The organism is Streptomyces lacrimifluminis (assembly GCF_014646095.1).
GTDB lineage: Bacteria > Actinomycetota > Actinomycetes > Streptomycetales > Streptomycetaceae > Streptomyces > Streptomyces lacrimifluminis.
On sequence record NZ_BMMU01000005.1, the window covers coordinates 233,365 to 291,035 of the forward strand.

Genomic DNA, 57,671 nt, shown 5'->3' on the forward strand with positions numbered 1-57,671 from the left:
CTCGGCGAAGTGGCACGCCGACTCGTGGGCGGCCTCGGAGTCCGAGCCCCTGAACCGCTCGGGGACCGCCAGCAGCGGTGTCTCCTCGGCGCACTTGTCCTGCGCCTTCCAGCAGCGGGTCCGGAAGCTGCAGCCGGACGGCGGGTTGGCCGGGGACGGCACGTCGCCGGTCAGGATGATCCGCTCCCGGCCCTCACGGGCGTCCGGGTCCGGCACCGGGACCGCCGACAGCAGCGCCTGGGTGTAGGGGTGCGTCGGGTGGTCGTAGATCTGCTCGTCGGTGCCGATCTCGGCCATCCGCCCGAGGTACATCACCCCGACCCGGTCCGAGATGTGCCGGACGATCGACAGGTCGTGGGCGATGAAGATGTAGGAGAGGTTGAACTCGTCCTGCAGTCGCTCCATCAGGTTGATGACCTGTGCCTGGACGGACACGTCGAGGGCCGACACCGGCTCGTCGCAGATGATGATCTCCGGGTTGAGGGCCAGGCCGCGCGCGATACCGATGCGCTGGCGCTGACCGCCGGAGAACTGGTGCGGGTACCGGTTGATGTACTCCGGGTTGAGACCGACGACGTCCAACAGCTCCTGCACCTTGCGGCGCCGGTCGCCCTTGGGGGCCACCTCGGGGTGGATGTCGAAGGGCTCCCCGATGATGTCGCCGACCGTCATACGCGGGTTGAGCGAGGTGTACGGGTCCTGGAACACCATCTGGATGTTGCGTCGTACGGCCTTCAGCGCGCGCCCGGACAGCTTGGTGATGTCCTGGCCCTTGTAGAAGATCTCGCCGGCCGTCGCCCGCTCCAGGTTCATCAGGAGCTTGGCCACGGTGGACTTGCCGCAGCCGGACTCGCCCACGATGCCCAGGGTCTCGCCCTGGTACAGGTCGAAGGAGATGCCGTCGACCGCTTTGACTGCGCCGACCTGCTTCTTGAACAGGACGCCCATGGTGAGCGGGAAGTGCTTCACCAGGTTGCGCACCTGGAGGATCGGCTCGCCCCGCTCGACGGGTGCCTCGATCGCGGCGACCGCCTCCGTCGCGGAGGAGGCGTCCACGATCTCGACGTCGGAGACGTTCGGCGTGGCGTCCTGCGGCTCGTCGTCCTTGCTGAGCTGCTCAGCCATGGATCGTCTCCTTCCAGAAGTGGCAGGCCGAACCGCGGCCGGCCAGCTCGGCGCCGTCCCGCTCGGTGACCTGCAGCAGCTCGGGGACCTCCGTACGGCAGATGTCCTCGGCCTTGGGGCAGCGCGGGTTGAAAGCGCAACCGGTCGGCACGCGCAGCAGGTTGGGCGGCAGCCCCTTGATCGCGTACAGCTCCTGGCCCTTCTGGTCCAGGCGCGGGATCGAGTCCAGCAGGCCTCGGGTGTACGGGTGCGCCGGCCGCTTGTACAGCTCGTGGACCGGGGCACGCTCCACGATCCGGCCCGCGTACATCACCGCGATCTTGTCCGCGACGTCGGCGACCACGCCCAGGTCGTGGGTGATCAGGATGAGACCCATGTTGAACTCGCGCTGCAACTCGGCGAGCAGGTCCATGACCTGGGCCTGGACCGTCACGTCGAGGGCCGTCGTGGGCTCGTCGGCGATGATCAGGTCCGGCTCCAGGGCCAGCGCCATGGCGATCATGATGCGCTGGCGCATACCCCCGGAGAACTGGTGCGCGTAGTCGTTCACGCGAGCGGCGGCGGCCGGGATCTTCACCCGGTCCATCAGCTCGATCGCCTTGACCTTGGCGTCCTTCTTGGACATGCCCTGGTGGACGCGGAACATCTCGCCCAGCTGGTAGCCGACGCTGAGCACCGGGTTGAGCGAGCTGAGCGCGTCCTGGAAGATCATGGCGATGCGCTGACCGCGGATGCGGCGGCGCGCCTCGGTGGACATCTTGAGCATGTCCTGGCCCTGGAAGAGGATCTCCCCCTGGGGAATCCGCGCGGGCGGCATGTCGAGGATGCCCATGATCGCCTGTGCGGTCACCGACTTGCCGGAGCCGGACTCACCGAGCACGGCGAGCGTCTCGCCCGCGTGCACGTTGTAGTTGACGCCGTTGACGGCCCGTACGACTCCCTCGCGGGTGACGAACTCGACGTGCAGGTCACGCACTTCGAGCAGGGGGGCGTCCGCGCCGTCGCGGGGGGCCGGAACCGGAGCGACTTCTTCGATGATGGTCATTACGCCTCCCTCAGCGTGTCTTCGGGTCAAGGGCGTTGCGGACCGCTTCGCCGAGCATGATGAATGCCAGCACCGTGAGGGTGAGCATGATCGACGGGTAGAGCATGATCCACTGGGCCACCCGGATCTGGGCGCCGCCGTCGGAGATGTCGTTGCCCCAGGAGACACCGTTCAGGCCGAGGCCCAGGAACGACAGGGTGGCCTCCGCGCCGATGTAGACGCCGAGCGAGATGGTCGCGACGACGATCACCGGGGCCAGGGTGTTCGGCAGGATGTGCCGGAACAGGATGCGCGGGGTACCGGCACCCAGCGCCTTGGCCGCCTGGACGTAGTCGGCCTGCTTGGTGGTGATCACCGCACCGCGCATGACGCGGGCCAGCTGGGTCCAGCCGAAGAAGCCCAGGGCGCCGATGACGACCCACGCCGTGCGCTCCGGGAAGGAGTTGAGGACGACCATGGTGCCCAGCAGGAACGGGATGCCGAAGAACACGTCCACGAGGCGCGACAGTACCGAGTCGATGATGCCGCCGAAGTAACCGGCGATCATGCCGACCAGACCGCCCGTGACCGTCACGAGGACCGTGGTGCCGAAGCCGACGGCTATGGAGGTCCGGGCGCCGTAGACGAGCCGGGCGTAGACGCTGCGGCCCTGCTGGTCGTAGCCCAGCCACTCGGGCGAGAAGACCTTTCCGAGCTGCGGCTTCTGCAGGTAGTGCTTGGCCAGGTCGCCGTAGGCCGGGTTGGCGCTGGTGAACCAGCCGGGGAAGAACGTGATCGTCAGCAGGAACAGGATCAGCACCGACGAGACGATGAAGATCTTGTTGCGCCGCAGGTCCTGCCAGGCGTCGCCCCACAGGCTGCGGGCCTTCTCGGCCTTGGCGACCGGTTGCGGGGCGGGGTCGCCCGCGCTCACGTCGTCCGGTGCGCCGACGTCGGTTTTCGTCAGGTCAGGCATAGCGAATCCTCGGGTCAAGGACCGCGTAAAGCAGGTCGACAAGGAGGCTGGCAACGAGGTACACGAGCACGAGGATGGTGACCAGGCCCACGAGGGTGGTGCCTTCCCGGCGGACGAGCGACTGGTAGATCGTGCCGCCGATGCCCTGGATGTTGAAGATGCCCTCGGTGATGACGGCACCGCCGAGCAGGGCGCCGATGTCCGTGCCCAGGTAGGTGACCACCGGGATCATCGAGTTGCGCATCAGGTGGACGGTCACCACCCGGCGCCGGGGCAGGCCCTTCGCGATGGCCGTACGGACGTAGTCGGCGCGCATGTTCTCAGCGATCGACGTACGGGTCAGCCGGGACACATAGGCCAGCGACGCCGTGGCCAGCACAATGGCCGGCATCAGCAACTGACCGTAGTTCGAGGGGTCGTTGACGTTCGGCTCCAGCCACCGGAGTTCGTCGGCGAAGATCCACTTGAGGAGGAAGCCGAGGACGAACACCGGGACCGAGATCAGCAGCAGCGTGATCAGCAGCACCGCGGTGTCGGCGGCGCGTCCGGCGTGCAGGCCGGCGAAGACACCGAGGCTGATCCCGATGACGATCTCGATGGCGAAGGCGAAACCACCCAGGCGCAGGGTCACCGGGAAGGCGTCGCCGAGCACGTCGGTGACGGGGCGTCCGCTGGCCACCTGCGTGCCGAAGTCGGCATGCAGGATGATGCCCTTCATGTAATTGAAGTACTGCACAAAGATGTTCTGATCCAGGCCGTACTCGTGCCGCAGCGCGGCGATCACCTGCGGACTGCCGCCCTTGTCGCCGAACAGTCCTTGGACCGGGTCACCGGGCAGGGCGTAGACCATCAGGAAGATCAGCAGGGTCGTTCCGAAGAACACCGGGATCATCTGGAGCAGTCGTCGTGCGACGTAGCGCCCCATCGTGCCTCCAAAAAAAGTCACAGCGGCAGCAGACGGGCCCTTCCCCCGCGCACCGCTTCGCGATGCGTGTGGAAAGGGCCCCCCGACCGCTGCCGCTGTTGTCCGGGACTCGGTGTGGGCGCCCCGGACAACGGGCTGTCTTCGGTTACTTCTTCTTGACCTGGACGCCGGTCAGGATGGGGTCGCCGTCCTGGCCGAACTGGACGCCCGAGACCTTCTCCGAGTAGCCCGCGTTGACCTTGTAGTACCAGAGCGGAATGCTCGGCATGTAGTTCGGGAGCTGCTTCTCGATCTCCTGGTACGCCTTCACCGAGTCGTCCAGCGTGGCGGCACCGTCGGCGGCGGCGATCTCCGTGTCGAGCGTCTTGTTGGAGAAGCCGCTCTGGTTGCCGTCCGACTTGGTGCCGAACAGGTCCCGGATGAAGTTGGCGTTCATCGGGAAGTCCAGCACCCAGCCCGAGCGGTAGAAGGACTTGACCTCCTTGGCCTTACGGGCCTGGAGGTCGGCCTGGAAGTCGGCCTTCGAGTCGCCGGAGCACTTGACACCGGTGGCGTTGGTGATCGAGTTGCAGACCGCCTCCACCCACTCCTTGTGACCGCCGTCGGCGTTGAACTGGATGGTGATGGCGTTGCCCGGAACGCCGCCACCCTCCTTGATGAGCGCCTTGGCCGCGGCGGGGTCGTACTTGGTGACGTCACCCGCGGCGTCCGGCGCGTAGCCGAGAACACCCTTCGCGACCCAGCCGGTGGCGGGCTCACGGGTGCCCTGGAGCACGGTCTTGGTGATGGTGTCGCGGTCGATCGCCCTCGACAGGCCCTGGATGACCTTCGGGTCGATGTCCTTGAACTGCTTCGAGTAGAAGGCCGGGGCAATGCTCTGGATCGCCGAGTAGGCCTGGTCGACGGCACGGTCTCCGAGGTCCTGCTTGTAGACCGGCAGGTCCTTCGGCGCGACCTGGGTGATGACGTCCAGGTTGCCGGACTTCAGGTCCTCGTAGGCGGTCTCGGGGGTGGAGTAGTTCTTGAAGACCACACCGCCGTTCTTCGCCGCGTTGGAGCCCGTGTACCCGGCGTACTTCTTGACCGTGATGGCCTTCTTGTGGTCCCAGCTGACGAACTGGTACGGACCGTTGCCGACCGGCTTCTCGCCGGCCGCCTTCGGGTCCGCGTAGAAGGACTCGGGAAGCGGGGAGAAGACCTGGTAGCCGAGCTTGTAGACGAAGTACGGAATCGCCTTGGTCAGCTCGATGGTGAAGGTGGTGTCGTCGACGACCTTCAGGCCGGACAGCTCGGTGGCCTTGGGCTTGCCCGACTCGGGGGCGACCTCGTCGTAGCCCTTGATGTCCGAGAACCAGAAGCTGTTCGTCTGCGCGTTGGCCGGGGCCGCGGCCCAGTTCCAGGCCTTGACGTAGGACTCCGCGGTGACCGGGGTGCCGTCGTGGAACTTCCAGCCGGACTTGAGCTTGACCGTGAAGGTCTTGCTGTCCTTGGTGTCCACCGAATCGGCGTTCATGAAGACGATCTTGCCGCTCTCGTCGTAGTCCACCAGGCCGGTGAACAACGAGTTGATCACGATGCTGCCGTAGGACTCCATGGTGTTGGCCGGCTGCAGCGGGTTCTCCGGCTCACCGGACTCGACCGTGAACGTACCGTTCGGGTCGACCGCGGCCTTGTCGTCGCCGCCGCTGCCACCGTCGTCACCGCCACCGCCGCAGGCGGTCGCACTCAGTGCCACAACCGCAGCTATCGCGACCCACTTGGCGCTCCTGGCACCGCGCATGGGTTCCTCCTCATGAGTCCATTGGTTCACCGCAAAAAAAGAGAGCAGACGACACACCACCGCCACCGTTGCCGGTACCGAGAAAGCCAATGCCCCCCACGCCCGCGAGTCGGCACAGATTGCTGTGCGTGACCCGTAGATCCGAGCTCTACGCGCCTAACTATCTGCCATGCGACATGACCGAACCACACCCACAAGGTCTCGGTTCGATCACACCTGCCACATACTTCTTCCAAAATCCGGACAAACAGTTTGCCGAAAGATCCCTGCGAAACGGACTTGTTACACATCTATCGGAAACGAGTGTCCGCATTCCGGACATGGTGAAGCAGAAAATGAGTTGCGTACGCCGTGGCCGCCGTGCGTGCTTTCTCAGCGGCGCCCACAGACCCTGGACGCAGGGAGTGACATCGCCTGTCGCGGCATCAGCACACCGCCGCGACAGGTCTCTCGGTGGCCGAGGCTCCCCGAGCCCTTCGACCGGTAGGCCGACGACGGCACAGCGGGCGCACAGACACGGGTCCCACGACCGCCGGTCGATCCCCTCCAGCAGCAGGGTAGTGCGGGCACTGCGTGCAGGAGAGCCCACCTCCTCAACTGAAGGGTTTTCCCCCTATGCCCCTACGACGACACCGGGCACCCCCACCGTGAAGCGGGCGTACCCGGTGCGTTCGGCGAAGGCCCGGCGTCAGCCGTGCCCGGCCGTGCTAGCCGTGCTTGGCGCGGCTGGCGGAGCGGGCGCGCTCGCGGGCGTCCAGGTTCACCTTGCGGATGCGGACCGCCTCCGGGGTCACCTCGACGCACTCGTCGTCGCGGCAGAACTCCAGGGACTGCTCCAGGGAGAGCTTGCGCGGCGGGACGATCGCCTCGAACGAGTCGGCCGAGGCCGACCGCATGTTGGTGAGCTTCTTCTCCTTGGTGATGTTCACGTCCATGTCGTCGGAGCGCGAGTTCTCGCCGACGATCATGCCCTCGTACACCTCGGTGCCGGGGTCGGTGAACAGCACACCGCGCTCCTGGAGGTTCGTCATCGCGAACGCGGTGACGGCGCCGGCCCGGTCGGCCACCAGCGAACCGTTGTTACGGGTCGTCAGCACGCCGAACCACGGCTCGTGGCCCTCGTGGATGGAGTGGGCGATGCCCGTGCCACGCGTGCCGGTCAGGAACTCCGTACGGAAGCCGATGAGACCGCGGGAGGGAACGACGAACTCCAACCGCACCCAACCGGAGCCGTGGTTGGACATGTTGTCCATCCGGCCCTTGCGGACGCCCATGAGCTGCGTGACCGCGCCCATGTGCTCCTCGGGGACGTCGATCGTCATGCGTTCGACCGGCTCGTGGACCTTGCCGTCGATCACCTGGGTGACCACCTGCGGCTTGCCGATGGTCAGCTCGAAGCCCTCGCGGCGCATCTGCTCGACCAGGATGGCGAGCGCCAGCTCACCACGGCCCTGGACCTCCCAGGCGTCGGGACGCTCGGTGTCGAGGACGCGGAGGCTGACGTTACCGATCAGCTCGCGGTCGAGACGGTCCTTGACCTGCCGGGCGGTGACCTTGCGGTCCTTGACCACGGCCTTGTTCTCGGCACCCTTGCCGGTGCCGCCGCGGCCGACCATCGGCGAGGTGTTCGTACCGATGGTCATGGAGATCGCCGGCTCGTCGACCGTGATGAGCGGCAGCGCGATCGGGTTCTCGGGGTCGGCGAGGGTCTCACCGATCATGATGTCCGGGATACCGGCGACGGCACAGATGTCACCCGGGCCGGCCATCTCGGCGGGCTTGCGGGTGAGCGCCTCGGTCATCATCAGCTCGGTGATGCGGACGTTGGACATCGTGCCGTCACGCTTGATCCAGGTGACGGTCTGGCCCTTGCGCAGCTCGCCCTGCTCGACCCGGAGCAGCGCGATACGGCCGAGGAAGTTGTCGGCGTCCAGGTTGGTGACGTGCGCCTGGAGCGGGGCCTCCTCGTCGTACGAGGGGGCCGGGACGTGCGACAGGATCGTGGAGAAGAACGGCTCCAGGCTGTTGCTGTCGGCCGGGACGGTGCCGTTCTCCGGCTTGGTCAGCGAGGCGACACCGTCACGCGCACACGCGTAGACGATGGGGAACTCGATCTGCTCCTCGTCCGCGTCCAGGTCCAGGAACAGGTCGTAGGTCTCGTTGACGACCTCGTCGATCCGGGAGTCCGGGCGGTCGGTCTTGTTGATGCACAGGATGACCGGCAGACGCTGCTGGAGCGCCTTGCGCAGCACGAACCGGGTCTGCGGCAGCGGCCCCTCGGAGGCGTCGACCAGCAGAACGACGGCGTCCACCATCGACAGACCGCGCTCGACCTCACCACCGAAGTCGGCGTGGCCCGGGGTGTCGATGATGTTGATGGTGATGACGTCCCCCCCGTCCTTCGGGTGGTACTTCACCGCCGTGTTCTTGGCGAGGATCGTGATGCCCTTCTCACGTTCCAGGTCGTTCGAATCCATCATGCGGTCGTCGAGCGACTCGGCGGCGTGCGCGGCGAAGGCACCGGCCTGCTTCAGCATGGCGTCGACCAGGGTCGTCTTCCCGTGGTCGACGTGGGCGACGATGGCAACGTTGCGGATGTCGTGGCGCGTGGCCATATTGCGGCGTACTCCCGGCTTGAGTGGATGGCCTGCGCGTACATCTGTGTTACGCGGACCCTGCCGGGCTGAACATGCCACGGCCTTACCCCATGGTACGGGGCCCCGCAGGAGTCGGCCTCCGCAGGGCCTCGGCAGGCGCCCGGAGCGGTGGGGTCAGGCGGCCTTCGCGGCGGCGGATCCGGCCGGACACGTCTGGCGGGCCGCAGCGCGGCCAGCTGCGGTTTCGGCGTCCGAGGAACAGTGCAGAAAACCACTGCCGACCGTGTCCCAGGTCCGCACATGACCCTTGCGGGACGTGGTGCTCCCCACACAGGTGTAGGTGAAGTCCGCGTCGACGAAGTTGATCCACCCCCAGGCGTAGTACGAGCCCTTGAGATCCCCGGTGTCCGCTTCGAAGTAGTGGCTGTCCTCGGCCCGCTCCGTCTCCGAGGGGTCGGCCAGCGGCTCATGCACCTTCAGGTGCTCGCCCAGTGCCTTGATCACGCGGGCCGCTCCGACACCTGCTGGCGCGCCGGTCACCTTGGGCCGGTGGACGGTGTCGGCGACCGGCTTGAGCAGGGCCGAGTAGGAGTCGGTCTTCTTCTCGAACGTGATCGGATCGGCGAGCGCGGTGAGCTTCTCCCGGTGCCGGACCCCGGACCAGGAGTACCGCCCGTCCACGCACGCTTCGGCACGCGGACCACTGTCCGCCTCGCTGGTGCACCCCGCCGAACCTCCGGCCAGAACGGCCACGACCCCCAGCACCGCCCAGCCCCGACATACCGAACCGCGCATCGCTCGGTCCCCTTCCCCCGTACGACGGCTGCCGCCCCGCGTGGTGCGGGACGGCAGCCGTGTTGATCACTTGCGCGGGATCGTACCCCTGGCTCGTCGGGCTAGTCCTGAGAGGGACCGGCCGACGGTGTCGTCCCCTTCTTCAGGAACCCCATGTCCTCGTAGACGGGCGTCTGGAAACCGAAGGCGCCCAGGTTGGCGACGTTCTTCTTCACGGCCGTGAGCTGGGGCCGCTGGAAGAGGGGAATGGATCCGCCGGCCGCCCAGATCCGGGCGTCGGCCTTGCGCACCAGCGAGGCCGACCTGCCCTCGTCGAGGGTGGCGATGGCCTGGTCGAACAGCTGGTCCACCTGGTCGGTGCCGACCCGGGTGTAGTTCTGCTCGACGTTGAGGGATCCGTCGGCGGCGGGCACCGGCTTGGCGTAGATGGGCCGCGCGTCGGTGGCGGGGAAGGCGGACGCGGGCCACGAGTACAGCGCCAGGTCGTACTGCCCGGAGGCGATGTGGTCCTTGAAGTAGCTGTCGTCGGAGACCTTGGTCACGGCGGTACGGATCCCGACCCGGTCCAGCATCCGCGCGATCCGCTCGCCCACGGCCCGCAGCGTGGCGGAGCCCGGCCCCGAGGGGAGCACGAACCGCAGGGTCAGCGGCTTGCCGTCCTTGGCGAGCGCCCCGGCGGCCCCGGCGGGAGCGGGGGTGCCCTTGGGCGCGTAGGCACCGGGCGCACCGCCCTGCTCCGGGTGCTTGCGGACGGACTGCTTGCCGTCCTGGGCGAGGTTCTTCTTCCCCGAACCGTCCCGGTGGTCCCGGTGGTCCTGGTGGTCCCGCGGGTCCTGATGGTCCTCGCGGACGGGCTCGCCGTACGGCTTTTCGTCGTCGCCGACGACATAGGTCCCGTCGTCGTCACCCCTGCCCTTGCCGGCCTTGGGTGACGCCTTCGGGGAGGCCTTCGGGGAGGCGGACCTGCCGCTGGCCTTCTTCCCCTCGCCCCCGGCGGCCTTCTCCGCGTCGCCGTCCTTCTTCTTCGGCTTCCCGAGCGGGCCGCCCTGCACCCATCCGGCGTCGGCGAGCAGTTGCTCGGCCTCGTCGGTGTCCTGGCCGCCGAGCGCGCCGCTGTTGTCGGCGTAGGCGGCCTGCCCGGAGAGCGCGAGATGACTGCCGACGGGTACGGCGGGCAGCCCCAGCGGCTTGAGCACGAGGCCGGCGATCTCCTCGCGGTCCAGCGCACGGGCGACCGCGCGACGCACCCGCTCGTCGGCGAGAGGGCCGTCGGCGCCGTTGAGGGCGAGCTGGGTGTAGGCCGGTTCGAGGGACTTGCGCACCTCGAACGCGCTGAGCGACTGCTGCTGCCCGGCGTACTTGGTGGCCGCGTCGCGCTGCTTGCGGCGGACGCTGCTCTCCGCCCCGGCGGCCTCCTCGTCGGAACCGTGCGCGAGGGCCCAGGACCGCAGGGCGCGGGCCGGGGTGAGCGCGGCGCCCGGGCCCTGGAGGGGGGTGGACTTGCCGCGCGCGGCGAGAACGATGCGCTCGGCCTCGGCGGGGTCGATCTCGGCGACGTCCACCTTGCCGGCGGCGAGCGCCTCGGCGCGCTTGTCGCGCGGAACGGCGTGCAGCACGATCCCGTCGAGCCTGGCCGTACGGCCCCACCAGCGCGGATTGCGGACGAGGACGATGTCGCCGTCCGCCTTGGCGATCTTCTTGAGGTTGAAGGGCCCGGCGGTGACCTTGAGCTTGCGCCGCGCGCCTTCGTTGAAGGAGTCCGGGGTGCCCATGACCTCCTTGGGGTACAGCGGCGAGAACAGCGACTTCCAGTCGGCGTAGGGACGGCTGAAGGTGACCTTGACCTCAAGGTCGTTCGCGCCGCGCTGCACCTTCTCGATCCTGTCGTACCCGGCGTTGCGGGCGGTCCAGTACGCGGAGTCCCTGCCGGACAGGGCACGCCACTGGGCGGCGAAGTCGGCGGCACCGATCTCCCGGCCGTCGCTCCAGACGGCCTGCTGGTGCAGCTTGTAGAGGACGACCTGCTGGGGCTCGGTCTCGACGACCTTCGCGGACTCCAGGAAGTCGGCGTTGCGCTCGGGCCGGCCGTTCACGTCGAGCCGGTACATCGACGGCAGCACGGCCTGCGCCACGCGGGTGGTCGTCGCGTCGGCGTCCGCCTGGAAGGTGTTGAGCGTCTCCGGTACGGAGTCCACGGCCCAGCGCAGAGTGCCGCCGTCGGCGAGCAGGGAGCGGGCGGCGGGGGCGATGTCCTGCCCGGCGAGCGGCTTGCTCTCTTCGTCCTGGTCACCGCCGCACGCGGTGACCAGGGGCACGGCGAGCACGCCGGCGGTGAGGAAGGCGACCGAGCGCGTTACCGCGCGCAGTCCGACGCCGTGGTGGGACATCTCTGCTTACCTCCGGGAGCCGCGGGCGTTATGATCACTTTTGGCGGTATATGGAGCTGATCGCATGTATGCGGCCACTGAAGAGGAAAGGGTTCGGCAACGGACGGCGACACGGCGACGACAGCCGGGAAGCCCACCCGTGCGGCGCAGTGCACCGCGGGATGCACCCATACGCCTCGGCCAATCGGTGCACATCCCTTCCCACCGGAAGGTGTGACGCGCAACACTCGCAGGCGCATGAACGTTGCCGTCCAAGGCCCCGGCCTACGGAAGTGAGGTCACGTCATGTCCGTGAACGACGAACTGACGTCCATCCAGCGCTGCCTCGACGACCTGTTCCGGTCGATGGGCCGCCTCGAACAGCAGATCGGCAAGGGCGGCCTCGAACTGCGCCGCCTCCGCAGCGACGCCAACCACCTGCGCGAGAGTCTCGCGCTGCTCCGCGAGGCCGCCCCCGGGCTCGCCCAGCCCCGGCGCCCCGACCTCGTGACGATCCCCGACACCCCGTACGACAACAGCCTGTGGACAGACTCGGACGACGAAGGACTCGGCGCCCACGACCGTCACGCCCCCTGAGAATCCGACCGGAGTTCTCCTTGGCCACTGAAACCGGTACCGACAGCGATACCGATCCCGATTCCCCACCCGATACGGGCCCCCAGCCACCACGCGGCGGCGTGAGGACCCCTACCCGCGCCGCCATCGACGCCCCGCACCTGCGGACCGACCGCTGGTGGCTGGCGCCCGCCGCCACGGCCGCCGGTCTGCTGGCGTTCATCGTGTACTCGACCTGGCGGGCGTTCGCGAACGCCGACTACTACGCGGCCCCGTACGTCTCGCCGTTCTACTCGCCCTGCCTGGCGGACAACTGCGCGCCCATGCGGGACGGCCCCAACGCCGACCTGTTCGGCGGCTGGTGGGGCGTCTCCCCCGCGATCATCATCCTGATCTTCCCGCTGGGCTTCCGTCTGACCTGCTACTACTACCGCAAGGCCTACTACCGCGGCTTCTGGGCGTCCCCGCCCGCCTGCGCGGTGGCCGAGCCGCACAAGAAGTACACGGGCGAGACGCGCTTCCCTCTCGTCCTGCAGAACATCCACCGCTACTTCTTCTACGCGGCACTGCTGGTCGCCGGGATCCTCACCTACGACACGGTCCTGTCCTTCCGTGACGAGCACTACGAGTGGGGCCACATGGGCCTCGGCACCCTGGTCTTCCTGCTCAACATCACGCTGATCTGGGCGTACACGCTCTCCTGCCACTCCTGCCGGCACATCGTCGGCGGCAAGCTCAAGCACTTCTCCAAGCACCCCGTGCGGTACCGCGCCTGGCAGTGGGTCGGAAAACTGAACGCCCGTCACATGCTGCTCGCCTGGGCGTCGTTGGTGAGCGTGGCGCTCGCCGACTTCTACGTGTACCTGGTCGCCTCCGGTGCTTTCGATGATCCGCGCTTCTTTTAGATTGGGAGGTGCCTTCTGATGTCCGTGGTCGATCGACAGGAATGGGACGTCGTAGTGGTGGGCGCCGGTGGCGCCGGGCTGCGCGCCGCCATCGAGGCACGCGAGCGTGGCGCCCGTACGGCGGTGATCTGCAAGTCGCTGTTCGGCAAGGCGCACACGGTGATGGCCGAGGGCGGGATCGCCGCCGCCATGGGCAACGTCAACTCGGGTGACAACTGGCAGGTCCACTTCCGGGACACCATGCGCGGCGGCAAGTTCCTCAACCAGTGGCGGATGGCGGAGCTGCACGCGCAGGAAGCACCGGACCGGGTCTGGGAGTTGGAGACCTGGGGTGCCCTCTTCGACCGTACGCGCGACGGCCGGATCTCCCAGCGCAACTTCGGCGGCCACGAGTACCCGCGTCTCGCGCACGTCGGCGACCGCACGGGCCTGGAGCTCATCCGCACCCTGCAGCAGAAGATCGTCTCCCTCCAGCAGCAGGACAAGAAGGAGACCGGCGACTACGAGTCCCGGCTGAAGGTCTTCCAGGAGTGCACGGTCACCCGGGTGTTGAAGACTGTGCCTGACAGCGGCTCCGCCGCGGGCGACCGGGTCTCCGGTGTCTTCGCCTACGAGCGCGAAACGGGCCGGTTCTTCGTCCTCGAAGCCCCTTCCGTCGTCATCGCGACCGGCGGGATCGGCAAGTCGTTCAAGGTGACGTCGAACTCGTGGGAGTACACGGGTGACGGCCACGCGCTGGCGCTGCTCGCCGGAGCGCCCCTGCTGAACATGGAGTTCGTGCAGTTCCACCCGACGGGCATGGTCTGGCCCCCGTCGGTCAAAGGCATCCTCGTCACGGAATCGGTCCGCGGCGACGGCGGGGTGCTGCGCAACTCCGACGGAAAACGCTTCATGTTCGACTACATCCCGGACGTCTTCAAGGAGAAGTACGCCCAGTCGGAGGCCGAGGGCGACCGCTGGTACGACGACCCCGACCACAACCGCCGGCCCCCCGAACTGCTCCCCCGGGACGAGGTGGCCCGCGCCATCAACTCCGAGGTCAAGGCGGGCCGCGGCTCCCCGCACGGCGGTGTCTTCCTGGACGTCTCGACGCGGATGCCGGCGGAGGTGATCCGGCGCCGACTGCCCTCCATGTACCACCAGTTCAAGGAGCTGGCGGATGTCGACATCACCGCCGAGGCGATGGAGGTCGGGCCCACCTGCCACTACGTGATGGGTGGTATCGCGGTCGAGTCGGACACCGCCGCCGCCCGCGGGGTGCCCGGGCTGTTCGCGGCCGGTGAGGTCGCGGGCGGGATGCACGGGTCCAACCGGCTCGGCGGCAACTCCCTCTCCGACCTGCTGGTGTTCGGCCGCCGGGCGGGCCTGCACGCGGCCGAGTACGCGCTATCGGCCGCCGACCGCCCACCCGTGGACGAGGACCAGATCGACACGGCGGCGGCGGAGGCCCTGCGCCCCTTCTCGGCGGAGGGCCCGGCGCCGGGCGAGCACGACGGACGCACACCGGAGAACCCGTACACCCTCCACCAGGAGCTCCAGCAGACCATGAACGACCTGGTCGGCATCATCCGCCGCGAGGGCGAGATGGAGCAGGCGCTGGAGAAGCTGGCCGAGCTGCGGGTACGGGCCCACCGCGCCGGTGTCGAGGGGCACCGCCAGTTCAACCCGGGCTGGCATCTCGCCCTCGATCTGCGGAACATGCTGCTGGTCAGCGAATGCGTGGCCCTGGCGGCACTGGAGCGCACCGAGTCGCGCGGCGGCCACACCCGTGAGGACCATCCGACGATGGACCGTGAGTGGCGCAACGTGAATCTGCTGTGCCAACTCTCCGATCCCGCCGCCGGGCTGGCGGGCACGGACCAGGTGAACGGCCTGATCGCCCTCACCCGCGAGACCACCGACCCCGTCCGCCCCGACCTGCTCGCCCTCTTCGAGAAAGAGGAGCTGGTCAAGTACCTCACCGACGAGGAGCTGTACGAGTGAGCAGCAGCGTGAGCAGCAGCTACGAGGCCCGCTTCAAGGTGTGGCGCGGTGATGTGAAGGGCGGCGGGCTCAAGGACTTCGCGGTCGAGGTGAACGACGGCGAGGTCGTCCTCGACATCATCCACCGGCTCCAGGCGACCCAGGCGCCCGACCTCGCCGTCCGCTGGAACTGCAAGGCGGGCAAGTGCGGTTCGTGCTCGGCGGAGATCAACGGACGTCCCCGGCTGCTGTGCATGACCCGGATGTCGGTGTTCACCCGCGAGGAGACGATCACGGTGACTCCCCTGCGGGCCTTCCCCGTGGTCCGGGATCTCGTCACCGACGTCGGGTTCAACTACGCGAAGGCCCGCGAGGTGCCGTCCTTCGTGCCGCCGGACGGTGTGGGCCCCGGGGAGTACCGGATGATGCAGGAGGACGTGGACCGGTCGCAGGAGTTCCGCAAGTGCATCGAGTGCTTCCTGTGCCAGGACACCTGCCATGTGGTCCGCGACCATGAGGAGAACAAGCCCGCGTTCGCCGGCCCACGCTTCCTGATGCGCGTCGCGGAACTCGACATGCACCCGTTGGACGCGGCGGCGGAATCCGGCCTGGACCGCAAGCGCACCGCCCAGGAGGACCACGGCCTCGGCTACTGCAACATCACCAAGTGCTGCAGCGAGGTGTGCCCGGAGGGCATCCACATCACGGACAACGCCCTGATCCCCCTGAAGGAAAGGGCGGTCGACCGCAAGTACGACCCGCTGGTGTGGCTGGGCTCGAAGATCAGGAGACGGTCGGGGAGTTCATGAGTTCCGGGGGCCATGAGCTCCCGCGTCGAAGTAGTGGGGGCCGGTACGGGGGCGAGGGCGCGAGTGCGCTCCTTGCGGGTCGTGCCGGTCACCCTTCGAGTCGCTCCCGCGTGGACAGCGGCTGGAACCAGGCGCCCGCGATCGTCAGCAGCAGGCCGGTCATGGTGACGCCGATACCGGTCCCGGTGCATCCCCGCCCCCCTTCGAACACGCCTGCGGGGAGCTTGCCCATTTCTCCTCTCCCGCCACCCCTGCCCCACCCCGGTCGCGCACCCGCGATCACCCCCATACGCTCACAAATGTGACGCCCTCACTTACCAGGGGCAGGCCGCGACGAGCCGCCTCCCACATACCCGTGCGCCTGGCGCACACCGCGCTGGGCGGGGTGATCGGGGTGATGTGGCTGGTGCTGCCCGGGGCGACCGCGGACCACGAGAGGTACGAGGTTCCCGTCTCGGCGGTCGGCAGCGCACCGGCGGGGTCCGACGGCTCCGATGCCGCGGCGCCGGAGGAGGAGTCCTCCACCGGCGATCTGGTCCTGCCCCTCGCGGTGGCGGGCACGGCGATCGCGGTGGCCGCGTACGGCTATGCCCGCCGCAGACGCCGAGCCAGGACCCGTACGACTCCCACCGCCCTGCCTCCTGCCGCGCGGCCCACGGCGCCCGAACTCGACCGGCAGGCCCGCAAGTCGCTGGTCGCGGCCGACGACTGTGTACGCACCAGCCGTGAGGAACTCGGCTTCGTGGAGGGGCTGCTCGGCGCCGAGGCGGTCGCGCCGTTCACGGAGGCCGTGCGCTACGCCGAGGCCGAACTGTCGGCAGCCTTCCAACTGCGTCAGGCGTACGACGACAACCCGACGGACGCCTCCCGGAGCACCCTCGACGAGATCGTCGCCCGGTGTGTGGACGCGGGGCGGCGACTGGACGCGGAGGCCGCGGGCTTCGACCGGCTGCGCGCCCTGGAACAGGACCTGACCGGCGCGCTCGGACACGCCGAGGTGCGCTTCCGGGAACTGACCGTCCGTACGGGGGCCGCCGGGGCCACCCTCGCCGACCTCGGTGAGCTGTACGCGCCCGCCGCCTCCTTCGCCGTCTCGGGCCAGGTCGAACAGGCGAAGGACCGGCTGGTGTTCGCCACGACCGGGCTCAACCGGGCCCGTCAGTCCGCCGACCTGGGCGAACCGGACAGGGCCGTGCTGCATCTGCGCGCCGCCGAGGGCGCGATCGCCCAGGCCGAGGTGTTCGTGGACGGCGTCGACCGTCTCGTGTCCGCACTGGCCGCCGCCGCACAGGCGGTTCCGGACGCGCTGGACGAGGTGGAGGCCGCGGCCGTGGAGGCGCGGGAGCGAGTTGCCGAGGGGACGGGGACGGGGGTGCCCGTAGGCGCGCTGGAGGGGCATGTCCGTCACGCCCGGGCCGCCCTGGCCGCCGTACGGGAGGAGGCCGCCGCCGGGCCCTACGACCCCCTGGAGGCCCTGCGCCGGGTCGCTGCGGTGTCCGCGCCCCTCGGGACGGTGCCCGGTGCCGTGCGGCTGGTGGCCCGCTGTGCCGCCGACGCCGCGGACGGTTTCGTGGGCACGCACCGGGGCGCGGTGGGCGCCGAGGCCCGGACCCGGCTGGCCGAGGCACGCCGGCTGCTGGACCAGGACCCGGCGGAGGCCGACGCCTTCGCGCTGCGGGCCCGCGAACTGGCCGAGCGGGACGTGCGCGCGCACGGGAACCCGTACGGCGGACGGCCCGAGCACACGAACGGGGTCGCAGGGGCGGTCCTCGGCGGGATCCTGCTCGGCGATCTGCCGGACGCGGAGGCCGAGGCGCTGACCGGCGGCGCGCCGGGTTCCTTCGGCGGCCCGGCAACGCGGGCTCGGCGAGGCGTCGCGCCCTGAAGGGGCGCGGGGCTGTGTCGATATGCGGCTCCGCCGCGTGGGCGCGACCGCCCACGACGGACCCGCAGCCGCACGACGACCCACCGAGGCAGGACGGCGGGCGCTCACCTAGGGCCTCCCGGTCAGCGCACCGTAAGAACTCTCCGTGAACTCCGTAAGTACGCGTCTGTCCGTCAGAACAGACTCAGCAGCGCCTCCGCCGGGTCCGCGAGGACCGTTCCCGCGTCCGGCAGGGGGAGCTCGAACCACACCGTCTTGCCGCGCGGGGTCCGGCGGGAGCCCCAGGCGGCGCTGAGCAGGCCGACCAGCTGGAGGCCGCGTCCGCCCTCGTCGGTGTCGCGGGCGCGGCGGCGGCGCGGCTGGACGAGGCCCGCGTCCCACACCTCGCACACCAGCATGCGGTCGAGGAGGAGCCGGAGCCGGATCTCGCCCTCGCCGTAGCGCAGGGCGTTGGTGACCAGCTCGCTGACCAGCAACTCCGTGGTGTCGATGAGGGGTTCGAGGCCCCAGGCGGTGAGCTGGGTGCGGGTGTACTCGCGGGCCCGGCCCACACTGCGCGGCTCGCGCGGCAGGGTCCAGTCGCCGACGGAATCGGCGGGCAGCCCCTGGACACGGGCCATCAGCAGGGCGATGTCGTCCTCGCCGTGGTGGGTGTCGAGGGTGCTGAGGACGTGGTCGCAGACGTCCTCCAGCTGCTGGGAAGGGTCGCGGAGGGCGCCGACGAACGCCTGGAGGCCCTCGTCGAGGGGGTGGTCGCGGGATTCGACCAGTCCATCCGTGTAGAGCGCCAACAGCGAACCTTCGGGTAGTTCGACCTCGACCTCCTCGAAGGGCTCGCCGCCGACACCGAGCGGCATGCCCGGCGGCACGTCGAGCATCAGCGCGTCCTCGCCGGGTTCGACGAGCACGGGCGGCAGATGGCCTGCGTTGGCGAAGGTGCACCTGCGGGTCACCGAGTCGTAGACCGCGTAGATACAGGTCGCGAGGTACACCTCGGAGAGGTCGGCGTCGCGGGGCTGGCGGGCGGCGCGGGTGGCCTGCTGGACGCCGCCGGGGGTACCGAGGCCGCGCGCGATCTCGTCCAACGCGGAGAGGACCTCGGCCGGTTCGAGGTCGAGAAGCGCCAGGGTGCGGACGGCGGTACGGAGTTCACCCATGGCGACGGCGGCGCGCAGCCCCCGTCCCATCACGTCGCCGACCACCAGCGCGGTGCGGTTGCCGGGGAGTTCGATGACGTCGAACCAGTCACCGCCGACCTCGGTGGCCGCGTTGCCGGGCAGATAGCGGCAGGCGATGTCGAGACCGGAGGCCTCCGGGTCGCCCGGGGGCAGCAGGGAGCGCTGGAGGATCAGCGCCCGCTCGTGCTCACGCCGGTACAGCCGGGCGTTGTCGATACAGACGGCGGCCCGCGCGGCCAACTCCCAGGCCAGCGACCGGTCCCGCTCCCCGAACGGCTCGCTGCCCTTCGTACGGGAGAACTGTGCGAGGCCGACGACGGTGTCGTGGGCGACCATCGGGACGGCCAGCGTGGACTGGATGGCGCCGTTGTCCTCGGCGGGGACGAACTGCGCTCGGGCGGTGCGCAGGGCGTCCGCGCAGGGCGAGTTGAACGGGAAGTGGTGCACCGCGCCGACGCTCACCGGCTCCTGGCCACCGGCGAAGGGCGCGTCGGAGACGGCGCTCGCGAACGCGACGCGGCGGAGCTCGGCACTGCCGTCGGCGAGCCCCGGCGGGGTCTCGTCGCCGGCCAGCAGCCCCTGGTAGAGGTCGACGGTCGCGAGGTCGCAGAAACCGGGGACGACGACGTCGAGGAGTTCGCGCGCTGTGGTTTCCAGGTCCAGGGAGTTCCCGATGCGGGAGCCGGCCTCGTTCAGAAGGGCGAGATTGCGCCGTGCGGCGGCGGCCTCGCGGGCGGCGGCGCGGCGGGCGGTGATGTCGAGGGCGAGCCAGGCGACGCCGATGGGGCGGCCGGTGCCGCTGTGCACGCGGTACAGGTTGACCGACCAGTGCCGGCGCTCGTCGGAGCCGGGGACGAAGCCGGTGATGTGCATGTCCGTTATCGAGTCACCGGTCTCCAGAACCCGGCGCAGCGTCGCCGAGACCCGCTCGGCCTCGGGAGAGCGCAGGTAGTCGTACACACCGCGGCCCCGGTGGTCGTCGACATCGCCGCCGTAGATCGAGGCGAAGCGCTGGTTGGCGCGCCGGACGCGGAGCTCGGTGTCGATCAGCAGGAAGCCGAACGGAGATTGTCCGAAAATCGCCTGCGAGGCGGCGAGGTCGGTCTCCATCTGCCTCAGCGTCCGGACATCGACGACGATGCAGACGGCGGCCCTCTCGCCCTCCTCCGTCCGCGTCGGCATCACATAGACCTCGGCGAGCCCCTCCCGGCGGCCCTCCTCGCCCGGTTCGGGCTCGCGGACGCGGAACGGGACGACACCGGTCCACTCCCGGCCGTCGAGGATCTCCGCCATCTTCCGCTGGCCGCGCTCACGCAGATCGGGGTCGATGAAGGCCTCGATGGGGTCCATGCCCACGGCCCGCGCGGCGGGGATGCCGAAGATCTTCTCGGCGCGCAGGCTCCACTGGTCGACCAGCCCGTCGGGGCCGATGGAGAAGGACGCCACCTTGATGTAGTCGTAGATCGAGCCGGGAGGGCTGCTCTGCCACATGGGGTCACCTGTCACATCACGCGCGCGGTCCTGCGCGGTGTCACGTGTCGTGTCGTGCACCGGATCGCCCATGGTGTCACGCGTGGTTTCACGTGTCGCATCGCGTATCGCGTCACCGCCGACGGGGCCCCCGGCGCCCCACGCACGGCGTGACGCACCGGTCGCGGCAGCACCCGCGTCCGCCGCACTCGCGCCGCCCGACGGGTCCTTGGACTCCGTGGCCTTCGCTGGTATCTCGCTCACGCGAACCGTCCCCTCCAGCTCACCGCGTCCGGCACCGGTCACCGGGGGCGGCTGCCCGCAGTATCCAGCACTACGGCGCCCCACAACACGGTGTTCACGATCACGGGACAATCCCGATGCTTTTCGGACCGGCCCGCGACCACACTCCCAGTCTTCTAACCAGGGGACCACCGGTCGAACCACTATTGACGACAACTGCCAGTGGCCTGAACCACACGGCAGACGGAGGGGGAGCGGGCGTACCACCGCCGTGCACCCCGGCGCGCGGTTCGTGATGGCCGGGACACCGGGTTCCCCGCCCGGTCGGGTCTCATCCCGGTACCGGCAGTTCGAACCACACCGTCTTGCCCGCGTCGGCGGAGCGGGTTCCCCAGCGGCTGGACGAGTGGGCCACCAGCTGGAGGCCCCGGCCGCCCTCCTCCTCGGGGCCGGCGGCGCGCTCGCGGGGTGGGTCGGGCAGCGGGTCGGAGACCTCGACCAGGAGCGTGGCCACACTCCCGGCGGGTCGCACCAGCCGTACCCCGATGGGGCCCGTGGCATGTCTGAGGGAGTTGGTCACCAACTCGCTGACCAGCAGCGCGGCGATTTCCCCGAGGGTGTCGAGCCCCCAGTCGCGGAGTTGGCCGCGGACGACCGTGCGGGCTCCGCGGACGGCGCCGGGCTCCGCGGGAAAACTCCACTCGGCACAGTCGCCTTCGGTGTCGATCACGCCGATCACTTCCCAGCCAGCGACCCACCCATGTCCGGTTTCGTGGGGTTAATGGGCACATACCCGGTATTCAGCGCCGATTACCGCCTCCAAGGGCGCACTGTGGCACGAACGGCGTAGGGGGCGCGCACACCAGGCGCCCCACAGGCCCCACGAGCCGCTCGTCAAGTCGGCCATCGCGCCGCTCGTCGAGCCGCGAGGGTCACCCCAGCCGGGCTGCCGCTTCCCGTACCGCCGGCACGTCCTGATCCAGCCAGTCCACGTCCCAGATCTCGGCCGGGGCCAGCCAGCGCAGTTCGTCGTGATCCTGGAGCGGCTCGGGCTCGGCCGAGCCGGCCGGGAGCCGCGCGGTCCAGACGCGCAGGACGTACGGCGCCTTCAGGGGCCACTCCCCGGGGATGCGCTCATCGGGTTCCGCGTCGACGCCCAGTTCCTCGCGCAGTTCGCGCACGAGAGCGGCCTCCGGCGCCTCACCCGGTTCGACCTTGCCGCCGGGCAGCTCCCAGCGGCCTGCCAGCTCGGGGGGCGCGCTGCGGCGGGCGGCGAGGAGGCGTCCGTCGCGCAGCAGGGCGGCTCCCACGACCACGACCCGCCCCTCGACCGCGCGCTCCGGCGCTGCCGCCGGCTCCGTCCGTTCCGTCCGTTCCGTCATGGGCCGGAGCCTACGGGAGCCTGGATCACCGGTCCCATGTCACCCGGTTCGCGGGATCACCTGGTTCCGCCCGGCCCGTTCTACCCGATCCGCTCGACCCAGTAGAGCTGCTTGTGGCCGCGGTCGTCGAGGCTGTCGGCGATCTTCTGCGCCTCCGCACGGGTCGCGTACCGGCCCACGCGGTAGCGATTGCCGTTGTCGTCCTGCCGTATGACAAGCCAGGGAAGAGTGATCGTCCCGTCGGTCATGGAGCCCCTCCACTTCCCGCCCCCGGCTTGCGCCGCGCCCCGCCCGCCAAGGAAACCGCAATCCGCATATGCCCGAGCCTACGCCTAACCTTTACGCAGCGAACACGACTTTTCACAAAGAGGTACGCCAACCGGCCAGCGGTGAGGGGCGCGCGACGTCGAACGCGCCGCCGAAAGTGCACGGTGCGTCCGGTCAGCGGCCCGCCACGCCCCTCAGGGCGACCTGCGAGAACGGCCAGAATCCAACGGCCCGGCGGGCAGCGGCGGTTGGCGGGGCAGCGGTGAAGGGGGGAGCGTTCGGGAGGCCAACCGCCCCTGGACGTGCGCTGCTTCACCAGGTCCGGGGCGGCGGGGGCTACTTCACCGGCAGGTGGTACGCCACCTGGTAGCGGTCCGCCGGGATCACGACGTCGGCCGTCTCGACCGGACGCCCCGAGGCGTAGTACGTACGCTGCACGACGATCACCACATGCCCGGGGACACCGCCCAGGGCCTGCAGTTCCTCGGCGAGGCCGGGGCGGGCGCCGACCTCCTCCGTGACGTTGTCCACGATCACGTCGATGGCCGCCATGCGCTCGACGACACCCATCCCGCCGAGCGGGCCCTCCTCGGGCAGCATCACCGGCGTACGGCCGGTGACGGCGAGGGGCTCCCAGGAGGTGGAGAGCATCATCACCTCGCCGGCGTCCCGGAAGACGTACTTCGTGCGCATCACGCGATCGCCGGGCTGGAGGGAGAGCCGCTCCGCGACGGCGCCGCTCGCCCCGGTCTGCGCGCTGCTGGACTCCCAGGTGCCGCGCGCCTCCGCGTCGGACTGCTCCTGACGGAACGGCGTCGCGCCGCCTTCCGGACGGAAGCCGGAGCGGGCGATCCTGCGCGGCACGGGCCGCTCACGCACATACGTGCCCGACCCCGAGCGGCCCTCGACGAGGCCCTCCGCCATGAGCACCTTGCGCGCCTCCAGCGCGACCGTGTCCGAGACGCCGTACTCCTCCCGGATCCTGGCCTGGGAGGGGAGGCGGGTGTGCGGTGGCAGTGAACCGTCGACGATCTTGTTGCGTAGATCACCCGCGACACGCAGGTAGGCCGGCTGTTCACCGAATGTCACGGACCGCTCCCATCAGGTTGTACAGACAGCGACAGCCTGGCAACCATGGGTTGCGACATGCAAGCAAAGGCCAGAGAATCACTCGATGTGATGACTTGGGTCGTCGGGGGGCATGGCGCGCTCAGGACAGCGGGCAGGGGCGCAGGCGCGACGCAGGCAGGTTCTCCCCGTTCCGGCAGCCGTCACACCTCGGCGATCAGACCTCGATGCCGGTGTCCCCCTCGCCACCGCCTCCGTCGCCTCCGCCGCTGCCGCCCTCCGGATCGTACGAGGGCGGGGTCGTCGCGAGCCCCAGGGCCTTGCGCGGGGTGACCGTACGCTCCGCGTCGAGCAGCGCGTTGCCGGTGTCGTAGTGGTCGTAGAAGGTGTCGACGTCGGTGGACTCGGCGGCCTTCGCCCACTCCTCGCGCGCGCTGCGCAGGTTCTTCACGAGGTCCGCGACGCTGGGCGAGGCGGCAGGGGCGAACCGGTGTTCGGTGAGCAGGCGCGTCTGCTCGTCGAGCGCGACCGTCACCCGCCGCGCCCATGCCCTGTATCCCGGCAGGTCGTCGTCGACGTACGCGTCGTCGGGCGCCGTGTCCATCGCCGCGTTGAGGACGTGGGCCGCCTTCAGGTACGCGAGCTGGTCGGCGTCGAGCGTCGTCTCGTCCTTGCGCAGCGAGCCGGTGAGGGTGCCGTCCGGGTCGACGCTGCCGAAGACACAGGTGACCTCACGGTCGCCGAGGCGCCAGCTCTGGCTGGTCGGGGTGAGGTAGTAGACGTCGGCCTCGTCCGGCAGGGCCCAGGCGTCCATCGCGTACCGGTCCTCAAGGGCGTAGCACTTGTCGTCGGCGACCTCGGTGACGCGGTCGTCGCCCGGGTAGGCACCGGCCGGCAGCTTGAAGCTCGCGAACACCTCGCCGTCGTGCGCGCCGGCGCAGGGCACGGGGTCGACGTCGTAGGTGAAGCCCTCCAGGGAGCCGTCCGGGGCGTTGAAACAGTCGCCCTTGACGAGGGAGAAGGTGCTGTTGTTCTCCTTGGCGGCGTCCTTGAAGCCGTCCCAGGCGTCGGACAGCCCGTTGGTGCCGAGCAGCAGGGCCCAGAGCGCGAGACCGACGGTCGACAGCACGGATCCGGCGATCGCCATGCCCTTCCCGCGCTCCCCCTTCTTCCGGATCTGCACGAGTGCGGCGACCCCGAGGACCAGGCCGAGGCCGGGCAGGAAGCAGAGGACGCCGAGCACGAGGGAGGCGATGGCGACGCCGTTGACGGGGGCCGGGCGGTTGTACGGGGAGTAGCCCTGGGGCCAGGAGGCGTAGGGGCCCTGGGGGTAGGGCTGGGGATGGCCCTGGTACGAGGGGTACGGCGGCTGCGGCTGGTCGGGTCCGGGGGGCGGGGGTATGGCCACGAGTGCCGGGCTCCTCGTCGGGTGATGTGAACTGGCGTGCGACTTGGCGCATGGTAGGGCTTTCCTCTCCCCCGCCGCCCCTACCCGTCCCATCCTGTCCCTGGGGCCTGCGCCCCCAGACCCCCGCTGTCGGCCCTGAAGGGGCCTCGTCCCCAAACGCCGGACGGGCTGAAATGCCCGGGCCTGGGCTGTAGGGACGGGGGGCGGGTGGGCGGGCGGGTGGGAAACCCCGTACGCCAATACTCTGCGTACATGAGCCCACTGCCGGACTGTTACTGCCCGACGGACGGCACCCGCGTCCCCGGAGGCACCCTCGTCTGGTGCTGCCCTCTCTGCCGAGGCCCGCTGGACCTCGACTTCGCACCCACCCCGGCGCCCCTCAAATCCCTCACCGGCAGGGTCAACTCCCTGTGGCGCTACGCGGAGACGCTCCCCCTCTCCGGCCCCGCCACCAGCCTCGGCGAGGGCCGCACCCCCCTTGTGGAACTGCGTGACGGCATCTCGGCGAAGCTCGACTTCCTGATGCCGACCCTCTCCTTCAAGGACCGGGGCGCGGTGCTCCTGGCCGAACTGGCCCGCCGGCTGGACTCCGGTCAGGTGGTCGCCGACAGCAGTGGCAACGCGGGTACGGCGATCGCCGCGTACTGCGCCCGCGCCCGGCTGCCCTGCACGGTGTACGTCCCCGAGGGCACCTCCGCGAAGAAGCTGGAGCAGATCCGGGCGCACGGGGCGAGCGTGCGGGTGATCGACGGGGACCGGGAAGCCGCGGCGGCAGCGGCCCGCGAGGCGGCGGACGCCCCGGGCACGTTCTACGCCTCCCACGTCTACAACCCGTACTTCCTGCACGGCACGAAGACATACGTCCACGAGCTGTGGGAGGACATGGGAGGCCGCCTCCCGGACATCGTCGTCGTACCGGTCGGCAACGGCACCCTGCTGCTGGGCGCGGCCCTCGCTGTCGCCGAACTGCACTCGGCGGGGCTCATCGACCGGCGGCCCGCCCTGTACGCCGTCCAGTCGGCCGCGGTCGCCCCGCTGGCGCACGCCTGGGCAGAGGGCGCCTCCGACCTGACCGGTCTCGCCCCGCCCCCGGCGTCGCCCACCCTCGCCGAGGGCATCGCGATCCCCCACCCGCCCCGGGCCCGCCAGATCCTGCGCGCGGTACGCGACTCGGGCGGCACGTTCCTGACGGTGACGGAGGATCAGATCCGGCACGCGCAACGGGACTTGGCGTCCCAGGGGCTGTACGTGGAGTCGACCGGGGTGGCCTGCTGGGCGGCGGTACGGGAGGGAGCGCTCGGGGCGCGATCAGCGGTGGTGCCGTTGTGCGGGGCGGGACTCAAGACAGGCCTGGCGCCGCCGGTCTGACGTCGGGCCCGATACCCGGCCCGACGTCCGGCTCGCCACGTCAGCCGCCGTCGAACCCCGTCGCCCGCGCGCGCTTCTCCCAGCCGACGACATCTCCCCGTACCTGCTCGAGATGGCCGAGTACGCCGGTGACCGCGTCGTCGCCCAGGGGCAGGCGCAGCGGTGTGTCCTGGGCGTCGAGGGCCGCGAGGATCAGGGCCGCGGCCTTCGCCGGGTCGCCGCTCTGGGCGCCGTCGCTCTCGGCGACCATCCGGCGGGAAGCGCCGACCGTGCGGACGTAGACGCCGAGGTCCCGGCTGGCGCCTGCGCGGCCCTTGTCGAACAGCTCGGTCCTGAAGGCACCCGGTTCGACGATCAGCACCTTGATCCCGAACTGCCGGACCTCCGCCGCGAGCGCCTCGGACATGCCCTCCAGCGCGAACTTCGTCGCGCTGTACGCCCCGAAGCCCGGCGCGGAGATCTGCCCGCCCACGCTGCTCATCTGCACGATCGCGCCCGAGCCACGCTGCCGCATGTGCGGCAGCACGGCCCGTACGAGCGCGGCGGGCCCGAACACGTGCAGGTCGAACAGGTCACGCAGTTCGGCGTCGGTGGTCTCCTCAACGGCACCGACGTGGGTACGCCCCGCGTTGTTGACGAGCACGTCGATCCGCCCGTGCCACGCGACGACGTCCTCCACGGCGGTCCTGACCGCGGCCTGGTCGGTGACGTCCAGGCGCAGTGCCTGGACCTGTTTGGGGTGGGCGGCCACAAAGCCGTCCAGCGCGCCCGTCCGTCGTGCGGCGCCGATGACCACGTCTCCCGCCGCGACCGCCGCCTCGGCGACGGCGCGCCCGAAGCCACTGCTCGCACCGGTGATGAACCAGACCCTGCTCATGAGGTCAGCCCTCCCGTAGTCCACTGTCCGCTCACTGCGCCAACCCGCTCAGATGCTCCGGCAGCAGCCTAGACGGACAGTGGCATCCACCGGGGGCCCACACCTCCGCCCGGCCGAAACGGGCCCCGTCCGGCTTCAGTCCTCGCCCCTGACGACGTTCCCCTCGGGCCCTCGCCAGGTCTCCCCCGCGTCCCCGTCGAACGTCGCCCGCACACAGGTGCGTACACCGCGTCCGCGCAGCCGGCGAGCCCTCGCCCAACCCGTCTCGGCCCTGCGGACAGTGGTCCTCGTCTTCCTCGCTTCGGCACTCACGGTGCTTCATCTTCCTTCCGCGTCCGGCCCGTTGAGGGATCCTCATCGATCTTCTGACACCGGTTCGCCCGGTTGCGTCTCCGGGTCCCCGTACCGGTCGGTGGGAAACATGCCCGCCTCGCCGCGCACCTCAGGCGTCGGCTCCGACGGCCTGGCTCTCCGATCGGGCGCCCAGCAACTGGCGGCGGGCGACTGTCAGGGCGGCGCCGATGTCACGGGTGCCGGTGGCGACGCACAGGGTGTAGGAGACGTCGTTCAGCCGATGGAGCAGCTGTGCGTTGTCCTCCTGGTCGTGCCGGGTCCGCAGGATTTCGTACTGCTCCAGCAGGTCGGCGAGGACGGTGGGGTGGGCCATCAGCATGAGAGCTCTCCCTTGAGGAGTGACAGCGACGGGGGGTGCTGCGGGAGGGCTCCGGTCGAAGCGCACCCGAGACAGGCCGTTCGGCGGACGCTCCCGCAGTGGGCCTGTGATCCCAAGCACCTGCGAACCAGGTGCCCCGGCTCCCACCGCTCAAACAGGCCCTCGGCAGACCAGGTGCTGTCACCACGCACCCGGCCGTGGTGTCGTCGTGAGCCCGGATCCGGCCGTGTGGATCACGCCGACGGGGGCACTCCGAGAAGTGGCTCGACACCCCGCGGAAACCTCAGAGAGTGGTGCCGCCACCGCGCCGCACCCCACCGATCCACGACCGAGGAGCAGCAGCCGTGCCTGAGAATCCCGTTGACAAGCACCCCCGACCCGACTTCCCGGAGCAGGACCAGCAGCATCCTGGATGGACCGGCCCGATGGACCCGCCGCCCGACCACGGCGAGGACTCCTACGAAGGCAGCGGTCTCCTCCGCGACCGCAAGGCGCTGGTGACCGGCGGCGATTCCGGCATCGGCCGTGCCGTGGCCCTCGCCTATGCCCGCGAGGGCGCCGACGTGCTGTTCACCTATCTGCCGGAGGAGGAACAGGACGCCGCCGAGACCGCGCGCCTCGTCGAGGAGGCGGGCCGCAAGGCCGTCGCCGCGGTCTGTGACATCCGCGAGGAGGAGCAGTGCCGTCGGCTGGTGCAGCGCGCCGTCGACGAGTTCGGCCGGATCGACATCCTCGTCAACAACGCCGCCTACCAGATGTCCCAGCCGGACGGGATCGCGGCGATCTCCACGGAGCAGTTCGACCGGGTGGTGCGCACGAACCTGTACGGCATGTTCTGGCTCTCCAAGATGGCCCTGCCGCACATGCCCTCGGGGGGTTCCATCATCAACACGACGTCCGTGCAGGCGTACAAGCCGAGCCCGCATCTGCTCGACTACGCGATGACGAAGGGCGCCATCGTGACCTTCACGCAGGGGCTCGCGCAGATGGTGGCCGCCGACGGCATCCGCGTCAACGCCGTCGCACCCGGCCCGGTATGGACTCCGCTGATCCCGGCGACGCTCCCGGACACCGCCGAGTTCGGCAAGCAGTCACCGCTCGGGCGGCCCGCGCAGCCGGCCGAGATGGCGCCGGCCTTCGTCTTCCTCGCCTCACCGCGGGCGAGTTTCATCACCGCGGAGATCCTCAACGCCACGGGCGGCATTCCTCTCCCGTGAGCGACAAGTGGGAGACGGGGAAGAGGAAGAGCTGAGGAAGGGGCGGGAGTTGGGGAACGCGAATTTCCTCGCGTGGCGATCGATCACCGGCTCGATCACCCGTGAGGCCGGCGCCGTGTGGCGTTCGGCTCGCACGTGCTTCACCGAGGCCGGGCCGGAGCGCGACACCGCGGTGCAGTCCCTGAAGGCGGCGGGCGCCGCGCTGCTGGCCTGGGCGGTGGCGGGCTGGTGGTGGAACGCGCCGATGGCCCTCCTGGCGCCCTGGACGGCACTGTTCCTTGTCCAGCGCACCGTCTACCGGTCGGTGGTGTCGGGGCTGCAGCAGTTCACCGTGGTCGTGGCGGGCACACTCCTCGCCGCCGGGGCGGGCACGCTCACCCACAACACCATGGCCGCCATGGCCTTGGCGCTGCCGCTCACCGTGCTGCTCGGCACCTACGCGCGCTTCGGCACGGAGGGCCTGTCCGCGCCACGGCCGCCCTCTTCGTTCTCGGCTACGGCTCGTACACGGGCTTCGACATCCTGCACCGGCTCCTGGAGACCCTGGTGGGCGCGGTCATCGGCATCTGCGTGAACGCCTTCGTCCTGCCGCCGGTCCACTCCCGCGATGTCCGCCGGCTGCGGGGGCGACTGCCCGAGGAGTGTGCCGACCTGCTGCACACCGCGGCCGACGGCCTCCGGGAAGCGTACGACCGGGAGGAGGCCCGCGGCTGGTACGAGCGGGCGGTGCGGCTCACCGACGCGGTGACCGATCTCCGGGCCGCGCGGCGCTGGTCGGAGGAGGGCCACCGGCTCGATCCCGGGCACAGGATGCGCCGCTCCGGGTCCGAGCCACCGCCGGCCGGCTGGGACCTCACCTGGGACCGGGTCGCCGAGGACATCCGGGCGACCATGCGCACGCTGACCGAGGCCACCGTGCTGCCGGACGGCGTGCCCGGCATCCTCGCGACACTGCTGCGGGCCGCCGGTGACGTCCTCGGCCTCCAGGAGAGCGACGGCTCCGACGACCGCCGCCGCACCGAGGCCGCGGCGACGGCAGCGGAAGCCCACCACCGGCTGACCCACGTACTGGCCGACGGCCGCTCCGAGACCACTCCCGAGCTGGGCGGCCTGACCGCGGACACCCAACGCCTCCTGGACGACCTCGCGCCACTCACCACGGCACGGCACAAGACGGCCCGCCACCCAGCCGAAAAAACACCCGCGCCCTCCTGACCGACGCGCTCACCGCTCCCCCGAGCCGAGCCCACGGGCAGTCCCGACGCGACAGGCCCGGCCCGGCCGGCCGTGCTCGACGTCGCGGACCGGACGTGGCAGAGCCGACGCGGCCGGCCGACCGGATCGACGCCACCGACCCGGATACGACAGGTCCGAGGTGGCCGGTCGTCGCGGCGCCGCGCACCGGACGCGGCAGGCCCGTTCCGGGGCCACGGATCGGCGTTCCGGAACGGGCCTGCCAGCATGGCTGGCAGCCGAGGGCGGGGTTCAGCCGTCCTTGCCCATGGTCTTGCGGACCGCGTCCCTGGTGCGGTCGACGAGCGCGGCGACCGGACCGAGGGCCAGGTTCTTCTTCGCCGACTCCGTGCCCGGATGGGGACGGGTGGGTGCCATGGCCTCGGCCGCCTTGATGCCGGAGGCCAGGGAGGCGAGGCGCGCGGGGTCCGCGCTGCGGCGGATGTGGATGAACTCATAGCGTTCCTCCGCCCGGGCGTGTGCCATCACCTCGGCGCGCAGGGCGGCGAGTTCGGAGAGGAACTTGGGGTCGTCGGTGTCCGCGTCGTCCAGCCGCGCAAGGGTCTCCTTCGCGGCCTTCTCCTCCGCGAGGCGGTCCTTCACCACGTCCTCGCCACCGGCCACCGACTTCCTGGTGAAGGGGTGGATCACCTCTTCCTCGGCGGTCTCGTGGACCGCGAGCAGCCGCACCAGACGCCTGAAGGCGTCCCGGCGTTCGTCGCCCGTGGACTGCTCGACCTCGTCGAAGAGGTTGCGGATGTCGCCGTGCTGCCGCATCAGCAGGGCCACGACATCGGCGTCGCTCGCCGCGATCCCGGCCATGTCAACTCCTCTCGCGCGAAGCGGCGTCGGGGTGCTCCCCCTCGGTCTGCGAGCGGTACTCGCGGCCGAACATCTCCCGGTGCTGGACCATCACCCGCTCGCTGGGCGGCTCCTCGCCCCCGTGGATCTGCTCCTGCATCCGCTGGAACCGCTCATGGGCCTCCCGCACATAGCCCGTGCCGAGTGTGGTCAGGTCCATCTGGGTGTCCAGGAGTTCGCGGAGGTACGCCTTGTTCGGCTCGAAGGTGAGCACGTTCGGCAGCTCCGGGGCCAGCACCTCCTGCGGCTCGCGCCCGTCATGACGGCGCATCAGATCGCAGGCGATACGGAGGTGTTCGAGCTCCATGTTCAGATGGAGCTCCCAGATCGCCTTCACCTTCGGGTCGGGCTCCGTCTCCATGAACGAGTGGTAGAGGTAGCACTCGTTGTACTCGTGGTGGACGAGCTGCTCCCACCAGCTCTCACCCGGGTCGACCAGCGACTCGTAGTGGGTGACGTGCTCCTCCTCGATGAGGCCGATCTCCTGGTACAGCTGGCGGGCGATCGGCTCCATGTACTGCGGGCCGACGTTCATGTAGAAGTTCATGGTCTGCTGTTCGGCCGACATGATCGTCAGCGCGTGGAGCCTGGAGAGCGGGTCGACCGTCGCACGGTCGTAGGGCTCACGCACGTTGTCGACCGGGTGACGGTGGTGGAGTTTCGTCGGCCTGCCCGGCATCACCTCGGTCAGGCCCTCGACGATCGCGTCCGCCTTGCGGTGCTCGATCATCTCGTACAGGTTGGCGTACCGGTACAGATGGTCGAAGTCCTCCAGGACACCGAACTGGTAGGCCTGCTTGAGGTAGGGGTCCGGTTCCGCCCGGGCGACCCAGCCGGTGAGATCGACCGCCACCTGCTCGTAGGCGATCGTCGTCTCCAGCACCGAAGCCAGGCCGGGCAGCAGCCAGTTGACCACCTTCTGCTGTTGCTGCTCGATGTAACGGACCTCCGCCAGCTGCCTCTTGACCTCCGGGTCGGGACAGTGGCGGGCGAACTGGTGGCTGAAGAGGATCGCCTCGACCTCGATGCCGTTCATGGCGATGATGCGGCAGCGGGTGTAGGGGTCGCAGTGGTCCGGGTCGATCGGTTCGACGTCCAGCTCACGCCAGTTGCGGAGCTGCCGGTCGAGCGGAATGCCTTGCTGTTGCAGGGGGTTGAAGGTCACCTGGGCCTCCTCGTAGAGCTGGGCCGTACAGGGCCCCCGCCGCGTACCCGTGGCCTTTGCGCACAAACGGCTCGGGCGAGGCTCTCCCGAACGGGCTTCGCTGTCGGCCGACCGTGAGGAATCAGCGGGTCCGACATCCGCTCGGCCGGTTACCCAGCAGACGCTCCGTACCTCACGACGTGTCGGTCGCGGGCCGACGGCACCGGAGCAGCGCCGACGTGGTTGCGCCGTCCCGTCCCGTGCCTTCTCAGCTGTGCGTGAGCCGGACGTCCGGTGTCCGGCTCCGTGGCACGACGGGTATCCCGGCTCCGCCGGGACACCGCGGCTGTCGGCGACCGAATCACGGCAGTGTGATCCGGCCTCCCGGGGTACTCGGCGGGCGTCGCACGTCACACGGGCGTGCCTTCGATCCCGAGGGAAGTGGTCCCATGCACGACCGCCCGAACCGAACGGACACGGATCTGCTCGGCATCTACCTCAACGACCATCTCGCCGGAGCCACCCTCGGCACGGACCGGGCCCGGTCGCTGGCCGAGGCCGAGGCCGAGCGGGACCCGGCGCTCGCGGACGCCGTGGGCCCCCTCTCCGACGAGATCGCCGAGGACCGTGCCGACCTGGTGCGGATCATGCGGTCGCTCGATGTCCCCGTACGCCGCTACAAGATCGTCGCGGGCCGGCTGGCCGAGCGGGCGGGTCGGCTCAAGGCCAACGGCCGGATCGTCCGCCGGTCTCCGCTCACCCCCGTCGTGGAGCTGGAGCTGCTGCGTCTGGGCGTGGAGGCGAAGGTCGCCGTCTGGCGGACGCTGCGGCGCCTGGCCGACGCCGACGACCGTCTCGACCCCGTGCGCCTGGACGGCCTCCTCGGCCGCGCCGACCGGCAACTGGACACCCTGGAACAGCTGCGCCTGCGCCAGGTCGACGAGACCTTCAAGCCCCGGGCCGAGGCCCTGGTCACAGCTCGGTAGCCGGGCGCTCCCGAGCGACCGCGCCCCGGCCCTCGCCGTCAGCGCCGAGCCGAGTGTGCCGGCCCGTCGCGGCCGACCGTCAGCGGCGCCGGGCGGTACGGGACGTACGCCGCCCCGTCCAGACCGAGCGCGGTGGCGGAGCGCTGGAGCGCGGCCGGGGTGGCGACGTCGTCCCAGCGGCCGGTGTCGACGCGGTGTTCGAGGGCGTGCAGGGCGGCCACGGTCTCGGCGGTGGTGAACGTGCAGTGGCCCTGCCGCTCGACATAGGCCTGCCGCAGGAGCGCAGCGTCGCCCGAGGCGCGCACCCGGGCGGCGAAGCGGGTCTCCTGCTCCACCGGCACCAGGTTGTCGGCGGTGGTGTGGATGTCGAGCAGGGGCACGTCGAGCCCCTGACCGGCGGAGGACGTCCGCTGCGCGGTACGGACGGCGGCGGGGTCGGCGGTGACCGTGGCGCCCTTGGTCAGCGTGCGCAGGTCGGCGACCAGGTCGAGGCCGGCCGCCCGGTAGAGGGCGCGGACCTGGGGCGCGTGGGTGGAGCCGTTGAGCAGGCGGGCGTAGTCGACGCCCTTGTTCCAGGAGTTGTTGCCGCCGACGGACTGCTCGATGGCGTACCGGCCGCCCTCGACGAACGACAGGATGCCCTGCGCGAACCACGCGTACTGCTGCTCCTGCTGGCCCGCCCAGTCGGTCGGGGCGGGCCGGTCCTTGCCTGGCACCCAGGCGGGCAGGTTGAGGAAGGCGGCGGCCAGCGCGATCCGGGCGCGGCCCTGCGGGGTGGCCTGGGCGGCGTTGACCGCCTTGGTGAGCAGGTCGGCGGTGGCGGCGGCCTCGGCCTGGGTGGCGAACCGTACGAGTTTCACGTCCTGTTCGGGCAGCAGCAGGCGGGCGATCGTGTACTCGGCGTCCAGCTGGTAGTTGTCGAGATCCGTGGCGCCCGCGACCAGACCGCACTGGCCGAGCGCGCCGTCGATGCGCCCGCCGCCGTCCCGGGCCAGCTGCGCGTTGACGAGCCCGCCCATCGAACTGCCCATGGCCAGCGTGCGCGACGGCTCGCCGATCTTCGCGGCGACGGCGTCGATGGTGGCGAACTGGTCCCGCGCGGCGCTCTCCAGGGCCCACATCGAGCCGTTCGGATCGTACGACGACCCGGCCAGCGCATAGCCCTGGGCGAGCAACTCGGTGCGTACGGCCTCGCTCGGGGCGTTCCTCGCGACGAGGGGGCCGAAGCCGTGGCTGAACACCACCAGGGTGCCGTTCCAGTCGTCGGGGACGTCCGCGATCCAGGTGGCACCGTCGGCGAGGGTGCCGGTGAGGTGGCCGGAGACGGCCGCGTCCGGCTGGGCGGCCGACGAGGGGACGGTGGTGAGCGCCACCGAGGTCAGCGTGGCCAGGACGGCCAGGGCGATACGGGAACGGGTGCGGAGTGTGCGGGAACGGGTGTCGGCGGGCATGGAGCGGCTCCTTGCGTGGGGGGTGGCTTACGGAGCGGGACCGTGCGTGTGCTCAGTGCGCTGAGCGAGGACGTGAGGAATGTAGGGCTCATTTCTTGCGGCCGTCAAGATAATGCACAACCATCGGCGGATACGGGCCGCGGTCATTCGGCCCTGATGTTGTCCACGTACGCGACGCCCGTGGTCGCCCCGCCGCTCCCCCGGCCGAGGTACAGGTTGAACGCCGTCACCTTGGCGAGATGAGCCGCGTCGAGTACGGCTCCGGCGTGTTCGGTGTCCCAGGGAGCGGGCGTGAACTCACTGAAGGGTGCCGTGACGTCCTTCCCGTCCGTGTCGGCCAGCAGGAACTGGCGCTCGAAATAGACCCCGTCGGCGACGATCTGGAGGACCCCGCCGTTCGCGGAACCGTCGCCCTTCAGCCACAGCGCCAGGGAGGTGAAGGCGGTCCAGTCCGCGTCGACCGATCTGCCGATGCCGGTGTACTCGGCGCCGGTGAAGTCGTACGTGTACGCCAGCCCGTAGGAGCCCGAGGCCTTGTGCTCGGCCGTCAGGGTGGTGGTGTTGGCGTTGACATGGCTGTACGCCTCGCTCAGGGTGACGTCGTCTCCGCCGTAGCCCTCGAAGTCGTCGATCCAGCCGGCGGGCAGGGGTTCGACCTCGCCGACGAGGACCAGGGCCGAGTCGGTGAGCGTCTCGGCGCCCACCTTCGCGTTCACCGTGAGGGTGATCGAGCCGGTGTCCAGCCAGGCCGGGTCGATCGGCAGGTCGCCCGAGGAGAAGCCGTCGGCGTCGGGGCGCAGCGGTCTGGCGCGTCCGCCGTTCACGGAGTAGGTGACCCGGCTCGCCTTCCCGGATGTGACCCGCACCCGGACGGTGGTGCTGTCGGCCGTCACGCGCTGTCGGTCCGTGGGAGTCACGAGATGCATGAGCGGGGCGTTCCTGACAGCGGTGGTGCGAGCGGAGAACACCCCCCGGAGATCGGCGGCGAACAGGGTGTACGGGTCCTTGTGGTACGTGACGAAGTCCGGCAGCAGGGCATGGCCCGGGTACGGCACGTAGGCGCGGGTGGTACCTCCGAAGTTGGCCCAGGTGAGCATGTGTGTCACCTGGCGGGCCAGCGGGTCCGCCTGGACGGCCCCCAGCAGTTGGGTGAACCACTTCGGGTTGCGGTTCTCGGGGCCGCTCTCCCCGAACTCGGTGAGTGCCGGCGCCTTGCCCCGCTCGTTCGCCAACCGGACCACCATCGCCAGGTCCGTCACCAGGCCGTCCAGCCAGGCGGTCGAGCCGGCGGAGTCGTCGTAGGAGTCGTAGCCGAGAACGTCGACGAACGCGTCGCCCGGGTAGGTCCTGAGGTAGCCCGTCGGGTCGCCTCCGAAACCCGAGTTGGGCGAGTAGGCGTAGAGCAGGTTGTGGACGCCCCTGGTGTCGCGCAGGTATTCGACGGTGTAGCGGAACACCTCGATGTACTCGGCCGAGGTGGTGTGGCCGGCACCCCACCAGAACCAGCCTCCGTTGTTCTCGTGGAAGGGGCGGAAGACGACCGGGATCGCGGTGCCGTCCGGCCGCCGCGCGCCCTTGGCCGCCTTCGCGACACGGTCGAGGAAGGCGTTGAAGTCCGCGTGCTTCGCGCCGCCGGGAAGGATCTGGCCGACCACCCGGCCCGTGGTGTCCCAGAAGTTCCCACCCGTGACGAAGTTCGGCATGTGGGCGCTGAGGATGTTGATCCCGCCGCGTGCGTCGGCCTGTCTGATGCACCGGCTGAGCGCGGCGATGTTCTCGGCCTCGGTTCCGTCCTGGGCGCCGGGCCGTTCGTCGCCGTCGAGGATGAGGGTGTCCCAGCCGAACACAGCGGGGTGGTCGCCCACCGCCGCCCTGGTGTCGGACGCCCTGCCGTCGGGAGTGGCGAAGGTGAAACCGTAGGTGAGGTCGTGCTGGTGACCGAACATGATGCCCTTGCCCTGCTGCCGCTTCAGGTACGCGAACAGCGCGCGGGTGGCGGGTGTCGCTCTGTCGTCGACGATCCGGACCGGCGTCGGCACACCGGCGGACGCCGCGGAGGCGTCGGCCGCGGCGGCCATCGGCGCCGGGGCGCCCGCCGCCAGGGCGACCGTGGCGCCGATGAGGATGAACGCGCGACGGTTCAGGGGAGAGCTGGGCATGTACGTCTCCTTTGACGTGGTGGTTTCTCGTACGCGAGGTGGCTCACCGTCGGCGGCGCCGGGCGCCGTCGGGCAGGGCGGCGCGCGTCGCGTCGGCCGTGCCCGGGGCCCGCGTCACCGGCGGGGGAGGCGGGGGTGGGCGCCGATGCCGCATGCCACCTCTCGCGGTGCGGGCATGCGGGCCCGGATCACTTCGTGGCGCCCCGCGCGAACCCGTTGTAGATGTAGCGCTGGAGGAAGAGGAAGACGACGAGCGTGGGCACGATGACGAGGATCGCCCCGGCCGAGATCGCTTCCCAGTGGGCACCGAAGGGGCCCTTGAAGCGGAACAGGGCGGTGGAGATGGTGCCCAGGCCCTCGGAGGGCATGTAAAGGAAGGGAATGTAGAAGTCGTTGTAGACGGTGATGCCCTTGATGATGACGACGGTGGCGATCGCCGGTTTGAGCAGCGGGAAGATGATCCGCCAGTAGATGGTGAGCGCGTTCGCACCGTCGAGCCGGGCGGCCTCGTCGAGGGAGACGGGGATGGAGCGGATGAACTGCAGGAAGATGTAGATGGACACGATGTCGGTGCCCATGTAGAGCAGGATCGGCGCCCAGCGGGTGTCGAACAGGCCGAAGCTGTTGACCACCTGGAAGGTCGCCACCTGCGTGGTCACGCCCGGTACCAGGGTGGCGACCAGGAACAGCCCCATGACCAGCTTCCGGCCGCGGAAGGTGAACCGGTCGATCGCGTACGCGGTCATCGAGCCGATGATCACCGTGCCGGTGATGGAGAACAGCAGGATGAAGGCGGTGTTCCCGAACGCCGACAGCATGTGGCCGTCGTTGAAGGCGATGGCGTAGTTGGACCAGTTCAGCCAGTCGCCGGGGAGCCGGAACGCGCCTCCCCCTTCCGTCACCTCCTTCGATGTCTTCAGCGAGGTGAGGAACACGACGGACAGGGGGACCAGGACCACCAGCGAGGCGAGCACCAGGGACAGATAGATGAGGGCCGAGCCGACGCCCCGGGGGCGACGGCCGTCCACCGCGTTGGCGGTCATACGAGGTCCACCTTCCCGTCGGGCACGAGGCGGCGCTGGATCCAGGTGACCAACAGAATGATCAGGAGCAGGACGACGGCCGCGGCGGAGGCCAGCCCCGTCTTGTTGAACTGGAACGCGAGCTTCACCGTCTGGATGACGAAGGTCGTGGTGCCGGTGGCGCCGCCGGTCATGATGTAGGGGATCTCGAACACCGACAGGGACCCGGACACGGCGAGGATCACGCTCAGGCTGATCACGGGCCGGATGCTCGGCGCGATCAGGTACCGGAACTGGTGCCACCGCGTGGCGCCGTCGAGTTGGGCCGCCTCGTACAGCTCCCCCGGGATGGACTGGATCGCGCCCAGGAAGAGCACGAAGTTCAGGCCGGTGAAGCGCCAGACGGACACGCCCGCCAGGGAGACGTTCGCGGACGTGGGATCGCCGAGCCAGGCGTGGTCGCTGCCCGCGCCGAACCAGGACAGCACCGAGTCGAGGGTGCCGCCGTCCTGGAAGAAGTACAGGAAGACGAAGCCGATGGCGACGCCGTTGATGAGGTACGGGAAGAACAGGATTCCCTTGAAGAGGTTGCGCAGACGCAGGTTGAAGCTGAGGACGGTCGCGAAGTACAGGGCGATGACGATCTGCACGGCGGACGCGGCCAGGTAGTAGAAGCTGACGAAGAACACCCGGAATAGCTCGGGCCGGGTGAACAGCTCGCTGTAGTTGCCGGCTCCGACGAGGTGGATCTCCGGGCTGACGCCGTCCCAGTCGGTGAAGCTGTAATAGACCATGTTCGCCACGGGCACGTAGGTGAACGTGATCAGCAGGGCCAGCGGGGCCAGCAGGAACAGCCAGGGAGTGACCCTGCTCAGCGGGCCGCGGCCGGGCGGACGGGAACGTCTCTTCGCCGCCCGGCGCGCCCTGCCGCCGGCCGGGCGGGCGGCGGGGTTCTCCTTGCCCACACCGGTGGTGGGCGTGTGTGTGGTGTGGGTCATGTCGGCCTTTCGGTCGTCCGCGGACGCGGTCGGCGGGCTGGGCCCGGCCCGGGGAGTGCCGTCCCCGGGCCCGTGCGCCGCTCTCCGTCAGGAGCCCGCGGTCTCCTTCGCCGCCTCGCTCCACCGCTTGTCGAGGTCGGCGAAGTAGTCCTCCAGGCTGCCGCTCTGGACGCCGCGCGCCATGTCGACCAGCTTCTGCCGGTAGTCGGGCTTGGCCAGGCCGATCTCGGCGGCGTTGTCAATGGCGTTGACCTGGGCGCTCTTTGCCTCGGACCGTTCGAGGAGCGTGACACCGTTGTCCTCGAAGGGCTTCAGGGTGGCGGGCAGGGCGCCCGACCTGGCCGTCGGGACCGAGCCCTCGTTCTGCGCGAAGCCGGACTTCTCGGTGAACCAGTCGATCCACCCGCGCGCGGCGTCCTTGTGCTCGGAGTGGATGCTCACCGCCTGCTGGTAGTCGGGCGAGAGGATCGCGCAGAACTTGCCGTCCTTCTGCGCGGGGAACGGCATGAACCCGATGTCGTCGGGGTTCTTCCCGGCCGTCTTGGCCGCTGCCTGCATCTGGCTGATGGCCCAGGAGCCGAGCTGCATGGTGGCGATCTCGCCGCGGGCGATCAGCCCCTTGGAGGTCTCCCAGTTGGTCGTGGTGGGGTCCTTCTCGGAGAGCTTCTCGTGCACGGTGTCGTAGAGCAGGGTGTCGATGACGTTCAGGTCGCTGCCCTCGGCCCAGGGGGCGGCGGAGGTCGCCAGCTTGTCGTTGGCCTGCGCGTCGCAGCTGACCGAGCCGATGCCCGCGGTGCCGGCGGTCAGCGGCCACTGGTCCTTGAAGTTCGTGTAGTACGGCACCGCGCCGGTCCTGGCCTTGACGGCCTTGAGGCCGTCAAGGAACTCCTGCGGGCTGGTGGGCCAGGCGGTGACGCCGGCCTTCTTCCACACCGCCTTGTTGTAGACGAACCCGTTGGCGTTGCCCACGGTGGCGAGGCCGTACACCTTGCCGGCGACGTCCGTGTTGCCGGTGAAGCGGTACTTCCCGCTCAGCGCGGCGGCGCTGCCGAGCGAGGCGAAGAACGAGGGGTAGTCCTTCTTGGCGACGGCGTTCGGGATCATCAGCACGTCACCGTAGTTCTCGGTGTTCATGCGGATCTTGACCTCACCCTCGTAGTCGGTGATGGCCTCGAATTTCACCGTCACCTTGGGGTAGATCCTGTTGAACTCGGCTGCGTACTTTTTCATCGTGCCGTTCTGCACCAGGTCCGTGCGGTGCGTCAGGACGGTGATGGTGCCGGACACACCGCCCGGGTCCGTCGCCGCGGCAGCGGCCTCGCCCTTCGGCGCCGCCGCCCCCGTGCAGGCCGTCGCGGTGAGCGCGGTGACGGCGATCAGTGCGGCGACGGCAAACGTCTTCCTCCCCATGTGCCCCAGCTCCTTACAGGTTGCGGCTCTGCCCGCCTTTGGGCTGTCGGCACTATGGCACCGAGAAATTGAACCGGTAAAGCTCCTCTTCCTATCGCGATACGCAATCGTTATGCGAGGAGTCCGCGAATGGCGTTCTTCGCTGGATAAAGGCAAGAAAAACCAAATAAATAGGGCATCCGAGTTGGGCTAGACCGGTTTATGGACACCATGGATCTGGGCAGCTAGGTTGGCGGGCGCCGTTACCAGAACCAACCTTGCGTCTCGTGAGGGGAACCCCATATGAAGGACGTCACCCTGCTCAGCGACGGGTGGGGGCTGCGCCATGAGGACGCGGTGCTGCCTGCCCGGGTACCGGGCTGTGTACACACCGATCTGCTGGCCGCGGGGCTCATTCCGGATCCTTTCCTCGGCACCAACGAGCACGACGTGGCCTGGGTCGGCGACCGGGCCTGGACGTACACCGCCCGGCTCACGGCCCAGACCGCCCACGAGCGCACTGACCTGGTCTTCGACGGCCTCGACACCGCGGCCGAGATCACCCTCGGCGGGGAGGTGCTCGGCCGGACCCGCAACATGCACCGCACCCACCGCTTCGACGTCACCGGCCGCGCCGAAGAGCTCCTGGTGCGCTTCGACCCGGCCCGCGCGGAGGCGGAGGCGGTACGCGCGGCGGTCGGTGACCGGCCCAACGTCTATCCCGAACCGTCCCAGTACATCCGCAAGATGGCGTGCAGCTTCGGCTGGGACTGGGGCCCCACCGTCGTCACCGCCGGGATCTGGCGGCCCACCCGGCTGGAGCACTGGTCGACCGCCCGGATCGCCCGGGTCCGGCCCCTGGTCACGGTCACCGGGACGCACGGCCGGGTGGAGGCGCACCTCACGCTGGAGCGCACCGCCACCGGCCAGGGACGCCCCCTGACCGCGCGGGCCTCGGTGGCCGGCGTCGACACCGAGATCACCTTCGAGGGCACCGAGGCGACCGTCACCCTGGACGTCTCCGAGCCGGAGCTGTGGTGGCCGCGCGGTCACGGCGAACAGCCGCTGTACGACCTGACGGTCACCCTCGCCGACGGCACCACCCCGCTCGACACCTGGCATCGCCGCATCGGCTTCCGCACGGTCGAACTGGACCGCACGGCCGACGAACACGGCACCGGCTTCACCCTCGTCGTCAACGGAGTGCGCCTCTTCGCCCGGGGCGTCAACTGGATCCCCGACGACGTCCTGCCCTCCCGCGTCACCCCGGAGCGCTACCGCCACCGCCTCACCCAGGCCGTCGCGGCGAACATCGACCTCGTCCGCGTCTGGGGCGGCGGCATCTACGAGGACGACGCCTTCTACGACGTGTGCGACGAACTCGGGCTGATGGTCTGGCAGGACTTCCTGTTCGCCTGCTCCGCCTACCCCGAGGAGCAGCCGCTGCGCGGCGAGGTGGAGGCCGAGGCGCGGGAGAACGTCGTACGCCTGATGCCGCATCCCTCGCTCGTGCTGTGGAACGGCAACAACGAGAACCTCTGGGGCTTCCGGGACTGGGGCTGGGAGTCCGAACTCGCCGGTGACTCCTGGGGCGAGGGGTACTACCTGGGCCTGCTGCCGCGTGTCGTCGCCGAGTTGGACCCCACCCGGCCGTACACGGCGGGCAGCCCCTGGTCCGGTTCCTGGGACCACCACCCCAATGACCCGGCACACGGCACCCATCACTCCTGGGAGGTGTGGAACCGCCGGGACTTCGCCGAGTACCGCGACAGCGTGCCCCGGTTCGTCGCCGAGTTCGGCTGGCAGGCGCCGCCCGCGCTGGCCACCCTGCGCCGCGCGCTGCCCGGCGAGAACCTCGCCCCCGACTCGCCCGGCATGCTCCACCACCAGAAGGCCGAGGACGGAAACGGCAAGCTCGACCGCGGGGTCGCCCGCCATTTCGCCGTCCCCGAGGGCGACTTCGACCGCTGGCACTACCTGACGCAGGTGGTCCAGGCCCGGGCCGTCGCCGCCGGGATCGAGCACTGGCGCTCCCACTGGCCGGTCTGCGCGGGCACCGTCGTATGGCAGCTGAACGACTGCTGGCCGGTCAGCTCCTGGGCGGCCATCGACGGGGACGGCCGGCTCAAGCCGCTCTACCACGAGCTGCGCCGCGTCTACGCGGACCGGTTGCTCACCCTCCAGCCCGCCCCGGACGGTGTGGTGCTGGCCCTGGCCAACCAGTCGGCCGCGCCCTGGGCGGCCCGGGTCACCGTGCGCCGGATGACCGCCGACGGCGCGGTCGTCGCCGAGGCGTCGCTCGGGGCCGACGTGGACGCGCGCGGCGCGGTACGCCTTCCCCTCCCCGAGGAGCTCGCGCTGGGCGCGGAGGGCGTCAAGGAGTTCCTGGTGGCGGACGCCGACGGCCTGCGCGCGCTGCACTTCGCCGTCCCGGACCGCGATTTCGCCTACCCGAAGCCGCTGTTCGACGTACAGGTGGAGGAGGTGGGCGATTCCGGGGCGGACGCTACAGTCGACGTCGTGGTCACAGCACGCACCCTGGTACGCGATCTCCTTCTGCAGCCCGACCGCCTCTCCCCGGAGGCGGTGGCCGACACGGGTCTGGTCACCCTGCTCCGCGGCGAGCGGGTCCGTATCAGGGTCTCGGGCTGGTCCGAACCCAGCGTCGACGGTGCCCGCTCGGCGATCTTCTGCGTGGACCCGGCGTGAGCGCACCCACCCAACGCGTCACCATCAAGGACGTCGCGGCCCGGGCCGGCGTGTCGAAGGGAGCGGTGTCCCTCGCCTTCAACGGCAGGCCCGGAGTCTCCGACACGACCCGGGACCGCATCTTCCAGGCGGCCCGTGAGCTGGGCTGGTCGCCCAACGTCCGGGCCCGCAGCCTGTCGTCCGGCGCCAAGGTGGACACCATCGGCCTCGCGATCTGCCGGCCTGCCCGGCTGCTCGGCCTGGAACCCTTCTACATGGAGTTCATCTCCGGGGTCGAGAGCGTGCTCGCCGAGCGGTCCTGCTCGCTCCTGCTGCACCTGGTGCGGGACGTGGACGAGGAGATCGCACTCCAGCAGCGGTGGTGGCAGGGCCAGCAGATCGGCGGATCGATCCTGGTCGACCTCCGCGAGAACGACCCCCGCGTACCCGCGCTGCGGGCCGTCGGCCTCCCGGCGGTGGCGGTCGGCCACCCGTCGCTGACCGGCGGCTTCACCTCGGTGTGGACGGACGACGCCACAGCCGCCACCGAGGCCGTACGGTATCTGGCGGCCCTCGGCCACCGCCGCATCGCCCGGGTCGGCGGGCCCGCCGGGCTCGGCCACAGCGCCATCCGCGCGAAGGCGTTCGTCGAGGCCACGCGGGCCCTGGGCATCGCCGACGACCTCCAGGTCACCACGGGTTACGAGGGCGAGGAAGGCGCCCGCGCCACCCGCTCACTGCTCCTGATGGCCGATCGGCCGACGGCCATCCTCTACGACAACGACATCATGGCCGTCGCCGGCAACGCCGTCGCCGCGGAACTGGGCCTCTCGGTGCCGCGCGACCTCTCCCTGCTCGCCTGGGACGACTCCCAGCTGTGCCGGCTGACCCACCCCCCGCTGTCCGCGATGAGCCACGACGTGCACGGCTTCGGCGCGGACGTCGCCCGAACCCTCTTCGCGGTCATCGACGACGAGAACCCGGCGTCCCACCAGGTCGCCACGCCCTCCCTCACCCCGCGCGGATCGACGGCACCACCGCTGGCGTAGGACCGGGGATCCGCCACCAGGAGGCCACCGCCGGCCACGGTCACCGGCTTCACACTCACCCGAACCGCATGGACAGCCCTCTCCGGTCACGCCCGAGGTCGGCACCAAGTCAGCACGGGAGTACGGAAGGGGTCGGACTCGACAGAGTCCGACCCCTTCCGACCTGCATAGCTGACTACACGTTGAACCTGAACTCCACCACGTCCCCGTCCTGCATCACATACTCCTTGCCCTCCATACGGGCCTTGCCCTTGGCGCGGGCCTCGGCCACCGAACCCATCTCCACCAGGTCCTCGAAGGAGATGACCTCCGCCTTGATGAAGCCCTTCTGGAAGTCGGTGTGGATGACTCCGGCGGCCTCGGGGGCGGTGGCGCCCTTCTTGATGGTCCAGGCGCGGGATTCCTTGGGGCCGGCCGTCAGATAGGTCTGCAGGCCCAGGGTGTCGAAGCCGACGCGGGCCAGGGTCGCCATGCCCGGCTCCTCGACGCCCACCGACTCCAGGAGCTCCATCGCCTCCTCCTCGTCGAGCTCGGCGAGGTCCGCCTCCAGCTTGGCGTTGAGGAAGATCGCCTCGGCGGGGGCGACCAGGGCGCGCTGCTCGGTCTTGAAGGCCTCGTCGACCAGTTCGTCCTCGTCGACGTTGAAGACGTACAGGAAGGGCTTGGTGGTGAGGAGGTGCAGGTCGTGGAGGAGTTCCTCGTTGCCGGAGCCCTGGACGATGCCCGCGGAGAACAGGGTGTCGCCCTTCTCCAGGATCTCCTTCGCCGCCTCGACGGCGGCGACCTTCGGCCCGATGTCCTTCTTGATGCGCGACTCCCGCTGGAGGCGCGGCAGGACCTTCTCGATCGTCTGGAGGTCCGCGAGGATCAGCTCGGTGTTGATCGTCTCGATGTCGTCCTTCGGCGAGACCTTGCCGTCGACGTGCACGACGTTCTCGTCGTGGAACGCGCGGATGACCTGGCAGATCGCGTCGGACTCACGGATGTTCGCGAGGAACTTGTTGCCCAGCCCCTCTCCCTCCGAGGCGCCCTTCACGATGCCCGCGATGTCGACGAAGTCGACGGTCGCCGGAAGGATCTTCTGCGAGCCGAAGATCTCGGCCAGCTTCGCCAGGCGCGCGTCCGGGACACCGACCACGCCGACGTTCGGCTCGATCGTGGCGAACGGGTAGTTGGCCGCCAGCACGTCGTTCTTGGTCAGGGCGTTGAACATGGTCGACTTGCCGACATTCGGCAGACCGACGATTCCGATCGTGAGCGACACGTTGCGACTTCCCGTACGAGAGGAGGGTGAGGAGGGTGGAGACGATCCCTCAGTCTACGGGCTGCCGAAACCCCCGCCCGGCGGCGTATCGAACGCTTGGCCAAGGTCGGTCCGTCGGCGTGTCATGGGCGCTTGTTCGGCGTGTATTCGGCGTGTCTGAGGGGCTGTTCCGCGCACGGGCCGACCTAGGTTGGTCCAGTGGAGCAACACAGGATCCGACACCGTCCCCCGCACTCCGGCCCCGCCCGGCCCGGCCGCGGCGCCTCGCCGGACCCGCGCGGCGGCCGTCCCGCAGGGCGGGCGGCGACCGGATCCCGGCGCCCCCCGGCCACCGGTCGGCGGTCCGCCCCGCCGTTCGTACAGGCGCTGCGGCGGATGCCCAACCCCCGGCTCACCGGCCTCGGCGGCGGGCTGTTCTGCGCCGCGGTGATGTTCGCACTCGGGTGTCTCGACCAGTTGCTGTTCGGGGCGTCCCTGACGGTGTACGGGGTGCTGTTCCTGCCCGTGTGCGTGCTGACCGCCGCCTGGGTGCGGGGCGCGGACCTGGTGACGGCGCCCGTCGTCGTCCCCATCGCCTTCACCGTGGGCCTGCTGCCCGTGGCCGACGGTGAAGGCCGGGTCTTCTCCCACCTGATGGGCATCGTCACCGCGCTCGCCACCGAGGCCGGGTGGCTGTACGGGGGGACGCTCGTCGCGGGCGTCATCGCGACCGTGCGGAAGGTGCGTCTGATGAACGACCGGCGGCAGGGACGGACCCGTATGCCCGCGTGAGGCACCGGGCTCGTGCTCGTCCTGCCTGGTTTCCCCTGGCCGGCCGTCCCGTGTCCGCCCGCCCGGTCACGCCTCCTTGGACGCCCGCATCGCCGCGCCCACGATCCCCGCGTTGTTCTGCAGCTGTGCCGGGACGATCTCCGCCTTGATGCCCTCGATCAGCGGCAGGAACTTCTGGGACTTGCGGCTGACGCCGCCGCCGATGATGAACAGCTCGGGGGAGAACAGCATCTCCACATGGGCCAGGTACTTCTGGACGCGGTGCGCCCAGTGCTCCCACGTCAGCTCGTTGTCGTCCTTGGCCTTGGTCGACGCCCGGGTCTCCGCGTCGTGGCCGTCCAGCTCCAGGTGGCCCAGTTCCGTGTTCGGGACCAGGACGCCCTCGACGAAGAGGGCGCTGCCGATGCCCGTGCCGAAGGTGAGGAGGGCGACCGTGCCCCTGCGGTCGCGGCCGGCGCCGAACTGCATCTCGGCGACGCCCGCCGCGTCCGCGTCGTTCACCACCGTCACCGGGAGACCGCCCAGCCGGTCGCTCAGCAACGCGCGCGCGTCCTTGTCGATCCAGTCCTTGTCGACGTTCGCCGCCGTGCGGATCATCGCTCCGCCGGTGACCACGCCCGGGAAGGTGATGCCGACCGGGCCCGTCCAGCCGAAGTGGTCGACGACCTCCTTCACGCCGTCAGCCACCGCGTCGGGGGTGGCGGGGTGCGGGGTCAGCACCTTGTGGCGCTCCTCCGCGAGGTCGCCCTTGTCCAGGTCCACAGGGGCGCCCTTGATCCCTGACCCACCGATGTCCACGCCAAAGATGTGCATGGCTCTACGTTACGGCGTAGGACGGACAGTCACTCGCCCGAGGGGGGTACAGCGGCCTCGGGGACGGTGGTGCCCGTGCGCTGGGCCACCAGCTCCGCCGCCTCCGCCCGCAGGTCGCGGCGCAGCTCCTTCGGCAGCGAGAACGTGATGGACTCCTCGGCCGCCTTGACGAGCTCCACGTCCTCGAAGCCGCGCTGCGACAGCCACTCCAACACCTGCTCGACCAGGATCTCCGGGACCGACGCGCCCGAGGTGACACCGACCGTGGAGACGCCGTCCAGCCACGCCTCGTCGATCTCGTCGGCGAAGTCCACGAGGTACGCCGCGCGGGAGCCGGCGAGCTTCGCGACCTCGACCAGCCGGACCGAGTTCGACGAGTTCTTGGAGCCGACGACGATCACCAGCTCCGCCTCCTCGCCCATCTGCTTCACCGCGAGCTGACGGTTCTGGGTGGCGTAGCAGATGTCGTCGCTGGGCGGGGAGATCAGCTGCGGGAACTTCTCCTTGAGTGCGTCGACGGTCTCCATCGTCTCGTCCACGGAGAGAGTGGTCTGCGACAGCCAGACGACCCTGGACGGATCGCGGACCTCGACCTTGGCGACGTCCTTCGGGCCGTCGACCAGCGTGATGTGGTCCGGAGCCTCGCCGGAGGTGCCGATGACCTCCTCGTGGCCCTCGTGACCGATCAGGAGGATGTCGTAGTCCTCGCCCGCGAAGCGGACGGCTTCCTTGTGGACCTTGGTGACGAGGGGGCAGGTCGCGTCGATGGTCGCGAGCTTGCCGGCGGCGGCCTCGTCGTGGACGACCGGGGCGACGCCGTGGGCGGAGAACATGACGATGGACCCCTCGGGGACCTCCGCGGTGCGCTCGACGAAGATCGCGCCCTTCTTCTCCAGGGTCTGTACGACGTATTTGTTGTGCACGATCTCGTGCCGGACGTAGATGGGGGCCCCGTACTGTTCGAGGGCCTTCTCGACGGCGATCACGGCGCGGTCCACGCCCGCGCAGTAGCCCCGGGGGGCGGCGAGCAGGACACGGCGGCCAGGCGAAGCGGTCATGTGAACCATCGTAAGGCCGCGCTCCGCGCGGCGACGATCGCGCACCCGGGGGCTGCGCCCCCAGACCCCCTTTCGCGCTGGACGCGTTCGTCCTCAATCGCCGGACGGGCTGACGGGGCGGGCCCACGCTGAAAGGAAGGAGCCTGCCCGGCGATGTCAGTGGTCGCCGATAGTCTCGGTGCATGGGTCTCAATACGTCCGCTGACGCTCCGCTGCCTGTCGGTGAGGTGTCGCGGCTCATCGGGGGGTGGGTCGACCGGCTCGGTGCCGTGTGGGTCGAGGGGCAGATCACCCAGTTGTCGCGGCGGCCCGGCGCCGGCGTGGTGTTTCTGACGTTGCGTGATCCCTCGCACGACATCTCCATCGCCGTCACCTGCTACCGCCAGGTGTTCGACACCGTCGCCGATGTGGTGAGCGAGGGTGCCCGGGTCGTCGTGCTCGCCAAGCCCGAGTGGTACGCGCCCCGGGGGCAGTTGTCGCTGCGGGCCACGGAGATACGGCCCGTCGGCGTCGGGGAACTGCTCGCCCGGCTGGAGCAGTTGAAGAAGGCCCTGGGCAACGAGGGGCTGTTCGCCGCCGAGCGGAAGAAGGCGCTGCCCTTTCTGCCTCACCTCATCGGGCTCGTGTGCGGGCGGGCATCCGCCGCTGAGCGGGACGTCCTGGAGAACGCCCGTCGCCGCTGGCCCGCCGTCCGCTTCGAGGTGCGCAACGTCGCCGTACAGGGCGTGCACGCCGTACCGCAGGTGGTCCAGGCCGTGCAGGAGCTGGACGACCTCGACGACGTGGATGTGATCGTGGTGGCCCGGGGCGGCGGGAGCGTGGAGGACCTGCTGCCCTTCTCCGACGAGCAGCTCGTGCGGGCGGTCGCCGCCTGTCGTACGCCCGTCGTCTCCGCCATCGGGCACGAGCCCGACCGTCCGCTGCTCGACTACGTGGCGGATCTGCGGGCCTCCACTCCCACCGACGCCGCCAAGAAGGTCGTACCGGATGTGGGCGAGGAGTACGAGCGGGTGCGGCTGCTGCTCGACCGGGCCCGGCGGTCCGTCCACGCCTTCGTCGAGCGGGAGGAGCGCGGCCTGGCGCACGCCCTCGCCCGGCCTTCCATGGAGGATCCGCATCGGATGATCGACGAGCGGGCCGACCATGTCGTCTCCCTCGTCGAACGGGCCCGGCGCACCCTCGGCCATCTCCTCGACCGCGCCGACTCCGAGCTGTCCCACACCCACGCGCGCGTGGTGGGCCTCTCCCCCGCCGCGACCCTGCGGCGCGGGTACGCGGTGCTGCAGCGGGCCGACGGGCACGTGGTCCGGGATCCGGGCGAGGTGGCGGCCGACGAGGCGCTGCGGGCGCGGGTCGCCGAGGGTGAGTTCACTGTCCGAGTCGATGTCTAGGGTGGGCGCATGACCAGCAACGTGAGTGAGGCGCTCGGCTATGAGCAGGCGCGGGACGAGCTGATCGACGTCGTACGGCGGCTGGAGGTGGGCGGGACGACGCTGGAGGAGTCCCTCGCCCTCTGGGAGCGCGGCGAGGAGCTGGCCAAGGTGTGCCGGCAGTGGCTGGAGGGCGCCCGCAAGCGGCTCGACGCGGCCCTGGCCGAGGAGCAGTCCGAGACGGGGAGCGACGAGGACGGCTCCGGCTGATCCGGCGGCGGTCCCGACCCCTCGTTTCCTGTGAAGCGGATCACCATTCGCCGTCTTTTGTTGAACCTTGAACTTCCACTTTGTACTGTTGATGTCGTCAGCCGATCCCCCGCCGGATCCGACGCACGTCTACAGAAGGTTTGCCATGTCCCTCGTTCTTGACCCCGCCGCCCAGGACCTGCTGTTCCGCGAGGCCCGCACCGCGAACACCTTCACCGACGAGCCGGTGTCGGACGAGCAGCTGCAGGCGATCTACGACCTGGTCAAGTACGGCCCCACCGCCTTCAACCAGACGCCGCTGCGCATCACCCTGGTCCGCTCCGCCGAGGCCCGCGAGCGCCTCGTGCAGCACATGGCCGAGGGCAACCAGGCGAAGACCGCCACGGCGCCGCTGGTCGCGATCCTCTCCGCGGACAACGAGTTCCACGAGGAGCTGCCTGCCCTGTTCCCCGCCTTCCCCCAGGCCAAGGACCTCTTCTTCGCCGAGCGTTCCGCCCGTGAGGGTGCCGCCGGTATGAACGCCGCTCTGCAGGCCGCGTACTTCATCATCGGCGTGCGTGCCGCCGGCCTCGCCGCCGGTCCGATGACCGGTTTCGACTTCGCGGGCGTCCAGAAGGAGTTCCTGGACGGCGACCACACCCCGCTGATGGTCGTCAACATCGGCAAGCCGGGCGCCGACGCCTGGTACCCGCGCTCCCCGCGTCTGGCGTACGACGACGTCATCACCAGCGTCTGAGGTACCACCGTCCGAGGTACCGAGACAGCGCGGTACAGCGACGCGTTCATGACCGAGGCCCCCGGCTCGTGCCGGGGGCCTCGGTCATGCCTTGCCGGGCTTCGTCCCTACGTCGTCCTCAGCGCCTGGGCCATCTTCGTCAGGCGGTCGAACGGCGCGGTGCCCGCCACCACCGTCGTGGAACCCTTCTCGCGCAGCACCAGCGCGTCGTACCTGTCGCCCTCGTACCGCGTCCACGTCGCATCCCCTATGCGCTGGGTGACCTTCGTCTCCCGGGCGCCCTGGGTGGCGTCGTCGATGAAGACGGACGGCTTCTGAGCGGACTGCTCCACCGCCACGTATTCACCCTCGGAGTCATGGAAGCCGAGGTGCCACCTGTTGAAGTTCTCTCCGGAGAAACGCACCGACGTCGCCTTCCAGTCGGCCGTCAGGCCCTGGGGCGCCGCCACCGGGTAGCTCGCGGCGCGGCGAGCCGTCAGCAACTCGACGCGGTAGTCGACCCGTTTGAGGTCGGGAGCGGAGTCGTCGTGCGGGATGAAGAGATAGATCACTCCCGCCGCGAGACTGATGAGGCCCAGGGACAGGATCATGTCCCGGGCCGTCTTCTGCTTGCCGTTCTTGCCGTTCGAACCTGCCACGCTCCCCATCGTCGCAGGTACACCGGTCCGCTCATCCGTGGGGCCCCCTGCTCATTTTGTCTGCCTAACGATAGAGTCGGGCCAACACCCTCATCCGGCCGTCGTCGTATCAGAAAGGTGCGTCTCGATGACCGAGCATCATCAGCTGCCGTCCGAACTCGAAGTCCCCTCCGAAGCTCCCGACCGCAACCTCGCCCTGGAACTCGTCCGGGTGACCGAGGCCGCCGCGATGGCCGCGGGCCGCTGGGTCGGCCGCGGTGACAAGAACGGCGCCGATGGTGCCGCGGTGCGCGCCATGCGGACCCTCGTCTCGACCGTCTCGATGAACGGCGTCGTCGTCATCGGTGAGGGCGAGAAGGACGAGGCGCCCATGCTCTTCAACGGGGAGCGCGTCGGCGACGGGACCGGGCCCGAGTGCGACATCGCCGTCGACCCGATCGACGGTACGACCCTCACCGCCAACGGCATGACCAACGCCATCGCCGTCCTCGCGGCGGCCGACCGCGGGTCGATGTTCGACCCGTCCGCCGTCTTCTACATGGACAAGCTGGTCACCGGGCCGGACGCCGCCGACTTCGTCGACATCAACGCGCCCGTCTCCGTGAACATCCGCCGGGTCGCCAAGGCGAAGCGGGTCACACCCGAGGACGTCACCGTCGTCATCCTCGACCGGCCGCGCCACGTGGGCATCATCCAGGAGATCCGGGAGACCGGCGCCCGCATGAAGCTGATCTCCGACGGCGATGTCGCCGGTTCGATCCTCGCCCTGCGCGAGGGCACCGGCGTCGATCTGCTGCTGGGCATCGGCGGTACGCCCGAGGGCATCATCTCGGCCTGTGCCGTGAAGTGCCTCGGCGGCACCATCCAGGGCAAGCTGTGGCCGAAGGACGACGAGGAGCGGCAGCGGGCGGTGGACGCGGGGCACGACCTCGACCGTGTGCTCACGACCGACGACCTGGTCTCCGGGGAGAACGTGTTCTTCGTCGCGACCGGGATCACCGACGGTGAGCTGCTGCGCGGGGTTCGCTATCGGTCGGAGACGGCGACGACGGAGTCGATCGTGATGCGGTCGAAGTCGGGGACGGTTCGGCAGATCTCGTCCGAGCACAGGCTCAGCAAGCTGAGGGCTTACAGCGCGATTGACTTCGATCGCGCCAAGTAACTCCGGTGCGGGGGACTTCGGGTTGTGGGTGGGTGCGGGTGCGTTGTGGCTTGTCGCGCAGTTCCCCGCGCCCCTGCAGGGCGCGGCGTCGGCGAGCACCCTCCTGCAATCTCGCGCCTGTATCCCCATGCTCAAGCCCATGCATGAGAAGGGGGCGCCCTCTGTGCGGAGAGGGCGTCCTTTTCCATGACCGGCGTGACCGGACCGGGTCAGCCCGCCGCCGCTATCGTGCCGTGGGCGGCCTTCTTGAGTTCCATGTCGCGGCGGCGGCGCCTGGCCAGGACCACGCGGCGTTCGGCGGCGGTGAGGCCGCCCCAGACGCCGTACGGCTCGGGCTGCAGCAGCGCGTGTTCACGGCACTCGACCATGACCGGACAGCCGCCGCACACCCGCTTGGCCGCCTGCTCCCGGGAGAGCCGGGCCGCGGTCGGTTCCTTCGAAGGGGCGAAGAAGAGGCCCGCCTCGTCGCGCCGGCACACCGCCTCGGTGTGCCATGGGGCGTCCTGGTCCCTCTCTCGCACCGGCACCCGCTGGGGCGGAACGGCGGCGACCTGCAGGGACGAATGCGGCGGTTGCAGCACGGCCTACTCCTGACGACGGCTTCTTCGCGAGCTGGAGGGAGCCGTGGGACCCATGTGGACCGGGGCGACGGGTCCGGAGCGTCCGGGGCGTGCGATCGCAAGGCGCGCGCTTACCGGGCGTACCGGGTTCCGCGTGAAGCCCACGGCACCCTCCAAGAGACGATGCAGCAAGCCCTACCCGCTGTGCGCGCGCCTATGCACTGAGTTCCCAACCGCTGAGGTTCCAGGGCATTGTCGATCCGTCGTGACCTGACCGAATCGTTTCGGGTGCGACCGAATTCACAACCGTCAACGGTCCAGGTGCTTGCGCAAACTCCTGTCGACCTTGCGGGAGACAAGGTTGAGAATGTCCCCGATCACCTTGCCCCGCTTGGGTTTCGCCTCGACATTGCCGAGTATGGCCAGCCCGTCCACATAGACCACGGGCGCGTCGGGATCGCCCGAATCCAGCGTCCGCACCTCGAAGTTGCCGAGCACTCCGCCACCGGTGCCGCGCATCGAGACGTTCTCCGGGACGCGGATCTCGACGGTGCCGAACACCGCGATCGCCTTGATCACGACCTGCTGGTACTCGAATATCGCCTCGCTGAGGTCGATCTCCACACTGCCGAAGATCGCGTACGCGTGCATACGGCGGCCCGCGCGCCAGCGACCCTTGCGGACGGCGGCGCTGAAGACCGCCACCACGTTGTCGTCGGGGTCGAGCGGGATCGCCCCCGGGGTCGGGCGGTTGGGCGCGGGAGCGTATCCCCACGCCGCGGACCGGGACGCGTGGGACCCCTGACCGGCGGGCAGGTCCCGTACGAAGACCTCCAGTTCGCCGACCGTCTTGGCGCTCAGCACCCCCTCGACGCGCTCGGAGTGCTCGTCGGGCGTGAGGCGGCCCTCGGCCAGCGCCTCGCGCAGGAGGTCCGCGACGCGGTCGCGGTCGGCGTCCGAGGCGCGGAGTTCCGAGGGTCGGAGTTCGGAGGCGCGTGCTGCGGTGTGCTTCTGAAGGTCCACGGAAGCAGCGTACCCAAACGCGATAGATCGCGACTAGGGGTGTGGACGGACCTGTGGACAGCCACGGGGAACGGATGACCGGACCACCTCGTTCGAGCCGCCCCCCTCTCAACTGAGTCTTACCTAACAAGCTCCTCCTCGCCGGCAGGTCATACGCTGGTGGGCGCCCGCCGATGAAGGCAGGCCGCTGTCTTCGTCGAGTGAGGAATGGGCGAGATGCCTGAGTTCGCGTACACCGATCTGCTCCCCATGGGAGAGGACACCACCCCGTACCGGCTGGTGACCTCCGAGGGTGTCTCCACCTTCGAGGCCGACGGGCGCACGTTCCTCAAGGTCGAACCGGAGGCGCTGCGCAAGCTCGCCGCGGAGGCGATCCACGACATCCAGCACTATCTGCGGCCGGCCCACCTGGCGCAGCTGCGGCGGATCATCGACGACCCCGAGGCGTCGGCCAACGACAAGTTCGTGGCACTCGACCTGCTGAAGAACGCCAACATCGCGGCGGCGGGCGTACTGCCCATGTGCCAGGACACCGGCACGGCGATCGTCATGGGCAAGCGCGGGCAGAACGTCCTCACGTCGGGCGGTGACGAGGCGGCCCTGTCCCAGGGCGTCTACGACGCGTATCTGAACCTGAACCTGCGTTACTCGCAGATGGCTCCGCTCACCATGTGGGAGGAGAAGAACACCGGCTCCAACCTGCCGGCCCAGATCGAGCTGTACGCCACCGACGGGGGCGCCTACAAGTTCCTGTTCATGGCCAAGGGCGGCGGCTCGGCCAACAAGTCGTTCCTCTACCAGGAGACGAAGGCCGTCCTGAACGAGGCCTCCATGATGAAGTTCCTGGAGGAGAAGATCCGTTCGCTGGGCACGGCCGCCTGCCCGCCGTACCACCTGGCGATCGTGGTCGGCGGCACGAGTGCCGAGTACGCGCTCAAGACCGCCAAGTACGCCTCCGCGCACTACCTGGACGAGATCCCGGCCGAGGGTTCGCCGCTCGGGCACGGCTTCCGGGACAAGGAGCTGGAGGAGAAGGTCTTCGAGCTGACACAGAGGATCGGGATCGGGGCGCAGTTCGGCGGCAAGTACTTCTGCCACGACGTGCGCGTGGTGCGGCTGCCGAGGCACGGCGCCTCGTGTCCCGTCGCCATCGCCGTGTCCTGCTCCGCCGACCGGCAGGCCGTCGCGAAGATCACGGCGGAGGGCGTCTTCCTGGAGCAGCTGGAGACCGACCCGGCGCGGTTCCTGCCGGAGACGACGGACGAGCATCTCGACGAGGCGTCGGACGTGGTCAGGATCGACCTCAACCAGCCGATGGACGACATCCTCGCCGAGCTGACCAAGTACCCGGTCAAGACCCGGCTCTCGCTCTCCGGGCCGCTGGTCGTGGCGCGTGACATCGCGCACGCCAAGATCAAGGAGCGGCTGGACGCGGGCGAGGAGATGCCGCAGTACCTGAAGGACCACCCGGTGTACTACGCCGGGCCCGCGAAGACGCCCGAGGGGTACGCGTCCGGGTCGTTCGGGCCGACCACCGCCGGGCGCATGGACTCCTACGTCGAGCAGTTCCAGGCGGCGGGCGGGTCCAAGGTGATGCTGGCGAAGGGGAACCGGTCCGCGCAGGTCACCAACGCCTGCGACACGCACGGCGGTTTCTACCTCGGCTCGATCGGCGGACCGGCCGCGCGCCTCGCCCAGGACTGCATCAAGAAGGTCGAGGTCGTCGAGTACGAGGAGCTCGGGATGGAGGCGGTGTGGAAGATCGAGGTCGAGGACTTCCCCGCCTTCATCGTCGTCGACGACAAGGGCAACGACTTCTTCAAGGATCCGTCGCCGGCGCCCACGTTCACGTCGATTCCGGTGCGGGGGCCGGGGCTGGCGTAGTGAGGGTCGGGGGGCGTGGTGGGGGTGGGCGTCCTGTTTCTTTCGCCCCCGCCGCCCCTACCCGTCCCATCCCTGGGGGCGCCGCCCCCAGACCCCCGACCGCGCTGAAGGCGCTCGTCCTCCAAGCACCGGACGGGCTGGGATGCCCCGGGGGAATACGTCTCTCCAGAGCCGCGCTGTTCCTTTCGGAGGTACGACGATGACGACGCCCGACCCGCAGTACCGCACCGAACACGACTCCATGGGCGAGGTCCGTGTCCCCGTGCACGCCAAGTGGCGGGCGCAGACCCAGCGTGCCGTGGAGAACTTCCCCGTCTCCGGGCAGCGTATCGAGCGCGCCCATATCGAGGCGCTCGCCCGGATCAAGGGTGCCGCCGCGAAGGTCAACGCCCAGCTCGGTGTGGTCGACAAGGACATCGCCGACGCCATTCAGGAGGCCGCCGACGAGGTCGCCGCCGGTGACTGGGACGAGCACTTTCCGGTCGACGTGTTCCAGACCGGTTCCGGTACCTCGTCCAACATGAACGCCAACGAGGTCATCGCCAGTCTCGCCGGTGAGCGGCTGGGGAAGGACGTACACCCCAATGATCACGTCAACGCCTCGCAGTCGTCCAACGACGTGTTCCCCTCCTCCATCCACATCGCCGCCACCGCCGCCGTCACCCGCGACCTGATCCCCGCCCTCGACCACCTCGCCGACGCCCTCACCCGCAAGTCCGAGGAGTTCGCCGACGTCGTGAAGTCGGGGCGTACGCATCTCATGGACGCCACGCCCGTGACGCTCGGACAGGAGTTCGGGGGGTACGCCGCCCAGGTGCGGTACGGCGTGGAGCGGCTGCGTGCCTCCCTGCCCCGGCTGGCCGAGCTGCCGCTCGGCGGTACCGCCGTCGGGACCGGGATCAACACGCCGCCCGGGTTCTCCGCCGCCGTGATCGAGGAGGTCGCCCGGACTACCGGGCTGCCCCTCACCGAGGCTCGCGATCACTTCGAGGCGCAGGGCGCGCGGGACGGGATCGTCGAGACGAGCGGACAGCTGCGGACCATCGCCGTCGGGTTGACCAAGATCGCGAACGATCTGCGGTGGATGGCCTCCGGGCCCCGGACCGGGCTCGCCGAGATCAGCCTGCCCGATCTTCAGCCCGGGTCGTCCATCATGCCCGGCAAGGTCAATCCCGTGATCCCCGAGGCCGTCCTGATGGTCTCCGCGCAGGTCATCGGCAATGACGTCACCGTCACCACCGCCGGTGCCGCCGGGAACTTCGAGCTCAACGTCATGCTGCCCGTCATCGCCAAGAACGTTCTCGAGTCCGTTCGGCTGCTCGCCAACGTCTCGCGGCTGCTTGCCGACCGGACCGTCGACGGGATCGTCGCCCATCGGGAGCGGGCGCGCGAGTACGCCGAGTCCTCGCCCTCGGTCGTCACGCCGCTCAACAAGTACATCGGGTACGAGGAAGCGGCCAAGGTGGCCAAGAAGTCGCTCGCCGAGAAGAAGACGATCCGCCAAGTCGTCCTGGAATCCGGGTACGTGGAGCGCGGTGATCTCACCGTCGAGCAGCTCGACACGGCGTTGGATGTCCTGCGGATGACGCGCCCGTAACGTCATCCGGCCACTGGCGAGAACGGTGACGCGCACCGCAGCGTCGTATGCCCGGGGCACCTAATATCTCTCCATGACAGACGACGGAGCGTTGAGACGAGTGGAAGCGGGCGGATCAGCGGCGTACTGGTCCCCCGGGAGTCAGATCCTGTGGCGCTATCGCGAGAACTCCGGGGACCGCTTCCACATCGTGCGTCCCGTCACCGTCGTACGGGACGACCCCGAGGTGCTCGCCGTGTGGATGGCCCCCGGCACCGAGTGCGTCAAGCCCGTGCTCGCCGACGGTACGCCCGTGCACGTGGAACCGCTGGAGTCGCGGTACACCAAGCCCCGGACCGTCCAGCGCGACCGCTGGTTCGGCACCGGGGTGCTGAAGCTGGCGCGACCCGCCGAGCCCTGGTCGGTGTGGCTTTTCTGGGAACCGGGCTGGCAGTTCAAGAACTGGTACGTGAACCTGGAGGAGCCGCTTGTCCGTTGGGCCGGCGGGGTCGACTCCGAGGACCATTTTCTCGACATCACCGTGAATCCCGACCGGACGTGGGAATGGCGCGACGAGGACGAGTTCGCGCAGGCCCAGCAGGCCGGGCTGATGGACGCCCAACTCGCCGAACGGGTAAGGGAAGCGGGGCGTTCGGCGGTGGAGGTCATCCGGGCCTGGGGTGCGCCGTT

General features: G+C 69.8%; 51 protein-coding genes (1 of these 51 running past the window's edge). 20 read left to right on the forward strand and 31 right to left on the reverse strand.

Features of this window, described 5'->3' with window-relative positions; translation table 11 throughout:
- The 8 genes from IEY89_RS11005 to IEY89_RS11040 all read right to left on the reverse strand — a co-directional run.
- On the reverse strand, positions 1-1,125 hold a 1,125-nt coding region (locus tag IEY89_RS11005), incomplete at its 3' end, for an ABC transporter ATP-binding protein (RefSeq protein ID WP_189147137.1).
- The gene (locus tag IEY89_RS11010; RefSeq protein ID WP_189147138.1) at positions 1,118-2,170 is read right to left on the reverse strand and encodes an ABC transporter ATP-binding protein; all 1,053 of its coding nucleotides are present in this window, start codon (positions 2,168-2,170) and stop codon (positions 1,118-1,120) included. The genes IEY89_RS11010 and IEY89_RS11005, both read right to left, overlap by 8 nt.
- 10 nt (positions 2,171-2,180) lie before the next feature.
- Positions 2,181-3,125 (reverse strand): ABC transporter permease, encoded by a 945-nt coding sequence (locus IEY89_RS11015; protein ID WP_189147139.1) that lies wholly within the window; start codon positions 3,123-3,125, stop codon positions 2,181-2,183.
- Positions 3,118-4,050: an ABC transporter permease gene (locus IEY89_RS11020; RefSeq protein ID WP_189147140.1), complete on the reverse strand. Its 933-nt coding sequence runs from the start codon at positions 4,048-4,050 to the stop codon at positions 3,118-3,120. The genes IEY89_RS11015 and IEY89_RS11020 overlap by 8 nt, the downstream gene beginning before the upstream one ends.
- A 145-nt stretch (positions 4,051-4,195) precedes the next feature.
- Complete coding sequence (locus IEY89_RS11025; RefSeq protein ID WP_189147141.1) at positions 4,196-5,830, reverse strand: peptide ABC transporter substrate-binding protein; 1,635 nt, start codon at positions 5,828-5,830, stop codon at positions 4,196-4,198.
- A 707-nt stretch (positions 5,831-6,537) separates the two neighbouring features.
- On the reverse strand, positions 6,538-8,445 hold the full coding sequence (gene typA, locus IEY89_RS11030) for a translational GTPase TypA (protein ID WP_189147142.1): 1,908 nt from the start codon (positions 8,443-8,445) through the stop codon (positions 6,538-6,540).
- Positions 8,446-8,601: 156 nt separating this feature from the next.
- Positions 8,602-9,222, reverse strand: a complete 621-nt coding sequence (locus IEY89_RS11035; protein WP_189147143.1) for a hypothetical protein — start codon at positions 9,220-9,222, stop codon at positions 8,602-8,604.
- Between the two features lie 101 nt (positions 9,223-9,323).
- The gene (locus tag IEY89_RS11040; RefSeq protein WP_189147144.1) at positions 9,324-11,609 is read right to left on the reverse strand and encodes an ABC transporter family substrate-binding protein; all 2,286 of its coding nucleotides are present in this window, start codon (positions 11,607-11,609) and stop codon (positions 9,324-9,326) included.
- A 285-nt stretch (positions 11,610-11,894) separates the two neighbouring features.
- Here IEY89_RS11040 and IEY89_RS11045 point away from each other — a divergent pair, with 285 nt between their 5' ends.
- From IEY89_RS11045 to IEY89_RS11060, 4 genes are all read left to right on the forward strand, one after another.
- Positions 11,895-12,185: an Rv0250c family protein gene (locus tag IEY89_RS11045; RefSeq protein ID WP_189147145.1), complete on the forward strand. Its 291-nt coding sequence runs from the start codon at positions 11,895-11,897 to the stop codon at positions 12,183-12,185.
- Between the two features lie 101 nt (positions 12,186-12,286).
- Positions 12,287-13,069: a succinate dehydrogenase subunit SdhC gene (sdhC, locus tag IEY89_RS11050; protein ID WP_189147146.1), complete on the forward strand. Its 783-nt coding sequence runs from the start codon at positions 12,287-12,289 to the stop codon at positions 13,067-13,069.
- 18 nt (positions 13,070-13,087) lie between these two features.
- Positions 13,088-15,052, forward strand: a complete 1,965-nt coding sequence (locus IEY89_RS11055; RefSeq protein WP_189147147.1) for a fumarate reductase/succinate dehydrogenase flavoprotein subunit — start codon at positions 13,088-13,090, stop codon at positions 15,050-15,052.
- Positions 15,049-15,840, forward strand: coding sequence for a succinate dehydrogenase/fumarate reductase iron-sulfur subunit (locus IEY89_RS11060; protein WP_189147148.1), 792 nt, complete (start codon positions 15,049-15,051; stop codon positions 15,838-15,840). Before IEY89_RS11055 ends, IEY89_RS11060 begins: the two co-directional genes overlap by 4 nt.
- 88 nt (positions 15,841-15,928) lie before the next feature.
- Here the strand turns inward: IEY89_RS11060 and IEY89_RS11065 are convergent, their stop codons facing one another.
- A complete protein-coding gene (locus IEY89_RS11065; protein WP_189147149.1) occupies positions 15,929-16,072 on the reverse strand; it encodes a hypothetical protein in 144 nt (47 codons plus the stop codon).
- A 69-nt stretch (positions 16,073-16,141) separates the two neighbouring features.
- On the opposite strand from IEY89_RS11065, the gene IEY89_RS11070 reads away from it, so the two are divergent.
- Positions 16,142-17,725, forward strand: a complete 1,584-nt coding sequence (locus IEY89_RS11070) for a hypothetical protein (protein ID WP_189147150.1) — start codon at positions 16,142-16,144, stop codon at positions 17,723-17,725.
- A gap of 173 nt (positions 17,726-17,898) precedes the next feature.
- Here IEY89_RS11070 and IEY89_RS11075 read toward each other — a convergent pair whose 3' ends face one another.
- The 6 genes from IEY89_RS11075 to IEY89_RS11100 form a co-directional block, all read right to left on the reverse strand.
- Positions 17,899-20,637: a SpoIIE family protein phosphatase gene (locus IEY89_RS11075; protein WP_189147151.1), complete on the reverse strand. Its 2,739-nt coding sequence runs from the start codon at positions 20,635-20,637 to the stop codon at positions 17,899-17,901.
- A 310-nt stretch (positions 20,638-20,947) separates the two neighbouring features.
- Entirely contained in the window at positions 20,948-21,355 is a 408-nt protein-coding gene (locus IEY89_RS11080; RefSeq protein WP_189147152.1) for an ATP-binding protein, read from the reverse strand.
- A gap of 193 nt (positions 21,356-21,548) precedes the next feature.
- Positions 21,549-21,998, reverse strand: coding sequence for a (deoxy)nucleoside triphosphate pyrophosphohydrolase (locus IEY89_RS11085; protein ID WP_189147153.1), 450 nt, complete (start codon positions 21,996-21,998; stop codon positions 21,549-21,551).
- A gap of 80 nt (positions 21,999-22,078) precedes the next feature.
- Positions 22,079-22,246 (reverse strand): SPOR domain-containing protein, encoded by a 168-nt coding sequence (locus tag IEY89_RS11090; protein ID WP_189147154.1) that lies wholly within the window; start codon positions 22,244-22,246, stop codon positions 22,079-22,081.
- A 355-nt stretch (positions 22,247-22,601) separates the two neighbouring features.
- Positions 22,602-23,354 carry a GntR family transcriptional regulator gene (locus IEY89_RS11095; RefSeq protein ID WP_189147155.1) on the reverse strand — a complete coding sequence of 251 codons (753 nt, stop codon included), beginning with the start codon at positions 23,352-23,354 and terminating at the stop codon, positions 22,602-22,604.
- Positions 23,355-23,550: 196 nt separating this feature from the next.
- Positions 23,551-24,741, reverse strand: coding sequence for a DUF4190 domain-containing protein (locus IEY89_RS11100; protein ID WP_189147156.1), 1,191 nt, complete (start codon positions 24,739-24,741; stop codon positions 23,551-23,553).
- A gap of 252 nt (positions 24,742-24,993) precedes the next feature.
- On the opposite strand from IEY89_RS11100, the gene IEY89_RS11105 reads away from it, so the two are divergent.
- Positions 24,994-26,109: a threonine synthase gene (locus IEY89_RS11105; RefSeq protein WP_189147157.1), complete on the forward strand. Its 1,116-nt coding sequence runs from the start codon at positions 24,994-24,996 to the stop codon at positions 26,107-26,109.
- Positions 26,110-26,149: 40 nt separating this feature from the next.
- Here IEY89_RS11105 and IEY89_RS11110 read toward each other — a convergent pair whose 3' ends face one another.
- The 3 genes from IEY89_RS11110 to IEY89_RS11120 all read right to left on the reverse strand — a co-directional run bounded on the left by IEY89_RS11110 (position 26,150) and on the right by IEY89_RS11120 (position 27,659).
- Positions 26,150-26,986 carry an oxidoreductase gene (locus IEY89_RS11110; protein WP_189147158.1) on the reverse strand — a complete coding sequence of 279 codons (837 nt, stop codon included), beginning with the start codon at positions 26,984-26,986 and terminating at the stop codon, positions 26,150-26,152.
- Between the two features lie 135 nt (positions 26,987-27,121).
- On the reverse strand, positions 27,122-27,298 hold the full coding sequence (locus IEY89_RS11115; protein WP_189147159.1) for a hypothetical protein: 177 nt from the start codon (positions 27,296-27,298) through the stop codon (positions 27,122-27,124).
- Positions 27,299-27,428: 130 nt separating this feature from the next.
- Positions 27,429-27,659, reverse strand: a complete 231-nt coding sequence (locus IEY89_RS11120; RefSeq protein ID WP_189147160.1) for a DUF5133 domain-containing protein — start codon at positions 27,657-27,659, stop codon at positions 27,429-27,431.
- 344 nt (positions 27,660-28,003) lie between these two features.
- On the opposite strand from IEY89_RS11120, the gene IEY89_RS11125 reads away from it, so the two are divergent.
- Genes IEY89_RS11125 through IEY89_RS40540 form a run of 3 tightly spaced genes read left to right on the forward strand, consistent with a single transcriptional unit; the run spans position 28,004 to position 30,091 of the window.
- On the forward strand, positions 28,004-28,876 hold the full coding sequence (locus IEY89_RS11125) for an SDR family oxidoreductase (RefSeq protein WP_189147161.1): 873 nt from the start codon (positions 28,004-28,006) through the stop codon (positions 28,874-28,876).
- A gap of 49 nt (positions 28,877-28,925) precedes the next feature.
- Entirely contained in the window at positions 28,926-29,450 is a 525-nt protein-coding gene (locus tag IEY89_RS40535) for an aromatic acid exporter family protein (RefSeq protein ID WP_229695149.1), read from the forward strand.
- Positions 29,423-30,091 carry an aromatic acid exporter family protein gene (locus tag IEY89_RS40540; protein WP_229695150.1) on the forward strand — a complete coding sequence of 223 codons (669 nt, stop codon included), beginning with the start codon at positions 29,423-29,425 and terminating at the stop codon, positions 30,089-30,091. The genes IEY89_RS40535 and IEY89_RS40540 overlap by 28 nt, the downstream gene beginning before the upstream one ends.
- A gap of 270 nt (positions 30,092-30,361) precedes the next feature.
- On the opposite strand, the gene IEY89_RS11135 is transcribed toward IEY89_RS40540, so the two are convergent.
- Both IEY89_RS11135 and IEY89_RS11140 read right to left on the reverse strand, forming a co-directional pair.
- On the reverse strand, positions 30,362-30,931 hold the full coding sequence (locus tag IEY89_RS11135) for a hemerythrin domain-containing protein (RefSeq protein ID WP_189147162.1): 570 nt from the start codon (positions 30,929-30,931) through the stop codon (positions 30,362-30,364).
- A 1-nt stretch (position 30,932) separates the two neighbouring features.
- Positions 30,933-32,135, reverse strand: a complete 1,203-nt coding sequence (locus IEY89_RS11140) for a hypothetical protein (RefSeq protein WP_189147163.1) — start codon at positions 32,133-32,135, stop codon at positions 30,933-30,935.
- 428 nt (positions 32,136-32,563) lie between these two features.
- On the opposite strand from IEY89_RS11140, the gene IEY89_RS11145 reads away from it, so the two are divergent.
- Positions 32,564-33,100 (forward strand): hypothetical protein, encoded by a 537-nt coding sequence (locus IEY89_RS11145; RefSeq protein ID WP_189147164.1) that lies wholly within the window; start codon positions 32,564-32,566, stop codon positions 33,098-33,100.
- Between the two features lie 38 nt (positions 33,101-33,138).
- On the opposite strand, the gene IEY89_RS11150 is transcribed toward IEY89_RS11145, so the two are convergent.
- The 5 genes from IEY89_RS11150 to IEY89_RS11170 all read right to left on the reverse strand — a co-directional run bounded on the left by IEY89_RS11150 (position 33,139) and on the right by IEY89_RS11170 (position 40,140).
- The gene (locus tag IEY89_RS11150; RefSeq protein ID WP_189147165.1) at positions 33,139-34,551 is read right to left on the reverse strand and encodes an alpha/beta hydrolase; all 1,413 of its coding nucleotides are present in this window, start codon (positions 34,549-34,551) and stop codon (positions 33,139-33,141) included.
- Between the two features lie 143 nt (positions 34,552-34,694).
- On the reverse strand, positions 34,695-36,710 hold the full coding sequence (locus tag IEY89_RS11155) for a glycosyl hydrolase (RefSeq protein WP_189147166.1): 2,016 nt from the start codon (positions 36,708-36,710) through the stop codon (positions 34,695-34,697).
- A gap of 188 nt (positions 36,711-36,898) precedes the next feature.
- Entirely contained in the window at positions 36,899-37,753 is an 855-nt protein-coding gene (locus IEY89_RS11160) for a carbohydrate ABC transporter permease (RefSeq protein ID WP_189147167.1), read from the reverse strand.
- Positions 37,750-38,730 (reverse strand): carbohydrate ABC transporter permease, encoded by a 981-nt coding sequence (locus IEY89_RS11165; protein ID WP_189147168.1) that lies wholly within the window; start codon positions 38,728-38,730, stop codon positions 37,750-37,752. Before IEY89_RS11165 ends, IEY89_RS11160 begins: the two co-directional genes overlap by 4 nt.
- An 87-nt stretch (positions 38,731-38,817) precedes the next feature.
- Positions 38,818-40,140, reverse strand: coding sequence for an ABC transporter substrate-binding protein (locus tag IEY89_RS11170; RefSeq protein WP_189147169.1), 1,323 nt, complete (start codon positions 40,138-40,140; stop codon positions 38,818-38,820).
- A 282-nt stretch (positions 40,141-40,422) separates the two neighbouring features.
- Here IEY89_RS11170 and IEY89_RS11175 point away from each other — a divergent pair, with 282 nt between their 5' ends.
- Positions 40,423-42,828, forward strand: coding sequence for a glycoside hydrolase family 2 protein (locus IEY89_RS11175; protein ID WP_189147170.1), 2,406 nt, complete (start codon positions 40,423-40,425; stop codon positions 42,826-42,828).
- The gene (locus IEY89_RS11180) at positions 42,825-43,856 is read left to right on the forward strand and encodes a LacI family DNA-binding transcriptional regulator (RefSeq protein WP_189147171.1); all 1,032 of its coding nucleotides are present in this window, start codon (positions 42,825-42,827) and stop codon (positions 43,854-43,856) included. The genes IEY89_RS11175 and IEY89_RS11180 overlap by 4 nt, the downstream gene beginning before the upstream one ends.
- Before the next feature lie 175 nt (positions 43,857-44,031).
- Here the strand turns inward: IEY89_RS11180 and ychF are convergent, their stop codons facing one another.
- Entirely contained in the window at positions 44,032-45,120 is a 1,089-nt protein-coding gene (gene ychF, locus IEY89_RS11185; protein WP_189147172.1) for a redox-regulated ATPase YchF, read from the reverse strand.
- A 198-nt stretch (positions 45,121-45,318) separates the two neighbouring features.
- Between ychF and IEY89_RS11190 the strand changes: the two genes are divergently transcribed.
- Positions 45,319-45,891: a DUF6542 domain-containing protein gene (locus IEY89_RS11190; protein ID WP_229695151.1), complete on the forward strand. Its 573-nt coding sequence runs from the start codon at positions 45,319-45,321 to the stop codon at positions 45,889-45,891.
- Between the two features lie 66 nt (positions 45,892-45,957).
- Here the strand turns inward: IEY89_RS11190 and ppgK are convergent, their stop codons facing one another.
- Positions 45,958-46,704, reverse strand: a complete 747-nt coding sequence (gene ppgK, locus IEY89_RS11195) for a polyphosphate--glucose phosphotransferase (protein ID WP_189147173.1) — start codon at positions 46,702-46,704, stop codon at positions 45,958-45,960.
- A gap of 29 nt (positions 46,705-46,733) precedes the next feature.
- Positions 46,734-47,771: a 4-hydroxy-3-methylbut-2-enyl diphosphate reductase gene (locus IEY89_RS11200; protein WP_189147174.1), complete on the reverse strand. Its 1,038-nt coding sequence runs from the start codon at positions 47,769-47,771 to the stop codon at positions 46,734-46,736.
- Positions 47,772-47,944: 173 nt separating this feature from the next.
- On the opposite strand from IEY89_RS11200, the gene xseA reads away from it, so the two are divergent.
- The 3 genes from xseA to IEY89_RS11215 all read left to right on the forward strand — a co-directional run bounded on the left by xseA (position 47,945) and on the right by IEY89_RS11215 (position 50,138).
- A complete protein-coding gene (gene xseA / locus IEY89_RS11205) occupies positions 47,945-49,153 on the forward strand; it encodes an exodeoxyribonuclease VII large subunit (RefSeq protein WP_189147175.1) in 1,209 nt (402 codons plus the stop codon).
- Positions 49,154-49,162: 9 nt separating this feature from the next.
- The gene (locus IEY89_RS11210) at positions 49,163-49,402 is read left to right on the forward strand and encodes an exodeoxyribonuclease VII small subunit (protein ID WP_189147176.1); all 240 of its coding nucleotides are present in this window, start codon (positions 49,163-49,165) and stop codon (positions 49,400-49,402) included.
- 145 nt (positions 49,403-49,547) lie between these two features.
- Positions 49,548-50,138: a malonic semialdehyde reductase gene (locus IEY89_RS11215; RefSeq protein ID WP_189147177.1), complete on the forward strand. Its 591-nt coding sequence runs from the start codon at positions 49,548-49,550 to the stop codon at positions 50,136-50,138.
- 107 nt (positions 50,139-50,245) lie between these two features.
- Here the strand turns inward: IEY89_RS11215 and IEY89_RS11220 are convergent, their stop codons facing one another.
- Complete coding sequence (locus IEY89_RS11220; protein ID WP_444545542.1) at positions 50,246-50,776, reverse strand: DUF4245 domain-containing protein; 531 nt, start codon at positions 50,774-50,776, stop codon at positions 50,246-50,248.
- 127 nt (positions 50,777-50,903) lie between these two features.
- On the opposite strand from IEY89_RS11220, the gene glpX reads away from it, so the two are divergent.
- Positions 50,904-51,938: a class II fructose-bisphosphatase gene (gene glpX, locus IEY89_RS11225; protein WP_189147179.1), complete on the forward strand. Its 1,035-nt coding sequence runs from the start codon at positions 50,904-50,906 to the stop codon at positions 51,936-51,938.
- Between the two features lie 209 nt (positions 51,939-52,147).
- Here glpX and IEY89_RS11230 read toward each other — a convergent pair whose 3' ends face one another.
- Together IEY89_RS11230 and IEY89_RS11235 are read right to left on the reverse strand one after the other, a co-directional pair.
- Positions 52,148-52,519 (reverse strand): WhiB family transcriptional regulator, encoded by a 372-nt coding sequence (locus IEY89_RS11230; protein ID WP_189147180.1) that lies wholly within the window; start codon positions 52,517-52,519, stop codon positions 52,148-52,150.
- A gap of 288 nt (positions 52,520-52,807) precedes the next feature.
- Entirely contained in the window at positions 52,808-53,521 is a 714-nt protein-coding gene (locus tag IEY89_RS11235) for a DUF1707 SHOCT-like domain-containing protein (protein WP_189147181.1), read from the reverse strand.
- Between the two features lie 216 nt (positions 53,522-53,737).
- On the opposite strand from IEY89_RS11235, the gene IEY89_RS11240 reads away from it, so the two are divergent.
- From IEY89_RS11240 to fomD, 3 genes are all read left to right on the forward strand, one after another.
- Positions 53,738-55,405 (forward strand): fumarate hydratase, encoded by a 1,668-nt coding sequence (locus tag IEY89_RS11240; RefSeq protein WP_189147182.1) that lies wholly within the window; start codon positions 53,738-53,740, stop codon positions 55,403-55,405.
- A 199-nt stretch (positions 55,406-55,604) separates the two neighbouring features.
- On the forward strand, positions 55,605-57,002 hold the full coding sequence (locus tag IEY89_RS11245) for a class II fumarate hydratase (RefSeq protein WP_189147183.1): 1,398 nt from the start codon (positions 55,605-55,607) through the stop codon (positions 57,000-57,002).
- 73 nt (positions 57,003-57,075) lie between these two features.
- Positions 57,076-57,671, forward strand: the 5' portion of a protein-coding gene (gene fomD / locus IEY89_RS11250; RefSeq protein WP_189147184.1) for a cytidylyl-2-hydroxypropylphosphonate hydrolase. 97 nt of this gene lie beyond the right edge of the window; only the first 596 of its 693 coding nucleotides appear in the window; it begins with the start codon at positions 57,076-57,078; its stop codon lies off the right edge, out of view.

Coding starts and splice junctions, on each gene's coding strand:
- IEY89_RS11010 (WP_189147138.1), bottom strand. CDS start 2,170: ATGACCATCATCGAAGAAGTCGCTCCGGTTCCGGCCCCCCGCGACGGC.
- IEY89_RS11015 (WP_189147139.1), bottom strand. CDS start 3,125: ATGCCTGACCTGACGAAAACCGACGTCGGCGCACCGGACGACGTGAGC.
- IEY89_RS11020 (WP_189147140.1), bottom strand. CDS start 4,050: ATGGGGCGCTACGTCGCACGACGACTGCTCCAGATGATCCCGGTGTTC.
- IEY89_RS11025 (WP_189147141.1), bottom strand. CDS start 5,830: ATGCGCGGTGCCAGGAGCGCCAAGTGGGTCGCGATAGCTGCGGTTGTG.
- typA (WP_189147142.1), bottom strand. CDS start 8,445: ATGGCCACGCGCCACGACATCCGCAACGTTGCCATCGTCGCCCACGTC.
- IEY89_RS11035 (WP_189147143.1), bottom strand. CDS start 9,222: ATGCGCGGTTCGGTATGTCGGGGCTGGGCGGTGCTGGGGGTCGTGGCC.
- IEY89_RS11040 (WP_189147144.1), bottom strand. CDS start 11,609: ATGTCCCACCACGGCGTCGGACTGCGCGCGGTAACGCGCTCGGTCGCC.
- IEY89_RS11045 (WP_189147145.1), top strand. CDS start 11,895: ATGTCCGTGAACGACGAACTGACGTCCATCCAGCGCTGCCTCGACGAC.
- IEY89_RS11055 (WP_189147147.1), top strand. CDS start 13,088: ATGTCCGTGGTCGATCGACAGGAATGGGACGTCGTAGTGGTGGGCGCC.
- IEY89_RS11065 (WP_189147149.1), bottom strand. CDS start 16,072: ATGGGCAAGCTCCCCGCAGGCGTGTTCGAAGGGGGGCGGGGATGCACC.
- IEY89_RS11085 (WP_189147153.1), bottom strand. CDS start 21,998: ATGACGGAACGGACGGAACGGACGGAGCCGGCGGCAGCGCCGGAGCGC.
- IEY89_RS11090 (WP_189147154.1), bottom strand. CDS start 22,246: ATGACCGACGGGACGATCACTCTTCCCTGGCTTGTCATACGGCAGGAC.
- IEY89_RS11105 (WP_189147157.1), top strand. CDS start 24,994: ATGAGCCCACTGCCGGACTGTTACTGCCCGACGGACGGCACCCGCGTC.
- IEY89_RS11110 (WP_189147158.1), bottom strand. CDS start 26,986: ATGAGCAGGGTCTGGTTCATCACCGGTGCGAGCAGTGGCTTCGGGCGC.
- IEY89_RS11120 (WP_189147160.1), bottom strand. CDS start 27,659: ATGCTGATGGCCCACCCCACCGTCCTCGCCGACCTGCTGGAGCAGTAC.
- IEY89_RS11135 (WP_189147162.1), bottom strand. CDS start 30,931: ATGGCCGGGATCGCGGCGAGCGACGCCGATGTCGTGGCCCTGCTGATG.
- IEY89_RS11145 (WP_189147164.1), top strand. CDS start 32,564: ATGCACGACCGCCCGAACCGAACGGACACGGATCTGCTCGGCATCTAC.
- IEY89_RS11150 (WP_189147165.1), bottom strand. CDS start 34,551: ATGCCCGCCGACACCCGTTCCCGCACACTCCGCACCCGTTCCCGTATC.
- IEY89_RS11155 (WP_189147166.1), bottom strand. CDS start 36,710: ATGCCCAGCTCTCCCCTGAACCGTCGCGCGTTCATCCTCATCGGCGCC.
- IEY89_RS11160 (WP_189147167.1), bottom strand. CDS start 37,753: ATGACCGCCAACGCGGTGGACGGCCGTCGCCCCCGGGGCGTCGGCTCG.
- IEY89_RS11165 (WP_189147168.1), bottom strand. CDS start 38,730: ATGACCCACACCACACACACGCCCACCACCGGTGTGGGCAAGGAGAAC.
- IEY89_RS11170 (WP_189147169.1), bottom strand. CDS start 40,140: ATGGGGAGGAAGACGTTTGCCGTCGCCGCACTGATCGCCGTCACCGCG.
- IEY89_RS11175 (WP_189147170.1), top strand. CDS start 40,423: ATGAAGGACGTCACCCTGCTCAGCGACGGGTGGGGGCTGCGCCATGAG.
- ppgK (WP_189147173.1), bottom strand. CDS start 46,704: ATGCACATCTTTGGCGTGGACATCGGTGGGTCAGGGATCAAGGGCGCC.
- IEY89_RS11200 (WP_189147174.1), bottom strand. CDS start 47,771: ATGGTTCACATGACCGCTTCGCCTGGCCGCCGTGTCCTGCTCGCCGCC.
- xseA (WP_189147175.1), top strand. CDS start 47,945: ATGGGTCTCAATACGTCCGCTGACGCTCCGCTGCCTGTCGGTGAGGTG.
- IEY89_RS11210 (WP_189147176.1), top strand. CDS start 49,163: ATGACCAGCAACGTGAGTGAGGCGCTCGGCTATGAGCAGGCGCGGGAC.
- IEY89_RS11215 (WP_189147177.1), top strand. CDS start 49,548: ATGTCCCTCGTTCTTGACCCCGCCGCCCAGGACCTGCTGTTCCGCGAG.
- glpX (WP_189147179.1), top strand. CDS start 50,904: ATGACCGAGCATCATCAGCTGCCGTCCGAACTCGAAGTCCCCTCCGAA.
- IEY89_RS11240 (WP_189147182.1), top strand. CDS start 53,738: ATGCCTGAGTTCGCGTACACCGATCTGCTCCCCATGGGAGAGGACACC.
- IEY89_RS11245 (WP_189147183.1), top strand. CDS start 55,605: ATGACGACGCCCGACCCGCAGTACCGCACCGAACACGACTCCATGGGC.